General features: G+C 69.9%; 47 protein-coding genes and 1 tRNA gene (1 of these 48 cut by a window edge). 16 read left to right on the top strand and 32 right to left on the bottom strand.

Going from position 1 to position 56914, the window contains the following annotated elements; genetic code table 11:
• The 5 genes from ACZ53N_RS08775 to ACZ53N_RS08755 form a co-directional block, all read left to right on the top strand.
• Window positions 1–827, top strand: the 3' portion of a protein-coding gene (locus tag ACZ53N_RS08775; protein WP_469140353.1) for a branched-chain amino acid ABC transporter substrate-binding protein. Its footprint begins 388 nt before the window's first position; the window shows 827 of its 1215 coding nt (coding positions 389–1215); its start codon lies off the left edge, out of view; the stop codon is at window positions 825–827.
• A 124-nt stretch (window positions 828–951) separates the two neighbouring features.
• Window positions 952–1881, top strand: a complete 930-nt coding sequence (locus ACZ53N_RS08770; protein WP_469140352.1) for a branched-chain amino acid ABC transporter permease — start codon at window positions 952–954, stop codon at window positions 1879–1881.
• A gap of 5 nt (window positions 1882–1886) precedes the next feature.
• Window positions 1887–3701: a branched-chain amino acid ABC transporter permease gene (locus ACZ53N_RS08765; RefSeq protein ID WP_469140351.1), complete on the top strand. Its 1815-nt coding sequence runs from the start codon at window positions 1887–1889 to the stop codon at window positions 3699–3701.
• Window positions 3702–3706: 5 nt separating this feature from the next.
• The gene (locus tag ACZ53N_RS08760) at window positions 3707–4597 is read left to right on the top strand and encodes an ABC transporter ATP-binding protein (RefSeq protein ID WP_469140350.1); all 891 of its coding nucleotides are present in this window, start codon (window positions 3707–3709) and stop codon (window positions 4595–4597) included.
• Window positions 4594–5310 carry an ABC transporter ATP-binding protein gene (locus ACZ53N_RS08755; protein ID WP_469140221.1) on the top strand — a complete coding sequence of 239 codons (717 nt, stop codon included), beginning with the start codon at window positions 4594–4596 and terminating at the stop codon, window positions 5308–5310. The genes ACZ53N_RS08760 and ACZ53N_RS08755 overlap by 4 nt, the downstream gene beginning before the upstream one ends.
• 67 nt (window positions 5311–5377) lie before the next feature.
• Here the strand turns inward: ACZ53N_RS08755 and ACZ53N_RS08750 are convergent, their stop codons facing one another.
• Window positions 5378–6037: an ANTAR domain-containing response regulator gene (locus ACZ53N_RS08750; protein WP_366685413.1), complete on the bottom strand. Its 660-nt coding sequence runs from the start codon at window positions 6035–6037 to the stop codon at window positions 5378–5380.
• A 91-nt stretch (window positions 6038–6128) separates the two neighbouring features.
• Here ACZ53N_RS08750 and ACZ53N_RS08745 point away from each other — a divergent pair.
• Window positions 6129–6211 (top strand) — tRNA-Leu (locus ACZ53N_RS08745).
• A gap of 85 nt (window positions 6212–6296) precedes the next feature.
• Window positions 6297–7082, top strand: a complete 786-nt coding sequence (locus ACZ53N_RS08740; protein WP_469140220.1) for an RNA polymerase sigma factor sigma-70 region 4 domain-containing protein — start codon at window positions 6297–6299, stop codon at window positions 7080–7082.
• Window positions 7083–7088: 6 nt separating this feature from the next.
• Here ACZ53N_RS08740 and pyk read toward each other — a convergent pair whose 3' ends face one another.
• Both pyk and ACZ53N_RS08730 read right to left on the bottom strand, forming a co-directional pair.
• The gene (pyk, locus tag ACZ53N_RS08735; RefSeq protein WP_469140219.1) at window positions 7089–8513 is read right to left on the bottom strand and encodes a pyruvate kinase; all 1425 of its coding nucleotides are present in this window, start codon (window positions 8511–8513) and stop codon (window positions 7089–7091) included.
• A 154-nt stretch (window positions 8514–8667) separates the two neighbouring features.
• A complete protein-coding gene (locus ACZ53N_RS08730; RefSeq protein ID WP_469140218.1) occupies window positions 8668–9366 on the bottom strand; it encodes an SIMPL domain-containing protein in 699 nt (232 codons plus the stop codon).
• A 180-nt stretch (window positions 9367–9546) separates the two neighbouring features.
• Here ACZ53N_RS08730 and ACZ53N_RS08725 point away from each other — a divergent pair, with 180 nt between their 5' ends.
• Complete coding sequence (locus ACZ53N_RS08725; RefSeq protein WP_469140217.1) at window positions 9547–11352, top strand: bifunctional metallophosphatase/5'-nucleotidase; 1806 nt, start codon at window positions 9547–9549, stop codon at window positions 11350–11352.
• 272 nt (window positions 11353–11624) lie between these two features.
• A complete protein-coding gene (locus tag ACZ53N_RS08720; RefSeq protein ID WP_469140216.1) occupies window positions 11625–12167 on the top strand; it encodes a hypothetical protein in 543 nt (180 codons plus the stop codon).
• A 90-nt stretch (window positions 12168–12257) separates the two neighbouring features.
• Here ACZ53N_RS08720 and ACZ53N_RS08715 read toward each other — a convergent pair whose 3' ends face one another.
• The 11 genes from ACZ53N_RS08715 to ACZ53N_RS08665 all read right to left on the bottom strand — a co-directional run bounded on the left by ACZ53N_RS08715 (window position 12258) and on the right by ACZ53N_RS08665 (window position 24503).
• A complete protein-coding gene (locus tag ACZ53N_RS08715) occupies window positions 12258–12878 on the bottom strand; it encodes a LysE family translocator (RefSeq protein WP_469140215.1) in 621 nt (206 codons plus the stop codon).
• Between the two features lie 25 nt (window positions 12879–12903).
• A complete protein-coding gene (gene trpC, locus ACZ53N_RS08710; RefSeq protein ID WP_469140214.1) occupies window positions 12904–13698 on the bottom strand; it encodes an indole-3-glycerol phosphate synthase TrpC in 795 nt (264 codons plus the stop codon).
• Between the two features lie 45 nt (window positions 13699–13743).
• The gene (gene trpD / locus ACZ53N_RS08705) at window positions 13744–14757 is read right to left on the bottom strand and encodes an anthranilate phosphoribosyltransferase (RefSeq protein ID WP_469140213.1); all 1014 of its coding nucleotides are present in this window, start codon (window positions 14755–14757) and stop codon (window positions 13744–13746) included.
• A gap of 133 nt (window positions 14758–14890) precedes the next feature.
• Entirely contained in the window at window positions 14891–17002 is a 2112-nt protein-coding gene (locus ACZ53N_RS08700; protein ID WP_469140212.1) for an oxidoreductase, read from the bottom strand.
• Window positions 17003–17059: 57 nt separating this feature from the next.
• Window positions 17060–17761 (bottom strand): YggS family pyridoxal phosphate-dependent enzyme, encoded by a 702-nt coding sequence (locus tag ACZ53N_RS08695; RefSeq protein ID WP_469140211.1) that lies wholly within the window; start codon window positions 17759–17761, stop codon window positions 17060–17062.
• Window positions 17762–17784: 23 nt separating this feature from the next.
• Window positions 17785–18477: a B3/B4 domain-containing protein gene (locus ACZ53N_RS08690; RefSeq protein ID WP_469140210.1), complete on the bottom strand. Its 693-nt coding sequence runs from the start codon at window positions 18475–18477 to the stop codon at window positions 17785–17787.
• A 20-nt stretch (window positions 18478–18497) separates the two neighbouring features.
• Window positions 18498–19130 carry a pyridoxamine 5'-phosphate oxidase gene (pdxH, locus tag ACZ53N_RS08685; protein ID WP_469140209.1) on the bottom strand — a complete coding sequence of 211 codons (633 nt, stop codon included), beginning with the start codon at window positions 19128–19130 and terminating at the stop codon, window positions 18498–18500.
• A gap of 87 nt (window positions 19131–19217) precedes the next feature.
• Window positions 19218–20453: a hypothetical protein gene (locus ACZ53N_RS08680; RefSeq protein ID WP_469140208.1), complete on the bottom strand. Its 1236-nt coding sequence runs from the start codon at window positions 20451–20453 to the stop codon at window positions 19218–19220.
• Between the two features lie 402 nt (window positions 20454–20855).
• The gene (locus ACZ53N_RS08675) at window positions 20856–21470 is read right to left on the bottom strand and encodes a phosphoribosylanthranilate isomerase (RefSeq protein WP_469140207.1); all 615 of its coding nucleotides are present in this window, start codon (window positions 21468–21470) and stop codon (window positions 20856–20858) included.
• Window positions 21471–21657: 187 nt separating this feature from the next.
• Window positions 21658–23085 carry a lysine N(6)-hydroxylase/L-ornithine N(5)-oxygenase family protein gene (locus ACZ53N_RS08670; RefSeq protein ID WP_469140206.1) on the bottom strand — a complete coding sequence of 476 codons (1428 nt, stop codon included), beginning with the start codon at window positions 23083–23085 and terminating at the stop codon, window positions 21658–21660.
• A complete protein-coding gene (locus ACZ53N_RS08665; RefSeq protein WP_469140205.1) occupies window positions 23082–24503 on the bottom strand; it encodes a pyridoxal phosphate-dependent decarboxylase family protein in 1422 nt (473 codons plus the stop codon). The genes ACZ53N_RS08670 and ACZ53N_RS08665 overlap by 4 nt, the downstream gene beginning before the upstream one ends.
• A gap of 573 nt (window positions 24504–25076) precedes the next feature.
• On the opposite strand from ACZ53N_RS08665, the gene ACZ53N_RS08660 reads away from it, so the two are divergent.
• Window positions 25077–25628 (top strand): F0F1 ATP synthase subunit B, encoded by a 552-nt coding sequence (locus ACZ53N_RS08660; RefSeq protein ID WP_184730681.1) that lies wholly within the window; start codon window positions 25077–25079, stop codon window positions 25626–25628.
• Between the two features lie 357 nt (window positions 25629–25985).
• On the opposite strand, the gene pepN is transcribed toward ACZ53N_RS08660, so the two are convergent.
• The 4 genes from pepN to ACZ53N_RS08640 form a co-directional block, all read right to left on the bottom strand.
• A complete protein-coding gene (gene pepN, locus ACZ53N_RS08655; RefSeq protein WP_469140204.1) occupies window positions 25986–28562 on the bottom strand; it encodes an aminopeptidase N in 2577 nt (858 codons plus the stop codon).
• A gap of 209 nt (window positions 28563–28771) precedes the next feature.
• Complete coding sequence (locus tag ACZ53N_RS08650; protein WP_469140203.1) at window positions 28772–29104, bottom strand: chorismate mutase; 333 nt, start codon at window positions 29102–29104, stop codon at window positions 28772–28774.
• 11 nt (window positions 29105–29115) lie between these two features.
• Entirely contained in the window at window positions 29116–30006 is an 891-nt protein-coding gene (locus ACZ53N_RS08645) for a helix-turn-helix transcriptional regulator (protein ID WP_469140202.1), read from the bottom strand.
• 175 nt (window positions 30007–30181) lie between these two features.
• Window positions 30182–33340, bottom strand: coding sequence for an endo-alpha-N-acetylgalactosaminidase family protein (locus ACZ53N_RS08640; protein WP_469140201.1), 3159 nt, complete (start codon window positions 33338–33340; stop codon window positions 30182–30184).
• Between the two features lie 237 nt (window positions 33341–33577).
• Here ACZ53N_RS08640 and ACZ53N_RS08635 point away from each other — a divergent pair, with 237 nt between their 5' ends.
• Window positions 33578–33976, top strand: coding sequence for a VOC family protein (locus tag ACZ53N_RS08635; RefSeq protein ID WP_469140200.1), 399 nt, complete (start codon window positions 33578–33580; stop codon window positions 33974–33976).
• A gap of 68 nt (window positions 33977–34044) precedes the next feature.
• Here ACZ53N_RS08635 and ACZ53N_RS08630 read toward each other — a convergent pair whose 3' ends face one another.
• The 5 genes from ACZ53N_RS08630 to ACZ53N_RS08610 form a co-directional block, all read right to left on the bottom strand.
• Complete coding sequence (locus ACZ53N_RS08630) at window positions 34045–34740, bottom strand: MBL fold metallo-hydrolase (RefSeq protein ID WP_365371126.1); 696 nt, start codon at window positions 34738–34740, stop codon at window positions 34045–34047.
• Between the two features lie 140 nt (window positions 34741–34880).
• Complete coding sequence (locus ACZ53N_RS08625; protein WP_469140199.1) at window positions 34881–36041, bottom strand: sensor histidine kinase; 1161 nt, start codon at window positions 36039–36041, stop codon at window positions 34881–34883.
• Window positions 36038–36715 (bottom strand): response regulator, encoded by a 678-nt coding sequence (locus ACZ53N_RS08620; protein ID WP_469140198.1) that lies wholly within the window; start codon window positions 36713–36715, stop codon window positions 36038–36040. Before ACZ53N_RS08620 ends, ACZ53N_RS08625 begins: the two co-directional genes overlap by 4 nt.
• Before the next feature lie 187 nt (window positions 36716–36902).
• The gene (locus ACZ53N_RS08615) at window positions 36903–37721 is read right to left on the bottom strand and encodes a hypothetical protein (protein ID WP_469140197.1); all 819 of its coding nucleotides are present in this window, start codon (window positions 37719–37721) and stop codon (window positions 36903–36905) included.
• A gap of 309 nt (window positions 37722–38030) precedes the next feature.
• Window positions 38031–38837, bottom strand: coding sequence for a S1 family peptidase (locus ACZ53N_RS08610; RefSeq protein ID WP_469140196.1), 807 nt, complete (start codon window positions 38835–38837; stop codon window positions 38031–38033).
• Window positions 38838–39139: 302 nt separating this feature from the next.
• On the opposite strand from ACZ53N_RS08610, the gene ACZ53N_RS08605 reads away from it, so the two are divergent.
• Entirely contained in the window at window positions 39140–40012 is an 873-nt protein-coding gene (locus ACZ53N_RS08605; RefSeq protein WP_469140195.1) for a hypothetical protein, read from the top strand.
• Window positions 40013–40196: 184 nt separating this feature from the next.
• Here ACZ53N_RS08605 and ACZ53N_RS08600 read toward each other — a convergent pair whose 3' ends face one another.
• Both ACZ53N_RS08600 and ACZ53N_RS08595 read right to left on the bottom strand, forming a co-directional pair.
• On the bottom strand, window positions 40197–41291 hold the full coding sequence (locus ACZ53N_RS08600; protein WP_469140194.1) for a glycoside hydrolase family 113: 1095 nt from the start codon (window positions 41289–41291) through the stop codon (window positions 40197–40199).
• The gene (locus tag ACZ53N_RS08595; protein WP_469140193.1) at window positions 41288–43168 is read right to left on the bottom strand and encodes a DUF2334 domain-containing protein; all 1881 of its coding nucleotides are present in this window, start codon (window positions 43166–43168) and stop codon (window positions 41288–41290) included. The genes ACZ53N_RS08600 and ACZ53N_RS08595 overlap by 4 nt, the downstream gene beginning before the upstream one ends.
• A 412-nt stretch (window positions 43169–43580) precedes the next feature.
• Between ACZ53N_RS08595 and ACZ53N_RS08590 the strand changes: the two genes are divergently transcribed.
• The 4 genes from ACZ53N_RS08590 (at window position 43581) to ACZ53N_RS08575 (ending at window position 47030) form a co-directional block, all read left to right on the top strand.
• Window positions 43581–43745 carry a hypothetical protein gene (locus tag ACZ53N_RS08590; RefSeq protein ID WP_469140192.1) on the top strand — a complete coding sequence of 55 codons (165 nt, stop codon included), beginning with the start codon at window positions 43581–43583 and terminating at the stop codon, window positions 43743–43745.
• A complete protein-coding gene (locus ACZ53N_RS08585) occupies window positions 43742–44995 on the top strand; it encodes a glycosyltransferase (protein ID WP_469140191.1) in 1254 nt (417 codons plus the stop codon). The genes ACZ53N_RS08590 and ACZ53N_RS08585 overlap by 4 nt, the downstream gene beginning before the upstream one ends.
• Before the next feature lie 173 nt (window positions 44996–45168).
• Window positions 45169–46362, top strand: a complete 1194-nt coding sequence (gene wecB / locus ACZ53N_RS08580) for a non-hydrolyzing UDP-N-acetylglucosamine 2-epimerase (RefSeq protein WP_469140190.1) — start codon at window positions 45169–45171, stop codon at window positions 46360–46362.
• Window positions 46359–47030, top strand: a complete 672-nt coding sequence (locus tag ACZ53N_RS08575; protein WP_469140189.1) for a calcium-binding protein — start codon at window positions 46359–46361, stop codon at window positions 47028–47030. The genes wecB and ACZ53N_RS08575 overlap by 4 nt, the downstream gene beginning before the upstream one ends.
• A 117-nt stretch (window positions 47031–47147) precedes the next feature.
• Here the strand turns inward: ACZ53N_RS08575 and ACZ53N_RS08570 are convergent, their stop codons facing one another.
• From ACZ53N_RS08570 to ACZ53N_RS08540, 7 genes are all read right to left on the bottom strand, one after another.
• Window positions 47148–47369 (bottom strand): helix-turn-helix domain-containing protein, encoded by a 222-nt coding sequence (locus tag ACZ53N_RS08570; protein WP_062039671.1) that lies wholly within the window; start codon window positions 47367–47369, stop codon window positions 47148–47150.
• A complete protein-coding gene (locus ACZ53N_RS08565; protein ID WP_469140188.1) occupies window positions 47369–47860 on the bottom strand; it encodes a DUF2975 domain-containing protein in 492 nt (163 codons plus the stop codon). The genes ACZ53N_RS08570 and ACZ53N_RS08565 overlap by 1 nt, the downstream gene beginning before the upstream one ends.
• Before the next feature lie 260 nt (window positions 47861–48120).
• Window positions 48121–49581, bottom strand: coding sequence for a glutamate synthase subunit beta (locus ACZ53N_RS08560; protein ID WP_469140187.1), 1461 nt, complete (start codon window positions 49579–49581; stop codon window positions 48121–48123).
• On the bottom strand, window positions 49574–54163 hold the full coding sequence (gene gltB / locus ACZ53N_RS08555) for a glutamate synthase large subunit (RefSeq protein WP_469140186.1): 4590 nt from the start codon (window positions 54161–54163) through the stop codon (window positions 49574–49576). Before gltB ends, ACZ53N_RS08560 begins: the two co-directional genes overlap by 8 nt.
• Window positions 54164–54448: 285 nt before the next feature.
• A complete protein-coding gene (locus tag ACZ53N_RS08550; RefSeq protein ID WP_469140185.1) occupies window positions 54449–55180 on the bottom strand; it encodes a VIT1/CCC1 transporter family protein in 732 nt (243 codons plus the stop codon).
• Window positions 55181–55395: 215 nt separating this feature from the next.
• Complete coding sequence (gene lgt, locus ACZ53N_RS08545) at window positions 55396–56433, bottom strand: prolipoprotein diacylglyceryl transferase (RefSeq protein ID WP_469140184.1); 1038 nt, start codon at window positions 56431–56433, stop codon at window positions 55396–55398.
• A 130-nt stretch (window positions 56434–56563) separates the two neighbouring features.
• On the bottom strand, window positions 56564–56914 hold a 351-nt coding region (locus ACZ53N_RS08540), incomplete at its 5' end, for a DsbA family protein (RefSeq protein WP_469140183.1).

Genomic DNA, 56914 nt, shown 5'->3' with positions numbered 1-56914 from the left:
TCATATCCCCGGCCAACACCACCCCCGACCTCACCCAGGGCAAGGACTGGAAGCAGAACAACCGCAAGCGCCAATTCACCACCTACTTCCGCACCTCGACCACCGACGAGGTACAGGGCGCCTTCGGCGGCCAGTACGCCTACGAAAAGATCAAAGCCAAGACGGTCTACGTCATCGACGACCAGAAGACCTACGGCGTCGGCCTCGCCGCCGCCTTCGCCGCCAAATTCACCGCCCTCGGCGGAAAAGTCGTCGGCACCGAACACGTCAACCCCGAGGACCGCGACTTCAAGGCCATCGTCTCCAAGGCCAAGAGCACCAACCCCGACCTCGTCTTCTACGGCGGCGAATACCCCGCCGCCGCCCCCCTGAGCCAGCAACTCAAGGACGGCGGCGTCAAAGCACCCCTCCTCGGCGGCGACGCCCTCTACAGCCCGCACTACATCAACCTCAACAAAAAGGCCGCGAACGACTACGCCACCTCCGTCGGCAAGCCCGTCGAACAACTCGACTCCGCCAAGAAGTTCATCGCCGACTACAAGGCCGCCGGCTACAAGGACGCCTACGAGGCCTACGGCGGCACCGCCTACGACGCCGCCTGGGCCATCATCCAAGCCGTCAAGGCCACCGTCACCGAAAACGGCGGCAAGCTGCCCACCGACGCCCGCGCCAAGGTCGTGGAAGCCCTCAACAAGGTGAAATTCGACGGCGTCTCCGGCCCCGTCTCCTTCGACAAGTACGGCGACACCACCAACACCATGATCACCGCCTACCAGGTCGACGGCACCACCTGGAAATCCCGCCACAGCGCGGAGTACAAGGGCTGATCCCCGCCCCACCCCGGCACCACCCCGCCGAGGACCCCGGGCCGTGCGGCACGCCACCACCCGCACCCCGCACGGCCCGCCTCGACCGGCCCAGTACCCCTTCTCCCACCACGGAGGCCCGGCGGTGCACGAACTGCCGCAACAGCTGGCCAACGGACTCATCCTCGGCGCGATGTACGGACTCATCGCGATCGGCTACACGATGGTCTACGGCATCGTCCAGCTCATCAACTTCGCCCACGGCGAGATCTTCATGGTCGGCGGCTTCGGCGCACTGACCGCCTACCTCATCCTCCCCGACGGCACCGGCCTGCTGCTCGCGCTCCCCATCATGATCCTCGGCGGCATCGCCGCCTCAACCGCCATCGCCGTCGCCGCCGAACGCTTCGCCTACCGGCCCCTGCGCGGCGCCCCCCGGCTGGCCCCCCTCATCACCGCGATCGGCCTTTCCATCGCCCTCCAGCAAGCCATCTGGAAGTGGTACCCCGACGCCAAGAAAGCCCGCGTCTTCCCCCAGTTCCAAGGCGACGCCATCGACGTCCTCGGCGCCACCGTCCAACGCGGCGAGATCTTCCTCCTCATCGCCGCACCCCTGTGCATGATCGCCCTCGGCCTCTTCGTCGCCAAGACCCGCACCGGCCGCGGCATGCAGGCCACCGCACAGGACCCCGACACCGCCAAACTCATGGGCATCAACACCGACCGCATCATCGTGATCGCCTTCGCCATCGGCGCCACCTTCGCCGCGATCGCCGCCGTCGCCCACGGCCTCAAATACGGCCAGATCGACTTCCGCATGGGCTTCATCACCGGCCTCAAGGCCTTCACCGCGGCCGTCCTCGGCGGCATCGGCAACATCTACGGCGCCATGCTCGGCGGAGTCGTCCTCGGCGTCGCCGAAGCCCTCGCCACCGGCTACATCGAGGAGATCCCCGGCATGACCCAGTTCGGCGGCGGGTCCTGGAAGGACGTCTGGGCCTTCGTCCTCCTCATCCTCGTCCTGCTGCTACGGCCACAAGGCCTGCTCGGCGAACGCGTCGCGGATCGGGCGTGATCCCCATGACCGGCAAGAACGCCACCCCCGACTCCCCTTCACAGAACGCCACTTCACTCATACCCCTCACCACCAACATCGCCCGCATCACCACCATCACCGGCGCCGCACTCACCATCCTCTCCACCTTCCTCGCCTGGACCTGGACCACCGCATTCCCCGGCGACCTCACCGTCAACGGCTACCCCGGCGGCCTCCAAAACATCACCCTCACCGGCGGCATCCTCACCCTCCTCCACGCCCTCACCGCCTACCGCCCCCGCGGCCTCCGCTGGCTCACCCCCGCCGGAACCACCGCCCCCACCCTCCTCCTCGCCCTCGGCACCCTCGCCACCACCTGGTACACCCTCGGCGCCATCAGCACCCAACTCGGCGGCCTCGCCCACCTCGAACCCGGCGCATACATCGCCGCCCTCGCCACCCTCCTCACCCTCACCGGCGCCCTCGCCCTCCCCGCCGACCGCCCCTACGACGACCGCGGCAGCACCAAACCTCCCACCCCCTGGAACCGCTTCCGCCACACCCTCACCACAAACCGACCACCCCGCCCCAAGGAACTCCCCACCTGGGCCGACATCCTCATCATCGCCGCCGCCTACGCCATCGGCCTCTACGCCTTCACCTACGGCATCGACACCGAATACGGCGAACTCTTCGTCGGCTACCTCATCCTCGCCTGCTTCACCATCGCCGCCCTCGGCCGCGCCGGACTCACCACCCGCCTCAGCCACCTCACCGCCAAACACCGCAACATCGCACTCGCCGCCGCCTTCACCGCCGCCGCCTGCTTCCCCCTCACCCAGACCAACGACACCTACACCAACCTCGCCGCCAGCATCCTGATCTTCGCCACCGTCGCCCTCGGCCTCAACGTCGTCGTCGGCCTCGCCGGCCTCCTCGACCTCGGATACGTCGCCTTCCTCGGCGTCGGCGCCTACGCCGCCGCCCTCGTCTCCGGCTCCCCCGAATCCGCCATCGGCGTCCACTTCCCCTTCTGGGCAGCCGTCCTCACCGGCATCGGCGCCTCCCTCGTCTTCGGCGTCCTCATCGGCGCCCCCACCCTCCGCCTACGCGGCGACTACCTCGCCATCGTCACCCTCGGCTTCGGCGAGATCTTCCGCATCACCATGCTCAACCTCAACGGCACCACCGGACCCGACATCACCAACGGATCCATGGGCATCCCCAACATCCCCGACCTCGAAATCCTCGGCTTCGAATTCGGCAAAACCCACAACATCCTCGGCGTCCCCATCGGCCGCTTCGGCAACTACTACCTGCTGATGCTGCTCGCCACCGCCGTCGTCGTCCTCGTCTTCCGCCGCGCCGCCGAATCCCGCATCGGCCGCGCCTGGGTCGCCATCCGCGAGGACGAAACCGCCGCCACCGCCATGGGCATCAACGCCTTCCGGCTCAAGCTCCTCGCCTTCGCCCTCGGCGCCGCACTCGCCGGACTCGCCGGCACCGTCCAGGCCCACGTCATCACCACAACCACCCCCGACAGCTACCAATTCGCCGGGACCGTACCCCCCAACTCCGCCTTCCTCCTCGCCGCCGTCATCCTCGGCGGCATGGGCACCATCAGCGGCCCCGTCATCGGCGCCGCACTCCTCTACCTCATCCCGAACAAAATGGAATTCATGCAGGACTACCAACTCCTGCTCTTCGGCCTCGCACTCGTCCTCCTCATGCGCTTCCGCCCCGAAGGCATGGTCGCCGACCGCCGCAAACAACTCGAATTCCACGAGACCGACCAGCTCGACGTACCCGAACGAGGCCTCCCCGACGGGGCAGTCGGCGTCACCAAGGCGGAGGCGTGACCGGCATGACGACCAACCCGACCAAAACCCCCGCCCCCGACGGCACCCACCCCGTCCTCCACGCCACCGGCGTCACCATGCGCTTCGGCGGCCTCACCGCCGTACGCTCCGTCGACCTCGCCGTCCACCCACGCGAAATCGTCGGACTCATCGGCCCCAACGGCGCCGGCAAAACCACCTTCTTCAACTGCCTCACCGGCCTCTACACCCCGACCGAAGGCACCGTCACCTACCGCGACACCGTCCTACCCCCCAAACCCCACCTCGTCACCCAAGCCGGCATCGCCCGCACCTTCCAGAACATCCGCCTCTTCGCCAACATGACCGTCCTCGAAAACGTCCTCGTCGGCCGCCACGCCCGCACCAAAGAAGGCCTCTTCTCCGCCCTCCTCCGCGGCCCCGGCTTCCGCCGCGCCGAAGCCGCCTCCATCCAACGCGCCATGGAACTCCTCGACTTCACCGGCCTCGCCGACAAAGCCGACCACCTCTCCCGCAACCTCCCCTACGGCGAACAACGCAAGCTCGAAATCGCCCGCGCCCTCGCCAGCGACCCCGGCCTCCTCCTCCTCGACGAACCCACCGCCGGCATGAACCCCCACGAAACCCGCGCCACCCAAACCCTCGTCCGCGCCATCCGCGACCAAGGCATCGCCGTCCTCGTCATCGAGCACGACATGCGCTTCATCTTCAACCTCTGCGACCGCGTCGCCGTCCTCGTCCAAGGCGAAAAACTCACCGAAGGCACCTCCGACGCCGTCCAAGCCGACGAACGCGTCATCGCCGCCTACCTCGGCACCCCCTTCGAAGGCGCACCCGGACAAGAAGAACTCGCCGAAGTCGAAGCCGCCGAAGCCCACGCCGACGCCCGCGCCGACCTCCCGGAGGAAACCCCATGACCCCCCTCCTCGAAGTCGACAACCTCCGGGTCGCCTACGGCAAGATCGAAGCCGTCAAAGGCATCTCCTTCACCGTCGAAGCCGGCCAGGTCGTCACCCTCATCGGCACCAACGGCGCCGGGAAGACCACCACCCTGCGCACCCTCTCCGGACTCCTCAAACCCCTCGCTGGCACCATCCGCTTCGACGGCACCCCCCTCAACGGAGTCCCCGCCCACCAGATCGTCGCCCGCGGCCTCGCCCACTCCCCCGAAGGCCGCCACATCTTCCCCCGGCTCACCATCGCCGAGAACCTCCAGCTCGGAGCGTTCCTCCGCAAGGACACCGCCGGAATCACCCACGACATCCAGCGCGTCTACGAGCTCTTCCCCATCCTCGGGGAACGAGCCAAACAAGCCGCCGGAACCCTCTCCGGCGGCGAACAACAAATGCTCGCCATGGGCCGCGCCCTGATGTCCCGCCCCAAGCTGCTCATGCTCGACGAGCCCTCCATGGGCCTCTCCCCGATCATGATGCAGAAGATCATGCAGACCATCACCGAACTCAAGGCCTCCGGCACGACCATCCTGCTCGTCGAACAGAACGCACAGGCGGCGCTCTCCCTCGCCGACCAGGGTCACGTCATGGAGATCGGCAGGATCGTCCTCTCGGGCACGGGGGCCGACCTGCTGCACGACGAGTCCGTACGCAAGGCGTATCTGGGCGAGGACTGACACGACTGATACGCGAAGGGCCCCGTCCGGCAATCGGACGGGGCCCTTCGTGCAGCGCGCTGCGGGACTACTGCTCCTTGGGAGCCGACTGCTTGTTCTGCTTCTCCTGGGCGTCCTCGATGACCGCCTCGGCGACCTGCTGCATCGACAGCCGACGGTCCATCGACGTCTTCTGGATCCAGCGGAACGCGGCGGGCTCGGTCAAGCCGTACTGCGTCTGCAGCACGCTCTTCGCCCGGTCCACGAGCTTGCGCGTCTCCAGCCGCTGGGAAAGGTCCGCGACCTCCTGCTCCAGGGCCTTCAGCTCGGTGAACCGCGAGACCGCCATCTCGATGGCGGGCACGACGTCGCTCTTGCTGAACGGCTTCACGAGGTAGGCCATGGCACCGGCGTCCCGGGCGCGCTCGACGAGCTCGCGCTGCGAGAAGGCGGTGAGCATCAGGACGGGCGCGATGGACTCGGCGGCGATCCGCTCGGCGGCGGAGATCCCGTCGAGAACGGGCATCTTCACATCGAGGATGACCAGGTCCGGCTTGTGCTCCCGCGCCAGCGCCACGGCGGTCTCGCCGTCGCCCGCCTCACCGACGACGGAGTACCCCTCTTCTTCGAGCATCTCTTTGAGATCGAGACGGATGAGGGCCTCGTCCTCGGCGATGACGACACGGGTCGTGTGGGGAGGGGTGTGCGGCTGCTCGTCGTCGACGGGTGTGGGCTCGGCGGCGGTCACGGGTCTCCTCGCTCAGGACAGGTGGTGCCCCATGAGCCTACCCGCGCGACTTCGTCGAGCCCCACAGGGTAAGCTATCCGCGCTACACCTCGCCGGGTTGGTGGAACGGTATACACGGAGGTCTCAAACACCTCTGCCTGAAAGGGCTTGCGGGTTCGAATCCCGCACCCGGCACCCTGCTCCAAAGTGGACCTTCACCTTCTCGTGAAGATGTACCAATTTCACTCTGCGCAGCCACTTCGTGGCACAGGGTGATGACATGAAGATGCACGGCTTCGAGGTGCGCCAGAAGGCCCTCACTCTCCTCCGCAATGGCTCCAAGAACGCGGATGTCGCCCGCGCCCTGGGTGTCCCCCTCGGCACGGTCAGCTACTGGTTACACATGGACCGGGCGAAGCGCGGGGAATGCCCAGGTGCCCACGTCACCAAGTGCCCGCGTTGCGAAGGCGAGCTCGACAAAGCTGCGTACTCCTACCTCTTGGCCCTGTACCTGGGTGACGGCCACATCATTCAGTACTCCGAGCATCGGGTGCCGAGCCTCATGATCACGTGCGCCGACGCCTGGCCAGGCCTCATGGACGAGTGCGAGAAGGCCATGCGCACGGTCTTCCCGAACAACTCCGTCTGCCGCCTCCGCAGAACGGGTTGTCACAACGTGAAGATCTACTCCAAGCACCTGTGGTGCCTGTTCCCCCAGCACGGCCCCGGCAAGAAGCACGAGCGGCTCATCGCGCTCGACCCCTGGCAGGAAGCCATCGTGGAGGAGTACCCCTGGGAATTCATACGCGGGCTCATCCACTCCGACGGCTGCCGGATCACCAACTGGACCACCCGCCTCGTCGGCGGCGTACGCAAGCGCTACGAGTACCCGCGGTACTTCTTCACCAACAAGTCCGAGGACATCCTCTGTCTCTACGCCGATGCCCTCGACATCGTCGGCGTCGAATGGACGATGACGCGGCGCGGCAAGGACCCGTTCAACATATCCGTCGCCCGCAAGGACTCCGTCGCCCTCATGGACGCCCACATCGGCCCCAAGTACTGACCTCGCCTACTCCTCCTCCCCGATGTGATGCACCCGCACCAGGTTCGTCGTCCCCGCCACCCCGGGTGGCGAGCCCGCCGTGATGATGACCATGTCGCCCTTCCGGCAGCGCCCGATCCGCAGCAGGTATTCGTCGACCTGGTCGACCATCTCGTCCGTCGTCTGGACCATCGGGCCGAGGAAGGTCTCCACCCCCCACGTCAGGTTCAGTTGCGACCGGGTCGCCGGTTCCGGGGTGAAGGCCAGCAGGGGGATCGGCGAGCGGTAGCGGGACAGGCGGCGGACCGTGTCACCGGATTGAGTGAAGGCCACCAGGAACTTCGCGCCGAGGAAGTCGCCCATCTCCGCCGCCGCGCGGGCCACCGAACCGCCCTGGGTGCGGGGCTTGCTGCGTTCGGTCAGGGGCGGCAGGCCCTTGGCGAGGACGTCCTCCTCTGCCGCCCGGACGATGCGGCCCATCGTCTTCACGGTCTCGACGGGGTATTTGCCGACGCTGGTCTCACCCGAAAGCATGACCGCGTCCGTGCCGTCGATGACGGCGTTGGCGACGTCGGAGGCCTCCGCGCGCGTGGGGCGGGACGCGTCGATCATGGAGTCGAGCATCTGGGTCGCGACGATGACCGGCTTGGCGTTGCGCTTGGCCAGCTTGATGGCGCGCTTCTGGACGATGGGCACGGTTTCGAGGGGCATCTCGACGCCCAGGTCGCCTCGGGCGACCATGATGCCGTCGAAGGCGGCGACGATGCCGTCGAGGTTGGCGACGGCCTGCGGCTTTTCGATCTTCGCGATGACGGGTAGGCGGGTGCCTTCCTCGTCCATGATGCGGTGGACGTCCTCGATGTCGTGGGCGCTGCGGACGAAGGACAGGGCGATGATGTCTGCGCCCGTCCTGATGGCCCAGCGGAGGTCGTGGATGTCCTTGTCGGAGAGGGCGGGGACGGAGACGGCGACGCCGGGGAGGTTGAGGCCCTTGTGGTCGGAGACCATGCCGCCTTCGATGACGATGGTCCTGACGCGGGGGCCGTCGACTTCGGTGACTTCGAGGGTGACGCGGCCGTCGTCGACGAGGATGCGTTCACCCTTGGTGACGTCGGCGGCGAGGCCGGGGTAGGTGGTGCCGCAGATGTGTCGGTCGCCTTCGGCGTCGTCGACGGTGATGGTGAAGTCATCGCCGCGTTCAAGGAGTACAGGGCCTTCGCGGAAGGTGCCGAGGCGGATCTTCGGGCCTTGAAGGTCGGCGAGGATGCCGACGTTGCGGCCGGTTTCCTCTGCGGCTTTGCGTACCCGCTCGTAGCGCGTCTCGTGGTCGGCGTAGGTGCCGTGGCTGAGGTTGAGGCGGGCGACGTCCATGCCGGCTTCGACGAGTGCCTTGATCTGCTCGTACGAGTCGGTGGCGGGGCCCAGTGTGCAGACGATTTTTGCTCGGCGCATGGCACGAGCTTATGACTTACCGGCGGGTAGACAATTGGACGTCCGCAACTCCCCAACGTCGTTTGGACGAAAGGTTGTTGACAATTAGTGAAACGTGCGCGGGGGTGCTCCGATGAGCGTCGCGGGCGCCCCGGGTCTCCCCCGCGCGGGGGCGTCAGAGCGCGGGACGGGTCATCGTAAACCGGGCGTTGACCTGTGCGTAGACGAATTGGCGCTGGGGTTCGAGGTCGAGGGCGGGGGCGGGTGCTTCGCCTCCGTAGCCGGCTGATCGCATCATTCCGCCGGGGGCGGGTGGGAGTCCGGCGGGGGTCGCGTTCTCGGCGCCGATGTCGGCGAGTTCCACGATGGCGACGAGTTCGGCGCCGAGTGCTCCGGCGTATTCGCGGGCGCGCTGTACGGCTTCCCGTACTGCCTGTTGGCGGGCTTCGCGGTGGGCGGGTGAGTCGGGGCGCAGGGCCCACCAGGGGCCGTCGACGCGGGTGAGGTCGAGGTCGGCGAGGCGGGTGGTGAGTTCGCCGAGGGCGGTGAAGTCGTTCAGGGTGGCGGTGAGGTGGACGGTGCCGTGGTAGGCGCGGATGCGTTCGTGGCGGCCTTTGTCGGTGAGTTGGGGGGTGATGGTGAAGGAGCCGGTTTCGAGTTGTTCGATTGCTTGGTCGTAGGACTTGATGAGTTCGAGGGTTTGGTTGTTGCGGTGGGTGAGGTCGGCGAGGGCGGTGCGGCGGTCGGTGCCGCGGGCGCTGACGGTGATGCCGAGGCGGGCGATTTCGGGGTCGACTTCGAGGCGGGCTTCGCCTCGGACGGCGAGGCGGGGGGCTTCGGGGGTGCCGTAGGGGAGGGGCGCGGGTGTGGTCATGGGGCCAGCGTCTCAGGTGAGGTGGTGTGAGGGGCCGGTCCTGGGTGCGGTGTGCCGGGTTACTGGGGAGTCACCGGATCGCAACCTTGGGGGTCTGTCCTGGGTGTGGCGGGCTGGGTCAGAATCTACGCGCGTTGTGCTGTTTGCCGAGGTTTCGGCCGTCACTGTTGGGGAGAAGAGATGCCGCTCAACCGTAGGAATTTTCTGGGGCGTACCGCCGCGACGGGTGCGGGGGTCGCGTTGGCGGGGGCTGCTGCTGCCGGGCCGGCCCAGGCTCAGGATGCGGGGTTCCGGGATCGGCGGAAGAAGCGGTATTCGTTCACCGTCATGGGCACCACGGATCTGCATGGCAATGTCTTCAACTGGGATTATTTCACCGATGCCGAGTTCGATGACAAGGCGCACAACGATGTGGGTCTGGCGAAGATCTCGACGTTGGTGGAGCAGGTCCGTAAGGAGAAGGGCCGGCGGAACACGCTGTTGATCGACGCGGGTGACACGATTCAGGGTACGCAGTTGTCGTACTACTACGCGAAGGTGGATCCGATCACGCGGGTCGGTGGTCCGGTGCATCCGATGGCGCAGGCGATGAATGCGATCGGGTATGACGCGGCGGCGCTCGGTAATCATGAGTTCAATTACGGAATTCCGGTGCTGCGGAAGTTCGAGAAGCAGTGTGATTTTCCGTTGTTGGGTGCCAATGCGTTGGATGCGAAGACGTTGCGTCCGGCGTTCGCACCGTATGTGATGAAGCGGGTGTGTACGCCGCACGGTCGTGATGTGAAGGTGGCGGTGCTGGGGCTGACGAACCCGGGGATCGCGATCTGGGACAAGGCGAATGTGCAGGGGAGGATGACGTTCCCGGGGCTGGAGGAGCAGGCGGCGAAGTGGGTGCCGAGGCTTCGGTCGATGGGTGCGGATGTGGTGATCGTGTCGGCGCACTCGGGGAGCAGCGGTACGTCGTCGTACGGGGATCAGTTGCCGTATGTCGAGAACGCGGCGGCTTTGGTGGCGGAGCAGGTGCCGGGTATTGATGCGATTCTGGTCGGGCATGCGCATACGGAGATCCCGGAGTACCGGGTGACGAATAAGAAGTCGGGTAAGCAGGTTGTTCTGTCGGAGCCGTTGAAGTGGGGGCAGCGGCTGACGTTGTTCGACTTCGAGTTGGTGTGGGGTAAGGGGTGCTGGCAGGTCGAGTCGGTGTCGGCGAAGGTGTTGAATTCCAATACGGCGGCCGAGGACCGGAAGATCACGGGTCTGCTGCGTGATGAGCACGAGAAGGTCGTGGCGTATGTGAATCAGGTGATCGGTACGTCGTCGGCTGCGATGGGGGCGGCTGAGGCGCCGGTGAAGGACACGCCGATCATCGATTTCATCAATCATGTGCAGGCGGAGACCGTGAGGTCGGCGTTGGCGGGGACGGCGTACGCGTCGTTGCCGGTGTTGTCGCAGGCGTCGTGTTTCTCGCGGACGGCTGCTGTTCCGGCGGGGAAGGTGACGATCCGTGAGGTGGCCGGGTTGTATCCGTTCGAGAACACGCTGGAGGCGCGGGTGCTGACGGGTGCGCAGTTGCGGGCGTATCTGGAGTTCTCGGCGCGTTATTACGTGCGGACCGCTGCGGGTGCTCCGGTGGATCCGGCGAGGCTGACGAATGCGGAGAGTATTCCGGATTACAACTATGACGCGGTGAGTGGTCTGTCGTATGAGATCGACATCGCGAAGGAGCCGGGTTCGCGGATTGTGAATCTGTCGTTCGGGGGGAAGCCGTTGGATGACGCGGCGCAGTTTGTGCTGGCGGTGAACAATTATCGGGCGAGTGGTGGCGGTAATTTCCCGCATGTGGCGGGTGCGAAGCAGGTGTGGGCGAATTCGGAGGAGATTCGTAACACGATCATCGGGTGGGTGAAGGCGCAGGGGGCGATCGATGTGGCGCGGTTCGCTTCGGTGGACTGGAAGCTGACGCGGGATGGTGTGCCGGTGTTCTGAGGTGGTGGCGCCGGGGGTCGGGGCCGCTCGTGCTGTGCGGGGCAGTGATCGCGGGCGGCGCCGCCCTCGGGCGCGGGCCGGGTGCTGCGGGCGCGCGGCGGCGCCGCTGGGTATCTGGCCGAGCCGTGTGTGCGGGGATGATCCGGCGGTGGATCGTTTGTGGTGGGTGCGCCAACGGGCACTCGCTCGTGCTGTTTTACGGACAGTACGGTTCTGGGGCGCACCGTTCGCCTTCTCGAAGCCATGCGCTGAAACGGCAGGAGAACAGAACCATGCCTGTGCACCCGCTCGTGCACCCGTTCGTCCGGCGGTCCGTGATCTTTGCGGCTGCCGCAACCTTGGTGGTTCTGGCCCCGGGCGTGGGTCAGGCCGCCGTCTCTCCGGCGCCCATCAAGCACGAGGGATCCGGGGGGTACCTCGACAGTGGTGGTGAGAAATCGTCCGCCAAGGCCCCCACGTATGCCGTGAAATACACGGGGGAGCCGGCGTCGGCGCCCGGCAATCTGAAGTGGTCGTACGACCCCGCCACCAAGCTCGTCAAGAACGAGGCGAATGGCTGGTACCTCGGTAGCGGTGGTGATTCCGCTGCCAAGTCGCCTGCGTATACGGAGAAGTACACGGGGGATCCGGCGGCTGCTCCCCCGCAGCTGAAGTGGTCCTATGACGCGAGTACCAAGCTCGTGAAGAACGAGGGGAACGGTTGGTATCTGGGTGCCGGGGGTGATGATTACGGCAAGGCGCCCGCGTACACCACGAAGTACACGGGAAGTCCCGCGTCGGCGCCGACGCAGCTGAAGTGGGAGATATCGTCCTAGTTTTCGGTCGTGGCTCCCATGGCAGGCCGAGGCCCCACTGACGCACGGTCTGTCAGTGGGGCCGCTTGTGTGGGGCAGGCAGTTCGGGTGTCAGATGTTGGTGAAGGCGAGTTTGGCGCCGAGGGCGACGAAGGCTCCGGCGAAGGTGCGGCGCATCCAGGTGAGGACCTTGGGGCGGGAGATGACGTGGTCGCGGACGGCGGCGGCGAGCAGGCCGTAGCCGACGAAGATCACGAAGGTCATCAGCATGAAGACAAGGCTCAGTTCAAGCATGCGCATGACGGGGCTGGATTCGTCGGTGCTGACGAACTGGGGCAGGAAGGCCAGGAAGAAGATGGTCAGCTTCGGGTTGAGGATGTTGATCAGTACGCCGGTGACGGTGACTTTGGTGGCGGAGGGGGCGGTATCCGTGCCGTTGTTCTCTTCGACCTTGAGGGTGCCGCTTTCGCGGAGGGTGCTCCAGGCGACGTAGAGGAGGTAGGCGACGCCGAGGTATTTGAAGATCTGGAAGGCGAGGGCGCTGGCCTGGAGGAGTGCTGCGAGTCCCATGATGGTGGCGGCCATGTGGGGGACGATGCCCAGGGTGCATCCGAACGCCGCCACGATGCTCGGGCGGAATCCTCGGGAGAGGCCGGTGGCCAGGGTGTAGAGGACTCCGGTGCCGGGGGATGCGGTGACGATGAATGAGGTGATTAAGAATTCGATGCTCATGGGCGGCGCTCCTCTGTTGCTGATATCAACCCTGGGCGAGTAGTGCCCGGGTCGCCGTTTCGACGTCCTCGTTGCGCATGAGGCTCTCGCCGACGAGGAAGGTGGAGATGCCGACCTTAGCGAGGCGGGCGAGGTCTGCGGGGCCGGCCACCCCGCTTTCGCCGATGATCACCCGTCCGTCCGGCACGCGGGGTGCGAGGGTCTCGCTGGTGGTGAGGGTTGTCTCGAAGGTCTTGAGGTTGCGGTTGTTGATCCCGATGATGCGGGAGCGCAGTTCGAGTGCCCGGTCGAGTTCGGTTCCGTCGTGGACTTCGAGGATGACGTCCATGCCGAGGGCGTGGGCGGTGTCCTCGAGGTCCTTGGCGGTGGCGTCGTCGACGGCGGCGAGGATGATCAGTACGCAGTCGGCGCCCCATGCGCGGGCTTCGACGATCTGGTAGGGGTCGAACATGAAGTCCTTGCGCAGGGCCGGGAGCGCGGTGGCGGCGCGGGCGGCGGCGAGGTGTTCGGGTGCTCCTTGGAATGAGGGGGTGTCGGTCAGTACGGAGAGGGCGGCCGCTCCGCCGGCTTCGTAGGCGGTGGCGAGGGCGGGCGGGTCGAAGTCGGCGCGGATGAGTCCCTTGGAGGGGCTCGCTTTTTTGATTTCGGCGATGAGTGCGTAGTCGCCTTGGGCGATGCGGTGTTCGATCGCGGTGAGGAATCCGCGGGGGGCGGGGGCGGCCTGGGCTTCTTTTTCGAGTGTGGCCTGGGGGCGGGCGCGCTTGGCGGCGGCGATCTCTTCGCGCTTGTAGCTTTCGATCTTGGTGAGGATGTCTGCCATGTCGGGGGTCCTCTCGGGGGTTCGGGCCGTGTTCCGCGGGGTTGGTCAGGCGTTCGAGACGGCTATCAGTCGTTCGAGGCGGCGGTGGGCTTCTCCCGTGTCGATCGACTTCGTGGCGAGTTCGATGCCGTGGGGCAGTTCCTCGGCGCGGCCGGAGACGACGAGTGCGGCGGCCGCGTTGAAGGTGGCGATGTCGCGGTAGGGGCCCTTTTCTCCTTGGAGGACTCCGCGGAGGGCTTCGGCGTTGCCTTGGGCGTCGCTTCCTTTGAGCACGTCGGGACTGACGCGTGCGAGGCCCATGTCCTCCGGGGTGACCTCGAAGGTGTGGATCGTGCCGTGGTCGAGGGAGGCGATGGTGGTGGGGCCCGTGGTGGTGATTTCGTCGAGGCCGTCGGAGCCGTGGACGACGTAGGCCCGTACGGAGCCGAGTTTGCCCAGGACCTCGGCGATGGGTTCGACCCAGTGCGCGGCGTAGACGCCGACCATCTGTCGTCGTACGCCGGCCGGGTTGAGGAGGGGACCGAGCAGGTTGAAGATGGTGCGGGTGCCGAGTTCGATCCGGGTGGGGCTCATGTGTTTGAGCGCGGGGTGGTGGTCGGGGGCGAACATGAAGCCGATGCCGGCCTCGGTGAGGCAGCGCTCTATGGCGTCGGGGGCGAGGTGGATGCGGACGCCGAGGGCGGCGAGGACGTCGGCGGCGCCGCAGCGTGAGGACAGGGCCCGGTTGCCCTGTTTGGCGACGGGGACGCCGGCTCCGGCGACGATGAACGCCGCGCAGGTGGAGATGTTGTAGGAGCCGGAGGAGTCGCCGCCGGTGCCCAGGAGGTCGATGGCGCCGGGAGGTGCGTCGACGGTGAGCATCTGGGAGCGCATGGTGGTGACGGCGCCGGTGATCTCCTCGACGGTCTCGCCGCGCATGCGCAGCGCCATCAGCAGGGCGCCCATCTGCGAGGGGGTGGCTTCGCCCGTCATCATCCGGTCGAAGGCCTGGGCGGATTCCTCGAGTGTCAGCGTGGCGCCGGTCGCGACCTTGCCGATCAGGGCCTTGAATTCTTCCATGGGCTTCTCCTTGAGGCGGGCCCCGGTCCGGCGGCACGACGTGCGCTTTGCCCCGGCGTCATCGATCGCCGGGGCCATGGTGGCGTTCGTGTGCGGCGGTTGTCACGGTGTGTGGTCGGTCGGGCGTGGTGTTTCAGCCGAATACGCCGCTCGGGGTGAGGGGGTCGTCGCCGGTGGCGGGCAGGGGCTGGTCCCAGCCGAGTTCGACGTTCTCGCGCCGGAAGGGTGTCCGGTCGGTGAGTGCGGTGTTCAGGGTGCGGGCGAAGAGGTGGCCGCTGTGGACGGCGGCGGCGATGATGCCGGGGGCGAGGCAGTCGCCGAGGCGTACGACGCGGCGGATGCCGGCGGCGGTGAGGGCCCTCTCGTCACGGCCTTGCAGGTCCGTGTAGAGCTCGTCGCGCGGGATGGAGCCGGTGACGACCACGACGGCGTCGGCGGGGAGGGTGGTTTCGCGGCCGGTGTAGACGCAGGAGAGGTGGGCCGTGCCGGGTTCGGTGCGGCGCAGTGCCGTGGCGGTGCGGACGTCCGCGCATCGTTCCATGACGCGTCGTTGGACGCGTTTTTGTTCGGCGGTGAACTGGGTGTAGGCCGAGACGGTGCTCTCGGGCGTGACGAAGGTGACCTCGCAGCCGTGTTCGACGAGGCGTTCGGCGATGACGCCGCCCATGTAGTAGTGGTCGTCGTCGAAGAGGACGACGCGGCCGGTGGGCAGGCGGGAGTCCATGATGTCGTCCGGTGTGAAGACCGGGATCTGTCCGAGGCCGGTGATGGGGTCGCTGTGGTAGCGGCCGACGCCGTCGGCGCGCCAGGTGGCGCCGGTGGCGATGGCGATGAGTGAGGACTCGGCTTCGAGGACCATGTCGCCGGTGATCTCGTTGTCGGGCAGGAGTTGCACGCCCGGCATCTTGCGGAGCTGGGTGAGGCGCCAGTCGCGTACGCGGGCCCAGGTGCCGAGGCCGGGCAGGCGGCATTCGCGGTTGACGCGGCCGCCGAGTTCGCGGCTGCGGTCGGCGAGCATGACGCTGTAGCCGCGCTGGCCGAGGGCGCGGGCTGCTTCGAGACCGGCGGGGCCGGCGCCGATGATGAGGACGGTGTCGTCGGTGTCCTTGGGCGGGATGTGCTCGGGGTGCCAGCCGCGGCGCCATTCCTCACCCATGGTGGGGTTCTGGGTGCAGCGCATGGGCACCCCGGCCCGGTCGCCGGCGACGCAGATGTTGCAGCCGATGCATTCGCGGATGTCGTCGAAGCGGCCTTCCTCGATCTTGCGGGGCAGGAAGGGGTCGGCGATGGAGGGGCGGGCGGCGCCGATGAAGTCGAGGGTGCCGCCCTTGATCATGGAGACCATCGTGTCGGGCGAGGTGAAGCGGCCGACGCCGACGACGGGTTTGCTGGTGACGCTTTTGACGAACTTGATGTACTGCTCTTGGTACCCCTCGTCGCTGAAGCGGGAGGTGCTGCCGTCGTAGTCGAAGTTGCTGAGGTTGACGTCCCACAGGTCGGGGAGTTCCGCGAGCATCTCGACGACGTCGCGGCCCTCGTCCTCGTCGCCGCCGGCGCCCATGAGTCCGTCGACGCCGAAGCGGATGGCGACCGCGCAGGTGTCGCCGACGGCCTCCTTGGCGTCCTCGACGAGTTCGCGCAGGAAGCGGGCGCGGTTCTCGAGGCTGCCGCCGTACTCGTCGGTGCGGTGGTTGTGACGGCGGGAGAGGAAGTGGATGGGCAACGTCATGTCGTGGCCGGCGTAGACGTAGATGATGTCGAAGCCGGCCCGTCGGGCGTTGATCGCGGCCGTGCGGTACCAGCGGCGGGCGGCCCGGATGTCGTTCTTGTCCATGGCGCGGGCGGTGGCCGGGAAGACGCCCCGGGTGGGCCGCAGGCTGGGGGCGATGGGTATCGCGCGGCTCTCCAGGTTGCCGACGTGGGAGCCGTTGTGCACCAACTCGACCCCCGCCAGGGCCCCTTGGTCGTGGATGAGGCCCGTGGCGCGGGCGAGGTAGGGGATGTCCTTCTCGTCCCAGAGGCGGAGTTCCCGCTGGTGGTTGCCCGAGTAGTGCACGTCGCACTGTTCGGTGCAGATGACGCCCCAGCCGCCCTCGGCCTTCACTCCCCGCATCGCAGCCATTGAACTGGGAAAAGCACGTCCCATGCCGTTGCAATGGGGCACCTGGAAGAAGCGGTTCTTGGCGGTGACGGGGCCGATCCTCAACGGCTCGAAAAGGATGTCGTAGCGGGCGGGGCGGGTCATATGTGGTTCTCCGTTGCGGTACGCGGCGCTCGTGCCAGGGCTCTTCGGCGGGCGGTGTTATCGGGCGTCGTATGCCCGTGCGCCGAATATCGCGCTGCCCACGCGTACGTGTGTGGCGCCGAATTCGATGGCCGACGCGTAGTCCGTGCTCATGCCCATGGACAGGCAGTCGAGTCCGTTGCGGGCGGCGATCTTCGCGAGTTGGGCGAAGTGCGGCTCCGGCGGTTCGCCGGCCGGGGGAATGCACATGAGGCCCACGACGTCGAGGGCGTAGGTTTCGCGGCAGGTGGTCAGCAGGTCATCGGCATCGTCGGGCAGGACGCCCGCTTTTTGCGGTTCGGCTCCGGTGTTGACCTGGACGAACAGCTTGGGTCGGCGGCCCTGCTTCTCGCATTGTTTGGCGAGGGCCTCGCAGAGGCCGGGGCGGTCGACGGAGTGGATGACATCGAACAGCGCCACCGCTTCACGGGCCTTGTTGGACTGCAGTGGCCCGATCAGATGCAGTTCGACCTCGGGGAACCGCGCCCGGAGGTCCGGCCATTTGGCCTTGCCCTCCTGGACGCGGTTCTCGCCGTAGACCGTGTGACCGGCCAGGACGGTCTGCTCGATGGTGTCCGCGGGGACCGTCTTCGAGGCGGCGACGAGGGTCACCGAGGCGATATCACGCCGGGCCCGGGTACAGGCGTCGGCGATGGCGCGCCGGACCGTTTCCAAACCGTCGGTCGGGTCAGGGCGACATATGTTGCCGGGTGTGGACATCAGAGGGTCTCCTCACACACGTATCAGAATTCCAGTCGGCGCTCCACGGTGCTGATCCGCAGGGCGCCGGTGATGTGCACGCCCGCTTCGGTCAGCCCGGATTTCAGCTCGTGCTCGAGCGCGTCGAGGTCCTGCGGAGCGGCGTCGTGATGGGCCTCGGCCACGATCAGTACGCGGTCGGTCTGGGCCGAGACGACGGATCGGGCACTTTGCCGGAAGGTCCAGCGCCGGGAGTGCGCGTGGTTTTCGGGGTCGGCGAAGACGACCTCGTTCGGCAGGGGGTTCTCGATATCGCCCTGGAACGTCTCGTAGGTCTCGGTGCCGTCGGCGTGGCGGACGGTGATGCCTTCCGAGATCTTCGCGCAGTCGAATGCGGCGATGGGGATGGCGGAGGCCATCGAGGCGAAGTTGAGGTAGTCCACGAGGGGGTGAAAGCTCGGCATGCTGCGGTCCTTGCGGTACCGCCTGAGCAGTGCTTCCGAAGCGCACCGGTACTGGGTGGGCTTCAGTCCCATTTTCGAGAAGGCTTCCCGCCAGGAGGCGATGGCGGGCATTTCGGATTCGGTGCCCGAGGCCAGTCGTTCTTCGACCTTCGGAGTGAGTTTCTTGAGCCTCTCCGGGTCGCTCTCCATGCCGCGGACGTTGTCGATGACCATCGTCAGGGCGTGCAGGCTCGGGTGAGCGGTCCAGACCGAATCAGCGTGCGTGAAATACATGTGAACTTTCCTCGATTGCCTTACGGGTAGAGCCGTGTGGTGTTCCAGTCGCCTTCCGGCTTGTCCCTTGTGAAAACGAGCCGGTCATGGAGACGGAACGGCCTGTCCGACCAGAACTCGATGGACAGCGGCCTGATGCGGTAGCCGGACCAATGGGGCGGTCGCGGTACGTCGTCGGGGAAACGGGCGGCCTCACGGGCCACGGCCTCTTCGAGTTCCGCGCGGCTGGCCAGGGGTCGGGACTGCCGGCTGGCCCAGGCGCCGAGGCGGCTGTCGCGGCGGCGGGAGGCGAAGTAGGCGTCGGCCTCGGCGGCGGTGGTGGGCTCCACGGGGCCGCGGAAGCGCACCTGCCGGCGCAGGGACTTCCAGTGCAGTACGCCTGCGGCCTGCATGTTGTCGCGGAGTTCGGTGCCCTTTCGCGACTGGGTGTTGGTGTAGAAGACGAAGCCGTCCGCATCGAAGCCCTTGAGCAGCACCATGCGGACGTCGGGCAGGCCGTCGGTGTCGGCGGTGGCGATGGCCATGGCGTTGGCGTCGTTGATTTCGGCGGCTTCGGCGGCTTCGAGCCATTGGCCGAACAGGGTGATGGGGTCGGTGGCGTCGTGCGGTGACGGGATGTCCTGCGCCGGGGCGTCGGGCGTCGGGGACTGCATGCGGGTGCTCCTCGCTGGGAATTCACGGGTGAAGGAGGGAAGCGTCGGGCGCCGGGGGCGTTGGTTCCCCCGGCGCTCCGCTCTGCTTCAGCGCTTGAGTTCCTTCTTCTCCGCGAGGAGGTTGCGCCACTTGTCGAGGTCGTCGCCTCGGGAGGTGACGATGTGTGCCGTGCCGGTGGTGTCGACGAGTACTTCGGCGGCCGGCGGGATGTTGAGGAATTCCATGTGCTGGGTGGCGCAGTAGGCGCCGACGTCGAGGATGACGAGGTGGCTGTCGGCGTCGACCCCGGCGGGCACCCGGTATTCGCCGGGGAGGATGTAGTCGTGGCGCAGGATGCTGCGGCCGCGGAGTGCCGCCGAGACGCCGTCCGCGTCGTCGGCGAGGGGGATTTCCTTCATGTCCGCGTCGAGGAAGACCACGTTGTGGCGGCGGTCCCGCAGTTGTGCGGAGGGCATGAGCATGCGTGAGCCGTCGGTGACGACGAGGCTGCCGACGGCGTTGGTGATGACGTTGCGCTTGACGCCGAGCAGGAGGGCGCCGGTGTCGGCGAGTACGTCCCGGGCGGGCTCGAAGAGGAACTTGACGTGGTCCGGGATCTCCATGCGGTCCGCGATTTCGCGGAGCGCCTTGAAGTATTCGTTCCAGTCGAAGTGCTTCGTGGTCTCGTCCCAGGCTTCGTAGACGAAGCCGTGGCCGCCGGCGAAGTTGATGGACTTCGCGTGGGGGAAGTGCGTCTTGAAGATCTCGAACTGCTTCTCGATGACGCTGATCATCTCGTCGCGCGAGTTGCCGCTGCCGCAGTAGACCTCGAAGCATTCGAGTTCGCGGTCGTACTGCTCGAGCAGGTCGGAGAGGCGCTTCAGTTCGCTGTACTTGATGCCGGGCTTGCCGGAGTCGAGGCTGTCGATGCGGGCGCTGATGGTGGGGGCGTTGGTCCGCAGCGAGTAGGCGACCTCGTCGAGGCTGGAGAGGAAGGTCGGGTAGCCGGCCCGGTCCCAGAAGCCGATCTCCTCGTCGGAGACGTGGCCGGGGGAGACGATGAACTTGTCGAATCCGTACTCGCGCAGGATCCGGTATTCGCCGGGCAGTTGCAGAAGCAGGCCGACTCCCATCTGCTGGAGCGGCTTCAATACATGTGGATTAGAGTTCGGGAAGAAGGGGACATACAATTCGACTCGGGAGTCGAGTCCGACGGCTTTGGCGGCGTCCTGGATGCGGCCGACGTTCTTTAAGATCTGGGCTTCGCTGTAGACAAAGACCGGTGTGCCCACCTGGTCGCCTATCGCTTTGAGGTCGATCTCGTTGACCCAACAGTGGGTCAATTTACAGGAGTTTGCGGTGGTCACGTACCCTCACTTCTCCGGTTGTGCAAGATCTCCGGCCATGGATGATCTTGTTTTGAGATCTTGGGGTGCTGAAATACAGATTTATCAGTGTCCGGCCCGGGAACACAAGACTTTAAGAAGATCCGTCTGCTGGTTCAGAACCGGGAGCGCTGATTCCGAATAAGGAGCAATACGAGGCGGCATTGCCGCATCGGCTGAGAACGCGCGCACGTGCTTTCAGTGGCCGACAGGGGGACGGTACGAAGCGCCGAGGAGACGCGGTGGGATGACCTCGCCCGTAAGTGGGCAGGCGGACGGTGGCCGCTTACCGGTGGCTGAAGTCTACAGCCACACAGCCGAGTTGGCTCTGGATCAGGACAGGCCAGAAGCAGGCCCCGGTCATTCCGCCGAGCGGGCGGCCTGGATGAACTCCCTGATCAGAGCAGGGTCCTTGACGCCTCGACGGGCTTCCACCCCGCTGGAGACGTCCACGCCCCACGGCGCGATCGTGCGCACGGCCCGCCCCACGTTCTCGGGGGCGAGGCCACCGGCGAGGAGCCAGCGTCCGGTGGGCGGGGTGAAGCGGTCGTCGGCCCAGTTCCACGGCAGGCCCGCGCCGGGGTCGGGGGCGTCGAGGAGGAGGTAGTCCTCCCCCAGCTCGCCGCAGCGGGGAGTCCGCCCGTCTGCGGAGGAGGTGGCACGGATCAGCGTCCACCCCTGCGGCCGCAAGGTGTCGTAGTAGTCACGGCCTTCGTCGCCGTGCAGTTGTACGGAGCGGACCCCGCTCGCCAGCGCGAGGTCCCGCACCCGCGCCACGGGCTGTCGGCGGAACACACCGACGGTCAGTACGTGCTCGGGGACCCGCTGGGCCAGCCTCCCCGCGGTGGCGGCGTCCACCTGGCGCGGGGAGTCGGCGAAGACGAAGCCGATCGCGTCGGCTCCGGCCTCGACCGCGGTGTCCACGTCCTCGGCGGTGCGCAGCCCGCAGATCTTGATGAACAGCGGCGAGCTCACGCGCGACGCCCCCCGACTCCCCCGCCGCGGCTGTCGCGACGGTCATGTCTTGCCCGGATCACGTCAAGCATGCTCATAGTTCACTGTCCTTCCTCGGCCACCGCCCATCCAAACGCGACCGGCCCCCTTCCGCCAGTGACCGAAGGGCCCTGGCGGGGCGCCGGTGCCTCGGGACGCCGGACTGCCGTCAGTGGACGGGCAGTTGGCGCGGGATGGTGCGCCGGTTCTCCGAGGCCTTGTGCTGCGGCCGGGACTGGGGGCGCGGCTCCAGCCCGAAGGTCGTGAAGGCGGTGCGCTCGGGGAGGGGGTAGGCCGTCTTCCCGGTGATGGAGTTGAGGATGAGGGCGCTGCGCCAGGCGGCGAGGCCGAGGTCGGCGGTGCCGACGCCGTGGGTGTGGCGTTCGGCGTTCTGGACGTGGACGGCGCCCTTGACGTGGGGGTCGAGGACGAGCCGGTGGTGCTCGTCGATGCGGGGGCGATCGGCGGAGTCCCGGCGGATATAGGGGTCCAGGGAGGCGAGGAGGGTGTCGACGCGGCGCTCGCGGTAGCCGGTGGCGAGGACGACGGCGTCGGTGGTGAGGCGGGAGCGGCTGCCCTGCTGGGCGTGCTCGAGGTGGAGTTCGACGCGGGTGGTGCCGACGCGGCCGGCGGTGCGGACGAAGACGCCGGGCGTGAGGACGGTGTCGGGCCAGCCGCCGTGCAGGCTGCGGCGGTAGAGCTCGTCGTGGATGGCGGCGAGGGTGTCGGCGGCGATGCCCCGGTGGAGCTGCCACTGGCGCGGCAGGGCCTGGTCCCGTACGGACTCGGGCAGGGCGTGGAAGTAGCGGGTGTAGTCGGGGGTGAAGTGCTCCAGGCCGAGCTTGCTGTATTCCATGGGGGCGAAGGAGGGGCTGCGGGCGAGCCAGTGGAGCTTCTCGCGGCCGGCGGGCCGGTTGCGCAGGAGATCGAGGAAGACCTCGGCGCCCGACTGGCCCGCGCCGATCACGGTGATGTGGTCGGCGGCGAGGAGCCGCTCGCGGTGGTCGAGGTAGTCGGCGGAGTGGATGACGGGGACTGCGGGGGCGTCGACGAGGGGCCGCAGGGGATCGGGGACGTAGGGGGCGGTGCCGACGCCGAGGACGAGGTTGCGGGCGTAGCTGCGGCCGAGGGCCTCGGCTTCGCCGTCGGTGTCGAGCCGGGTGTAGTCGATCTCGAAGAGGGCGCGCTCGGGGTTCCAGCGAACGGCGTCGATCTGGTGGCCGAAGTGGAGTCCGGGGAGGGATTCGCTGACCCAGCGGCAGTACGCGTCGTATTCGGCGCGCTGGATGTGGAAGCGCTCGGCGAAGTAGAAGGGGTAGAGGCGCTCGCGGGCCTTGAGGTAGTTGAGGAAGGTCCAGGGGTTGGCGGGGTCGGCGAGGGTGACGAGGTCGGCGAGGAAGGGGACCTGGAGGGCGGTGTCGTCGATGAGCAGGCCGGGGTGCCATTGGAAGACGCGGCTCTGGTCGTAGAAGGCGGTGCGGAGGTCGGGGAGGGACTGGGCGAGGGCCGCGAGGGAGAGGTTGAAGGGGCCGATGCCGATGCCCGCGAGGTCGAAGGGCTGGTCGGGGGCGGTGGAGGGGGGCGGAGGATTGGTCATCGGGGCGTGTGGCCTTCCACGAGTTCGAGCAGGGCGTCGAGGTCGTCGGGGCGGGTGTGGGGGTTGAGGAGCGTGGCCTTGAGCCAGAGGCCCTCGGGGGTGGTGGCACGACCGAGGACGGCGGTGCCGTGGTCCAGGAGGCGGCGTCTGAGGTCGGCGAGCGCCCGGTCGTCCATGCCGGTGGGGCGGAAGAGGACCGTGCTGAGGGTGGGGCGGGCATGGAGCTCGAAGGCGGGGTGGGCCTCGATGCGGTCGGCCAGGAGCCGCGCGGTGGCGCAGACCCGCTCGACGAGGTCGCCCAGGCCGCGGCGGCCGAGGGCGCGGAGGGTGACGGCGATCTTGAGGATGTCGGGGCGCCGGCTGGTGCGCGGGGAGCGGCAAAGGAGGTCGGGGTGTCCGGCCTCGATGTCGTCGGCGGGGTTGAGGTAGGGGACCCGTTGTCCGAGGGGGCCGAGCCAGGTGGTGTCGGGCACGGCGAGGAGGCCGGCGGCGACGGGCTGCCAGCCGAGTTTGTGGAGGTCGAGGGTGACGGTCCGGGCGCGGTCGAGGCCGTCGAGCGCGGGGCGGAGGGTGTCGCTGAACAGGAGCGGCCCGCCGTAGGCGGCGTCGATGTGGAGGGGGATGTCGTGGGCGTCGCAGAGGTCGGCGAGCTTGGGGAGCGGGTCGATGCGGCCGGTGTCGGTGGTGCCCGCGGTGGCGACGACGAGGGTGGGGGCGCCCTGACCGCCGCAGAGGCCGTCGAGGGCCGCGGCGAGGTCGGCGGGGTCGAGGACGCCGCCGGGGGTGGGCAGGGTCTGCGGGGCGGGCAGGCCGAGGAGCCAGGCGGCGCGGTGGACGCTGTGGTGGGCGTTGGCTCCGCAGACGACGGTCAGGGGCTCGGCCGTGCGGGCGCGGGCGGCTTCGCGCGCGAGGAGCAGGGCGAGCTGGTTGGACTCGGTGCCGCCGGTGGTGACGAGAGCGTCGGGGGCGGGGCCGGTGGGGTGGACGAGGGCGGCCAGGGCGCGCGTGGTGAGGATTTCCAGTGCGGAGGCGGCGGGGGCCTGGTCCCAGGAGTCCATGGAGGGGTTGAGGGCGTCGGCGGCGAGGTCCGCGGCGGCGGCCAGGGCGAGGGGCGGGCCGTGCAGATGGGCGGCGCAGCGCGGGTCGGCGGGGTCGGCGGAGCCTTCGGCGAGGGCCCGGACGAGGGTGCGGAGGGCTTCGTGGGCGCCGGTGCCGTGCTCGGGGAGGGCGGGGCCGACGGCGGTACGCAGCCGGGCGGTGACGGCGTCCGGGCCGCCGGGCGGGAAGGGTCCGCCGCGGGCGGTGGCGCCTTGGCCGAGGGCGTGCAGGACGGTGTCCAGCAGGGGGCGCAGCGCGCGGGGTCCTTCGGTGCCGCCCGCCAGCGGTGCGGGGGTCTGGTCGGCGCCGGGCGCAGGCATGGGTGTGCCCCTTTTTGGGTCGGGTTATCACATGGTCCGGCTGGTCCGGGCAGGGCTAATCGCCTCAAGTTACTGGCGTCGCACACTCGGTGACCATGGGGCCTCGGGGTTTCGCCCGATGGTGGTACGGGGTTGGGGCGTGGGTGCCAGTCCGTACAACCGCTGCGCGGTGGTTTGTCCTCAACCGCCGGACGGGCTGCTGTGGCTGGGCTCAGCCCAATCCGGCCCCTGGGGGTACCTCCCAGCGGTAGCTGGGGGAGTTTGAGGACGCGCCCGGCAGGGCGCCCCGCCGCCGCGGGCGGCACCACCGGCCGGTAGCCGAAGAACCGCCGGAGGCCGCCGGCACCACCGCTACGCGGCGATAGCCCTCAAGCACCGGACGGGCTGGGTTTGGCTGAGCCCAGCCCAATCAAGCGCCCCGGGGTACCTCCCAGCGGTAGCTGGGGGAGTTTGAGGACGCGCCCGGCAGGGCGCCTCGCCGCCGCGGGCGGCAACGGTGCGGGCCCGTCAGCCGAAGATCCGCCGGACAGGCCGAAGCGGACTCGTGGCTCGGCTTCGACTAATCTGCACCCCATGGCCATGAAACTTGCTATCGACGTCGGTCCGCTCAAGCCCGAGCTCGCGCCGCTCATCCTGGGGCTGGCGCTCTTCTTCATCCTCTTCGCCGTGATGGCGAAGGTGATCCTGCCCCGGATCAACAAGGTCCTCACCGAGCGTGAGGAGGCCACCGACGGCCGCTTCGAGGAGGCCGAGGAGACGCGCGCCGAGGCCGCGCGGGTCCATGCCGAGTACCAGGAGCTGCTGGCCGAGGCGCGGCACGAGGCCGCCCGGCTGCGTCAGGAGTCGGTCGAGCAGGGTACGGCGATCATCGCCGAGCTGCGGGCCGAGGGCCAGCGCCAGCGCGAGGAGATCATCGCCGCGGGTCACGCGGTGATCGACGCGGAGCGTGCGGTCGCCGAGGCCGAGCTGCGTCAGCAGGTCGGTGTGCTGGCCACCGATCTGTCGGGCCGCATCGTCGGCGAGCCGGTCACGGACTTCGCCCGCGAGAGCGGTGTCGTGGACCGCTTCCTGGAGGAGCTGCGCACGGCCCAGCCGTCGGACGCCGCGACCGACAAGCGCGCCTGACCGTCGAGACAACCGGCCAAGGCTCCCGTACCCCTTTGGGGGTGCGGGAGCCTCGTCGTTTTCCGGAGAGCGTCTCGCCTGACCGGCGGACCTTCGGCTGCCGACCGCTGTGCCACCTCTCGCCTGACCGGCGGACCTTCGGCCTGCGGGCCGTCTGGCCGCCTGCGGCGGCGGGCGCCCTTCGGGCGCGTCCTCAAACGCCGGACGGGCTGCTATTGGCTGAGCTCAGCCGCCAAGCCCGTCCGGCCTTTGAGGACACAGCACAGCAGCCCGCTGGGGGCACCTCCCAGCGGTAGCTGGGGGAGCTTGAGGGCACCGCCGCGCAGCGGTGGTGCCCCCCTGACCCGCCGGACAGGCCTACAGGCTCTCCCTGATCTTCAGAGCGCGGCGCAGGTCGTCGAGCTGGTCGGCGAGTTTGCGGCGCAGGGCCGGGGTGGGGTCGCCGTCGCGCAGGCAGGCCTCGCCGAGGCGCAGGGTCTCGGCCTCGACCAGGGGGTGGGGGAAGCCGTGGACGCCGGCGGCGATGGCGAGGGCGGGGCCGCGGCGGGCCGCGACGGTGACGGCGGCGGGGAAGTAGCGCGCGCGGTAGGGGCGCAGGAGGTCGAGCTGTTCGGGCTGCCAGAAGCCCTGGGCGGTCGCGGTGAAGAGGTAGTTGGACAGCTCGGGGCCGGTCTTGTCCTCGCCGGACCTGGGGTACATGGCCTGCCAGGCCGTGGCCTTGGCGGTGGCGTCGGGGAGCGCGGCGTGGCAGCGGGCGGCGCCTTCCTGGCCGGTGGCGCTGGGGTCGCGGGCGAGTTCGGCGTCGATGGCGTCGGGGGTGGTGGCGCCGAGGACGGCGAGGCGGGCGAGGGTGCGCCAGCGCAGTTCGGGGTCGAGGGCGGGGCCGCCGGGGACGGTGCCCGCGGTCAGCCAGTCCTGGAGGACGTCGGGGGTGGTGGCGCTGTCGATGAGGGTGCGGACGGCGATCAGTCGCAGGCCCTGCGCGTCGGCCCGGCCGGTGCCGTCGGTGCGGCGCAGGAGGTCGTGGCCGAGGTCGGTGAGAGTGGTGAGGGCCATGGGGCGGGCGGTGGCCGACAAGTAGCGGTCGGCGATCTGGGTGCGCGCGAAGCCGAGGACGGCCTGGGCGATGGCGATGTCGGTTTCGTGCGGGATGTGGGCGCGGGCGGCGTCCAGGTAGGCGGCGGGGGCCAGTTCGCCGTCGCGGACCATGTCGCGGGCGGCGTTCCAGACGACGGCGCGGGCGATGGGGTCGGGCAGCCCGGAGAGCGTGCGCAGGGCGGTGTCCCAGGAGTCGGCGTCGAGGCGGACCTTGGCGTAGGTCAGGTCGCCGTCGTTGACGAGCAGCAGGGCGGGGCGGGGGCCGGTGAAGGTGCGGGTACTGGTGCCGCCGCCGGCGGGCAGGTCGACCTCGACGCGGTCGCGGCGCACGAGGGCCCGGGGGTCGTCGGGGGCGTGGTCGTAGAGGCCGATGGCGAGGTGGTGCGGGCGGGTGCCGTCGTGGTGGAGGTCGAGGCGCCAGCCGGTCGTGCCGCCGGCTCGGGCCGCACCGGGGGCGCCTTCGGCGCTGTCTTCGGTGATGCGGGGGGTGAGGGTGTCGACGCCGCTGGTGCACAGCCAGCTGTCGGCCCAGGCGTGGACGTCGCGATCCGTGGCGCGGGCCAGGGAGTCGATGAAGTCGGCGAGGGTGGCGTTGCCGAAGCGGTGGCGGGCGAAATGGTCGTTGATGCCGGCGAGGAAGTCCTTCTCGCCGAGCCAGGCGACGAGCTGGCGCAGGGCGCTCGCACCCTTGGCGTAGGAGATGCCGTCGAAGTTGAGCAGGGCGGAGGCGGTGTCGCCGACGGCGTCGGGGGCGGGGGCCACGGGGTGGGTGGAGGGGCGTTGGTCGGCGTCGTAGCCCCAGCTCTTGCGGGCGACGGCGAAGTCGGTCCACGTACCGGTGAAGCGGGTGACTTCGGAGAGGACCTGGTAGCCCATGTACTCGGCGAAGGACTCGTTCAGCCAGATGTCGTCCCACCACTGGAGGGTGACGAGGTCGCCGAACCACATGTGGGCCATCTCGTGGGCGATGACCATGCCGCGGGTCTGCCGCTCGGTGTCGGTGACGGCGGAGCGGAAGACGAATTCGTCGCGGAAGGTGACGAGGCCCGGGTTCTCCATGGCGCCGGCGTTGAACTCGGGGACGAACGCCTGGTCGTAGGAGTCGAACGGGTAGGGCTCGTCGAAGATCTGGTGGTAGCGGTCGTAGCAGCGGCGGGTGATGTCGAAGAGTTCCTCGGCGTCGGCGTCGAGGTGGGGGGCGAGGGACCGGCGGCAGTGGAGGGCGAAGGGCAGCCCGGCGTGCTCGGTCCGCACGGTGTGCCAGGGGCCGGCGGCGAAGGCCACGAGGTAGGTGCTCAGCGGTGCGGTGGTGGCGAGCTGCCAGCGGCCGTCGGCGGGGGCGCCGACGCGGGTGGCGATGGCGTTGCCGAGGACGGTCCACCGCGGCGGGGCGGTGACGGTCGCGTCGAAGACGGCCTTGAGGTCGGGCTGGTCGAAGGCGGCGAAGATGCGTTGCACGTCGTCGAGGAAGCCCTGGGTGTAGAGGTAGGTCTCCCCGTCGGCGGGGTCGGTGAAGCGGTGCATGCCCTCGCCGGTGTGCGAGTAGCGCATGTCGACCTCGACGCGCAGCTCGTGTTCCCCGGGGGTGAGGGTGAGGGGCAGCCGGTTGTCGTCGAGCGTGGCGACGTCGAGGGCGTGACCGTCGAGGGTGGCGCGGTGCAGGGCCGCGGGGCGGACCTCGACGAAGGTGGTGCCGGCTTCGCGTGCGGTGAAGCGGATGACGGTGGTGGAGCCGAAGTGCTCGTCGCCGCGGGTGAGATCGAGATCGATCCCGTAGCGGTGGACGTCGAGGAGTCGGGCTCGGGTCTGCGCTTCGTCGCGCGTGAGTACGGGCATGGGGTCATGCTGCCGTATCGCTGGGCGCCGGCCTATGGGGTTTTGGGCGGTGGGAGAGGCCTCGGGCTCGGGCTGCTCACCGTTCCTCGGGGCTCCGCCCCGGACCCCGGTCCTCGATCGCCGGACGGGCTCGACCAGCCCGTCCGGCGATTGAGGAGACCGCGCGTAGCGCGGAAGGGGGGACCGGGGGCGCAGCCCCCGACTACCCGCTACGCCCGCGCGATCGTCTCGTGGTGGCGGATGACCTCGGCGATGATGAAGTTGAGGAACTTCTCGGCGAACGCGGGGTCGAGTTTGGCGTTCTCCGCCAGCTCGCGGAGCCGGGTGATCTGCCGGGCCTCGCGGGCGGGGTCGGCGGGCGGCAGTTTGTGGGCGGCCTTGAGGTGGCCGACCTGCTGGGTGCATTTGAACCGCTCGGCGAGCATGTGGATCACCGCGGCGTCGATGTTGTCGATGCTGTCGCGCAGCCGGCCCAGCTCGGCGCGTACGGACTCGTCGTCGGTGCTGTGGGCACCGCTGAAGCTGTTGGCACTGTCGGTCATGTCCACCGACCCTATGCGGGCGGAAGGGTTCCGATGACCGGTGGGTGCTCCGGGTCGGGTATCCGCCGGCTCCAGCCGCCGGGGACGCTGTGGCCCTGGCGCTCGCGGAACCGTACCGGGGCGGTGCCGACGCGACGGGTGAAGAGGCGGCTGAAGTAGGCCGGGTCGTCGTAGCCGACGCGGCGGGCGACGGCCGCGACGGGCAGTTCGGTGGCGGCGAGGAGTTCCTTGGCGCGCCCCAGGCGGATGGCCAGGAGGTAGTCCTTCGGGCTGCACCCGGCGCCGCGTCGTACAGCGGAGCGCAGTGCGGCGGGGGTCATGCCGTGCCGGGCGGCGTGTTCGGTGACGGACAGCGGCAGGAAGGCGTCGCGGGCGAGGGCCCGCAGGAGGGGTTGCCCGTCGCCGTCGAGGTCGGCGCGGGCGCGGTGGAGGGCGACGAGGAGCTCGTGGACGGCGGCGGAGGTCTCGACTTCGAGGAGGGGGTTGCCGCGGTGGGCGGCGCGGGCGATGCGGCCGATGGCGGCGCGGGCGGCGGTGGCCCCGGTGAGGGGGACGAGGGGCCGGTCGGGTTCGATGAGGCCGAGTTCGGTGTAGGCGGTGACGGCGGGGCCGGTGAAGTCGACGAAGCTCTCGTCCCAGCCGTGTTCCGGTCCGGCGCCGTAGTGGTGCGGGACGCCGGGGCTGAGCCAGAGGAGGGCGGGGGCGGTGACGGGCAGGGTCCGGCCGTCGGGGGTGCGGAGCCAGCCCGTCCCGGCGCTGATGACGACGGCGACGTGGTGGTCGAGGGTGCGGGGTCCGACGGCGGGCAGGGCGCCGTGCTGGAGGCCGACGCCGAGGCAGACCAGTCCGAGCCGGTGGTGGACCGGGCCGGGCGTGAAGTACCGCATCCAGGTGTGGTACATGCGTCCGGGCCTCCTTCCGCCGCCGGTTCGTCGCGCGCAGCGCCGATCTTCGCCGATGGGCCGGTCGCCCGCCAGAGGGCGGGCGCGATCGGCCGGAAGCGCGTGGTCCGGCTCGGCGGCGGGCGCCGGTGAACGGGGGTGCGGGGGGGGGCAGGGTGCCCGTACTCCCCGGTGATCACCGGCCGGTGGCGGTGACCACCGGGACGGGCCCTGTGGGGGGCTCTTGGCCGAGGTCGTGCACGGTGAAGCCGTCGAGGACGAACTCCGCGGTCCCGTTGTCGCCCACTTTCCGCAGGCCCACCCATGCCTCGCCCGTGGGCGGCGCGGTGAACTCGTGGGTGTGGGTGGTGGGCCGGGTGGCGGCGGGCAGGGGCGTGCGGGTGAGTTCCCGCGCCGCGGGTTCGTCGACGGCGGTGATCCAGGCGTATTGGCCGGCCGTCTCGTTCTCGTAGCGGAAGGCCACCCGGTAGCGGTGTCCGGGGGTGAAGCGGACGGTGTGCGGGACGGTCCGGTAGACCAGGCCCGTGTTCTCGCCGCGTGATTTGAGGGACTGGGTGCCGTCGATGACGTCGTCGACGGCCTTTCCGTTCCAGCCGCGCTGGGTGTAGGGCGCGTGCCGTTGGGCGATGTGGGTGCGGGGGTCGGTGACGCCGCCCGCGTCGCCCTTGACGAACGGGCCCCAGCCTTGGGGTACGTGCTCGAAGTCCTCGTGGACGAGGGCGCCGTGCGTGGGGGTGCGGCGCGCGGCCACGATCCGTACGTTCGCGAAGCGGACCCGTGCCCGGCCGGCGGCGGCCGTGAGGGAGAGCGTCACCGGTCCCCCGCCGCGGGGCACGGTGAAGTACGTGAACATCCGCTGGTAGCGGGTGCCGTGCTTGCGGTCCGCGGCCATGTGGTTGCCGGCGGTGGAGGTGTCCGTCCAGTTCACCGCCGTGATCCCGTCGGCCGTGCGGACGTGGAGGGCCGCCCGGCGCCGCTCCCCCGCCGACGAGCCGACCTCGACCTGTACGGACGCGGCGTAGGTGCCGGGCCTCAGCCGGGCGGGCCGCTGGCTCACGGTGGCCGCCGGGCCGGCGCCGATGACGAGTTCCCACTCGCCCCGTTCGCCGAGGGCCACGGCGGCGGGCCCGGTGACCGTCCAGGCGTCCAGGGTCCCGGAGTTGAAGCCGGGGTCGCGCAGGGGGGTGCCCTCGCCCCAGGCGGGGTCGCGGCGGGTGCGGGGCCGCTCGCGGGTGAGGACGTAGGGCTGGTCGGGCGCGGCCCGGACTGCGATGTTTCCGTCGTGTACGGGGAGGGCGAGAGGGTCGGCGCGGCCCTGGTCGGTGAGGCGGTGCAGGACCACGCTCTTCAGTCCGGCCCAGCCGCGGGGCAGGGTCCAGGTGGTGGCTCCGCCCCGGGGGTTGTAGTGGTAGAGCTTGGCGGGGTCGGTGGCCTCCCTTGGTTCCCACGGCAGGAGGTAGGTGTCGCCGTCGTAGACCGTGCGGCCGTCGGTGGTGATCCGGCGGGTGCCGTCCTCGCCGGGCCGGGAGGTGACGGTGGTGTGCGTCGGGCCGGCGAAGGTGACGCGGTGTTCCTCCCAGGTGTGGACGGGAAAGGCCTGGAGGTATTTGGCCGGGAGGTTCTCGGTCCAGATGCGGCGGTAGAACGGCGCCCAGTCGGTCTTGCCCTGCCAGCCTTCGAAGGTGCCGAGCTTGGCCGTGCCCAGGAGGGGCCATTTGTCGGCGAAGACGTCCTTCTGGTGGTGGCGGATGAAGCGGATGAGTCGGGAGTTGATCCCGCGTGAGGTGTCGGGGCCGTAGTCGGTCTCGCTCGCCCAGTGGGACCACAGAGCCGAGCGTTCCAGGCCGTGGCCCCATTCGGTGGTGATCTGCCAGCCCTGGTCGCGCAGATGGCGCTGGAGGCGGTCGGAGTTCCAGCCGGACTCCCGGAAGACGTCGATGTAGAGGGTGTTCAGGGCGGGGTCGGTCTCGTCGCGCAGTTGCCGGAAGCGGCGGGCGATGTCGCCGGAGACCAGGTCGCGGCGGGGATCGATGCGGTAGGACTGGTCGAGCCAGTCCCACTGCCGGTCGCCGGTGTCGACGAGGGTCTCGGAGAAGGCGTGGGCGACGGGGTAGGACTCGGTGGTGTTGACGTGGACGGCGAAGTCGCTGTGCCAGGTCTTCCCGGCGCGGACCAGGGTGTTGAGGTCGTCGAGCCCGCCGGCGCGGCTGTTGTGGTTGCCGCCGTAGTCGGGGTGCGCGGAGTCGTGGCCCTCGGACTGGTAGCCCTTGAGGAGGGTGAACTGGCGTAGCCCGTCGGTGGCGAGGCAGATCCGTTTGACGTTGTCGAGGGTGGTGAGGAAGGGGTTCGTGGCCTGGCTGGCGAAGTTGAACGCGATGTGCGGGACGACCCGCAGGTGCTGTTCGTCGGCGCCGAGGGGGTTGACCATGATGTCGCGCATGGCGATGGCGGCGTCCTGCCAGTCGACCTTGCCGTCGCCGTTGCGGTCGCCGGTGAGGACGACCGTGGCGTAGGGCAGTGGTTCGGTGGCTTCGACGGGTGCGGTGGCGGCCCGGTGGGTCCACTGGCCGCAGCCGATACGGGCCTCGGTGCGGCCGGGGCGTTTGACGGTCTGCCGCCACAGCCGGCCGTTCTCCCAGGCGGTGGCGCGGTCGGGGGTGTCGTGGACGGTGTTGGTCTCGAGGGCGGCGGCGAGCTGGTCGGTGCTGACGACGGCGTACGCGCAGCCGGTGGGGTCGGGCTCGGCGGGGGTGTCGGGGGTGACCTGGATGAGGGTGTCGCCGCTCCGGTTCTTGTCGAGTTCGATGCGGGCGGCGAGGAGCGTCGCGCCCGGCTGGGTGCTGCGGACGCCGAGCAGTGCCAGCCCGGGGATGCTGAGGGTGCCGACGCGGAGGGCGGCGGTGTCGGCGATGCGGGTGACGCGCCAGTCCACCCGCCGGTCACCGACCTGGATTTCGATGTTTATCCGGGTGCCGCCGCTGAAGGCGAGAGCGTACGCCGCCAGGTCGCCGGAGGGGGCGAGGGTGAGGGTGACGTCCGGGGTGTGCGGGGTGTCGTCGATGAGCACCGAGGTGACGGGGTCCTCCTGCCCGTGGAGCACGGCTCGGGTGGCGCGGTCGGTGTAGGAGAGGATCCGGGGGAAGGCGGTGTCGAGGCGTACCTCCAGCGTGGTGGAGCGCAGGGTGGTCTCGTCGGCGGTGCGGGCGTGGGCGGCGCCGGTGGTGGTGAGGGCGGTGCCGAGGCCGGCGAGTGCGGTGGTGACGACGAGGGCCCGTCGACTGGGGCCGGTGGTGTCCCGGGGCTCCGCCGGTGTCTGCACGCCTTCCGGATCCACGCTGCTCGCTCCTCCGTACGCCGTTGGGTCACGTCACTTCACGGTCGCGTCGCTTCGACGGGACGCGTCCTTTGGACAGGACAGGTCGCGTCACTTCGACAGGTCGCGGCGAAGTACGGACACCGTGGGGCGGTGGTGGCGGGTGGGACCATGGACAAAAGTGAGCGGTTGTTGGACAAACGCGGGCCGGGTGGCCCGGTGGGTGGACAATCGGCCCGGGGCGGGCAGGATCTCCTCATGATCGCGAAACTTCAGTGCACCGTCATCGACTGTCCGGACCCGGCCGCGCTGGCGACCTTCTACGCCGGGATCCTCGGCTGGCGGGTGGACGACAACGACCCGGAGTGGGTGTGGCTGACCGCCGAGGACGGCCGTCGGATCGCCTTCCAGCTCGCTGAGGACCACCAGCCGCCGCGCTGGCCGGATTCCGCCCATCCGCAGCAGATGCATCTGGACTTCGACGTCCCCACGATCGAGGACATGGAGCGGGCGCAGCGCGAGGTGATCGCGCTGGGGGCGACGTTCCTCCACGACAGCGGGGGTGAGCGGTCCGGTTTCCGGGTGTTCTCCGATCCTGCGGGCCACCCGTTCTGCCTCTGCTACGGGCAGGAGCTGAAGGCCGACGGGCAGGACTGACCGGGGCCGACGGCCCCGGCATCTGGCCGGTGCCGTCGTGTCGGTGCCCTTCCGTCGCGGCGGGACGGTCAGCGCAGGTGTGCCGCGGTGGCGCGCAGGGCGTCGCCGGCGCCCTTGACGATCGGGTCGCCGTGGCCGAAGCAGGCGGTTTCGATGTCGAGGGCGGCCTGGCGCCGGAAGGAGGCGATGGACTGCTCCCGGTCGACGTTGAAGATGCCGAGTATGGCGGCGCCCTCGTGGGAGGCAATGGTGTCGCCGGTGAAGAGCGCCTTGGCCGCCGGGAGGTGCACGGCGACGCTGCCCGCCGTGTGGCCGGGGACGTGGACGATCCGCGCTTCCTGGCCCCAGTCGAGGGTGTCGCCGTCGACGAGCTCGCGGTGGACGGGGGACGGCGGGGCCGGAGGGACATGGGGGGTGATGGCCGCGTGGAGGGGGATTTCGAAGTCGAGGAGGACGGGCGGCGTTTCGGGGGCCTCGCCACGGATGACCGGGGCGTCGGCGGCGCCGGCCAGCACACGGGCGCCGGTGGCGGCGGCGAGGGCGGCGGCCGCGCCGGTGTGGTCGTGGTGGCTGTGGGTGAGCACGATCTCGCGCAGGTCGCCGGGGGCGCAGCCGAGGCCGGCGAGGGCGTCGAGGATGTCCCCCTCGGATCCGGCGATGCCGGTGTCCACGAGTGCCCAGCCGTCGGGCAGCCGCACGGCGTAGGCCTGGCCGACGGCGAAGCGCAGCATCCGGATGTCCTGGGTGACGTGAGAGATGTCCATGGGGATCACGTTAATGATCACGAAGTCGGCCCCAAATGGTTTGAGCTCAGGGCGGATTGAGCTCAGGGCGGATTGAGCCCGAGGCGAACAGCGCCCGTATGCATGGGCACCCCTGAGCAGGGCTCGCGTGGCCGTCCGGCTCAGCCGCGGGCCGGGCGGCGGTCCAGGGGGAAGAGCGCGGTGACCTCCCAGCCGCCCTCCGGTGCGGGGCCCGCGTGCAGCCGGCCGCCCATGGCCTTGGCCCGTTCGCCGAGGCCGACCAGGCCGAAGCCGCCGCCCCGGGCCTGTTCCGCGAGCCCGGCCGCGCTCCTGCCGTCGTCGGCGACGCGCAGTTCGACGCCTGCGGCGGTGCCGCGCACCCCCACGCGTACGGCCGTGGCGTCGGCGGCGTGCTTGCGGATGTTGGTCAGGGCCTCGCGGACGACGCGGTGGACGCCCGCCGCTACCTCGCCGGGGATCCAGGACTCCATGCCCTGCTCGATGTAGAGGACGACGGGCGGGCCGGTGCGGGCGAACGCCTCGGTCAGGGCCCTCACCTCGGGCAGGCCCGCGACGGGTTCGGTCTCGGCGTCGCCCTCGCGCAGGACGCCGACCAGCCGTCGCATCGCGCCGAGGGCCTCGCTCGCCGAGGTCTCGATCCGCTCGAACGCCGCCGCGGCGGCCCGGCCGTCGAGGGAGGTGAAGCGGGCGGCCTGGGCCTGTACGGCGATCCCGGTGACGTGGTGGGCGACGAGGTCGTGCAGTTCCCGGGCGAGTTCGAGCCGTTCGGCGGTGCGTACGGCCGCGAGATCGCGCACCCGTTGTCCGGACTGGTTGCGCAGCAGCAGGGAGTAGGTGCCGACGACGACGGTGAGCACCGCGAACAGGGCGGTGAAGCGGCCCGGGTTGAGGTCGCGCATGGGGGCGGCGAGACAGGCGGTCGCGAGCATCGGGCCGAGGACGGCGGCCGCCTTGGTGGTGGAGCGCTGGACGACGGCGGTCAGCAGGACGAGCAGGGCGATGGCCTCGCCCATGCCCCACACGACGGTCGGGTGCGGGCCGGCCGTGAGGGCGACGGTGGTGCCCCAGGAGACCGCGACGGCGACGGCGGCCCGTACCTCCAGAGGGATCCAGCCGTAGGGGACGGCGCACAGGCAGACGGCGACGCCCGAGGCCAGGACCACCGCGTGCGGTGGGCTGGGCTGCCGGGCGAGAGCGATGGACTCGAAGCCGACGAGGAAGAGCAGGAAGGCCCCGAGGACCGTCTTCGCGACCGCCGCGCGCCGGGGGTGCCGGGCGGCCCACCCGGCGACCGTTTTCATGTGCCGCCCGTGGCCAGCCCGCTCTCCCAGGCCCAGGCCGCGATCTCGACGCGGTTCCGGGCGTCGAGCTTGATCTGCACATTGGCCAGGTGGGTCTTCACCGTGGACAGGGAGACGAACAGTTCGGAGGCGATCTCGGCGTTGGTGGCGCCGCGCGCCAGACAGCGGACGACGTCCGCCTCGCGTTCGGTGAGCGGCTCGGACGGCTGCCGGGCCGGGCTCGCGGTGACGCCGGGGGCCATGTCGCGCAGCAGCCGGACGGTGATCGCGGGTGAGATGAGGGAGTCGCCGACGGCGGCGGCGTGGACGGCCTCGACGAGCATGGCCGGGCTGGCGTCCTTCAGGAGGAAGCCGGAGGCGCCGTTGCGGAGGGCGGTGTGGACGTATTCGTCGAGGTCGAAGGTGGTGACGATGACGATGCGCGGAACCCGGCCGCGCTCGGGGTGCGCGGCGGCGAGGGCGGAGAGCCGGCGGGTGACCTCCAGGCCGTCCAGCTTGGGCATGCGGATGTCGAGGAGCAGCACGTCGGGCCGGTGTTCCTCGACCGCGGCCAGGGCGGCCTCACCGTCCACGACGTCGGCGACGACGTCGATGTCGGGCTGGCTCTCCAGGATCATCCGGAAGCCGGTGCGGACCATTTCCTGGTCGTCCGCGATGACCACGGTGATCGCCATGCTGTCCCCTTGCCTGCGTTCGGCTCGCGTGCTGGTCGGTACGCGGGAGGGAGGCCGCCCCGCGTGCGCGTGATGGGTCGTCGGTGCCGGAAGGGTGCGCGCGCCCCGGGCCGGAGGGGCGTCCCTCCATGTCACCGGGGGTGTCGTGGTGCCGCAACCGCAGCGTGGCGGCGGGTGCGGGCCCGCCTCAGGCGTCGGCGCGCCCGGAGCGGCGGACCGCGAAGCGGACGGCGTACGCCCCGCCGCCGAGGGTGAGCAGGACGGCGCCCGCGAGGGCGGGAGCGGCGATGTCGTGCCGGCCGTTGATGGCCGCGCCGGCCTGGACGACGCGCTTGACGGGGTTGCTGGAGGTCGCGAGGCGCGTCTCGTGCTTCGCAGCGTCGTGCTTCGCGCCGTTGTCCTTGCCGCCGGCGGCCGTGCCGCCGGTCTCGCGGGCGTCCGGGCGGCTGTCCGGGCGGCTGTCCGTGTGATCGCCGCCCGCGTCCGTGTGGTGTCCGGTGCGGAGGTCGGCGCGGGCCGCGTCACCGGCCGGGGTGGTGCGGGTCGCGGGGGCCGCGGCCGTTTTGGCGCCGGGCCGGTAGTCCTTCAGCGTGTCGCCGTCGGCGGCGAGGCGGTCGAGGTCGGAGCCGTCGGGCGTGTACCGCAGGGAGCCGGAGGCGAAGTCGTAGTAATGGGTCAGCCGGGACCCCTCGAGTGCGGCACGCAGGGTGGGGTGGGTGCCGTCGCCGCCGAGGATACGCAGGTGCAGCCGGCCCGCGTCGGCGGCCGGGCGGGTGGCGTCGAGGGTCCGCAGCGTGCCGCGGGAGATCACGTCGACGCTCGCGCCGGCGCTGCCGGAGTGCAGGCGCGCCCGGCTGCCGTCGGGCAGCAGCACCTGCTGGGTGACCGTGCGGGCGGCGGGCCGGTGGTCCTTGTCCGCCGCGAAGGCGCCGGCCACCGGCCAGAGCACCGCGCCGGTGGCTGCGGTGAGGACGGCGACGGCGACGATGCGGGACTGGGCGGACACGGAGTGCCTTCCGTTCGTACGGCTCGGACGGCGGTGCCGGGCTCGGAAGGATCACGCCGCTTCCGGTCGCCTTTCGGCTGCCGCCGCACCACGCCCCTCACGTTACGGACATTTATCCGTCCCACACCTCGACTGTCCGACCCATTCTCGGCCCGTCCCACCTCGGCCGAAAGGATGAGCGGGGCCCGTCCGCGTCATACCGAAGTCGCGCGGGCGGGCCGTCTCACGTCGTACCCGGCTCTCGGGCAGCTGCTCACCGACGAGGCCGTGATCACCCGGAAATGCCAGGTCAGCGGGGTTGGAGCCGGGTCAGCCGCCCAGGCTCGCGGCGGCGCTGCGGATGTCCGCGGCGAAGGTGCTCACCTCGGAGTAGACACCGGGGTAGCCGGGCCGCGCGCAGCCCTGGCCCCAGCTGACGATGCCGACCTGGATCCAGGCTCCCGCGTTGTCCTTGCGGAACATCGGACCGCCGGAGTCGCCCTGGCAGGTGTCCACGCCGCCCTGCTGCAGGTATCCGGCGCATATCTCCTCGTCGTCGACGAGGTTGCTGTAGGCGTTCTTGCAGGTGGCGTCGTCGACGAACGGGACGGTGGCCTTCAGCAGGTAGCGCTGCTGGCTGCCGCCCTCACGGTTGGCGCCCCAGCCGGCGATGGTGAAGTCGCCGGAGTTGTACGCCGCGGTGTCGGCCGCCTTGAGGGTGGGGAGGTCGATGGGCTTGGCGAGCTTGATCAGCGCCCAGTCCTTGCCCTGGCCGTCGTAGCCGGGGGCCTGGAGGACGCGGGTCGACTTGACCTTGATCGCCGAGGAGGAGTTGAGGTCCACGACCCCGGCCGTGGCGGTGATCGAGGTGTTCGCGCCGCTGCCGCTCACGCAGTGCGCGGCGGTGAGGACGATCTGCTTGGTGTAGAGGGAACCGCCGCAGCCCATGGACAGCCGCACCATCCACGGGAACTCGCCCTGCTGGGCACGGGTGCCGCCGACGACACCGGGACTGGGCCTGACGCCGGGGTCCCGGTCCTGGGCCGCCTGCGCGCTGCCGGGCTGGAGGCTGAACACGGCGAGGGCGACCGCACCGACCGCCGCCGCTCTCTTGAACGCCTTGAGGTAGTTGCGCAACGTGCTTCCTTTCGTGGGAGGTTGCGCTCCTACCGAGATCATTGTCAGGATCATGTCAATCCGATATCCGAACATGCCCCTTCGGAGCGCGGTGCGATTATCAGGGCGTGTGACAGCAGCAACAAGGGTGGCGTTTCGGCCAGTCGAGTTCAGTCGGGTCCGGTCTCAGCCAGTCTCAATAAGTCATAGCTGGTCTCAGGCGGTCACATTCGGGCGGGGCCCGTCTCGGGCGGGTCCCCTTCCGCGTGGAATCCACGCCCGTAAAGTGGGACACGACCGGGGAACCTGACGGGGGGCACGGGGTGGGGTCGGACGTAGAGATCGAGCACGGATTCCCGCATCTCGAGACCGTGCGCACCGCGATCACCGCGCTGTACCGACGGCTCTCCCCCGATACCGTGCGGACCTTCGGCGTGAGCGTGCTCCCGGTCGACGTGGCCTTCTCGGCCGACGAGGACCCGTATCTGGGAGTGCAGCGCGTCGCCGGCGCCATGGTGCGCCATCTGCGGCTGCCCGATGCCCGGATGATCGTCTCGTTCCGTGAGATGCGGCACGCGGGAAGCATCGAACTCGCCGCCGGGCCCGAGTACTTCATCGAGCTCAACTCACGCTTCAAGTCCCACCGCGAGGACATCGGCGCGGCCCTCGCGCACGAGGTGATGCACGTCTATCTGCACCGCCTGGACCTCGCCTTCCCCGGCACCCGTGACAACGAGATCCTCACGGACACCGCGGCCGCGTACCTCGGCGCGGGCTGGCTGCTGCTGGACGCCTACCGCGAGTCCTCGGTCTCGACGCAGAAGCTCGGCTATCTCACCCCGGAGGAGTTCGGCTACGTCCTCGCCAAGCGCGCGCTGGTCTTCGACGAGGACCCCTCCCCCTGGTTCACCAGCCCGCAGGGGTACGAGGCGTACACCACGGGCCTGGCCCGGGCGCGCCGGGACGAGCGGCGCCCGCCGCTCGCCGCCGCGGGGCGGCTCGGCCGGCACCGCTACGGCCGGGACCGCCGTACCGCGCGCGGTTCGGCCGCCGACGGTTACGACTTCGAGGGCCACGGCCCGACGCACGTCAGCTTTCCCTGTCCGACGTGCCACCAGCGCATCCGGGTGCCGGTCCAGGGACGGCTGCGCGCCCGGTGCGGGCTGTGCGGCACGGTGCTGGACTGCGACACGTAGTGCCGTCCGGCGGTTCTTCGACTGCCGCCCGCTGTGATGCCACTCGCCTGACCGGCGGATCTTCGACTGCCGACCGCTGTGCCGCCTGCGGCGGCGGGCGCCCTGCGGGCGCGTCCTCAAACGCCGGACGGGCTGCATTGGCTGAGCCCGGCCGATAGCGGCCCGTCCGGCGCCGGCGGCAATGTCACTCCCGGTCGCCGGACGGGCCGGCGGGTGACCACCAGCGGCGCAGCACCTTCTCGGCGGGCTTGCCGTGCGGGGTGTACGCGAGTCGCCGGGCTGTCTCGCCGCTGTCCGGCCAGTCGTCCCACATCCACCAGCACACCCCGGCCCACCAGGGCTTCTTGTCGAAGGCCGACAGCAACGCCTCGTAGGCGGCGGCCTGTTCGTCCTCCCCCGCGCGCTTGCTGATCGTCCAGGAGTAGGGAGCGGTGGTGGTGCCGCGCTGGCTGACGTAGCCGGCCTCGGTGAAGAGGATCTTGCGGTCCCGGCGGGCGGCGAAGGCCGCCAGTTCCCCGATGATCGGCTGCCAGGCCCGGCGCAACCGCGCGGGGTCGGCGGTGGCCTTGCCGGCCAGCGGCCAGTAGGCGTCGATGCCGATGACGTCGAGGTCCTTCCAGAACGGGACCTTCTGGTACTCGTCGTAGTTGGCGGCGTAGGTGAGGGGGCCGTGGTAGCGCTCGCGGACGGCGGCGATGACGCGCCGCCAGCGCGGTCCGTCGCCGGAGGTGCCCGCGAGTTCGGTGCCGACCGCGAGCTGCTCGGCGCCGGTGTCGGCGGCCAGGCGCGCATAGTGGGTGATGAAGCGCTCGTACGCGGTGAACCAGGCGTCGGTGTCGCGGGGCCGGATCTCGGCCCGGTCGCCGCCGCGCACCAGGTCGACGTGCGGCTTGAGCATGGTCTTCAGGCCGGCGGCGTGGGCGAGGCCGATGATGTGGCGCAGGCTGTCGTCGTCGGCGGTCTCGTCCGTGGTGCGCAGCTGCGAGTCGGTGACGCGACCCTGGTACCAGGTGGGGGTGAAGGTCACCCAGCGGGCGCCGGTGGCCGCGATCTGCCGTAGGTAGCCGGCGGCTTCGGGGCTGCTGTAGTCGTCGGTGTTCCATGAGGGGAGGGTGATGCCGCGCAGTCCGCTCACCTTCCTGTCGTCGGGTGTTCCGCCGCCGCGGCCGGTCGCCCGGCCGGTGGGTGCGTCCCGCCCGGCCGTGCCGTCGGACTGGCACGCGGCGAGGAAGAGGACGGCCGCCGCCAGCAGGGCGGCCGTCCCCTTCTTCGCACTCACTGGCTGAGGTCCGCGGGGGCGACGAAGGTGTAGCCGAGGGCGCGGATGCCCTCGATCGTCTGCTTGAGCGGTTCCACCGCGAAGTACGGGTGGTAGAAGAAGCTGGCCACGCCGTCCCGCACCGCCAGGTTGGCCTTGGCGGAGTTGATCAGGTCGGCGGGCAGCCGGGCCGGGTGGTTGTTGTACGGCTCGGGCTCGTAGTTGCCGAGGTTCTCGGGGAGCACGGTCGTACCGTAGACGTCCTTCACCGCGTACGGGAAGAACTGGCCGATGTAACGGCTGGGATTCACGGTGCCGCCACTGAGCGTGCCCGCGAAGTACAGCGACCGTTCGAGCCGGGCGGAGAAGTTCTTCCCGAACACGCGGTAGTCGGTGGCGGAGGCCGCGTAGTGCGGGGTGGTCCACAGGGTGGGTTTGGGCAGTCCCGCGGCGGTGAAGGCGGTGAGGCCGGCGGTGACGCGGCTCTGCGCCCAGACGGTGGAGTCCTCGGGGACCGGCCCGTCGTAGACGACGTTGTCGCCGGCGTCGACGTGGGCGCGGAAGAACTCGAAGTCGTCACCGGTGACGCCGTTGTACGGGTTGGCGACGTTGCCGTACTGGTGGGTGTTGCCGTGGTTCATCAGGACCGCGCCGCGGTCGAGCATGTACTTGATGGCGGCGACGACCTGGGGGCGCTGGGCCAGGGTGGAGGTCTTGGGCACGCCGTTGTTGTAGGCGCCCTTGGGGTCGGTGTAGACGGGGATGACGTTGATCCCGTAGGGGATCTTCTGGGAGTGGAGGTAATCGGCCATGGTCCGCAGTTGGGCCGGGTCGGCCTCGGGGCTGATGTCCTCCAGCCGGACGAAGGCCCGGTGCCGCTCGGCGGTCTGCGGGGCGAGCACGTCGAAGAGCAGGTCCTCGAAGACGATGACGCGGTCGGTCTCGGAGACGTAGCTGAAGGGGATCTCGCCCACGTAGGTGAGATTGCGGGAACGGATCGCCCAGGGGCTGGTGTCGCCGGAGATGGCGTCCGTGGCCTCGGCGAGCTGGGTGACCTGGGGGAAGCCGGGGCCGGTGGAGAGGGCGGGGTGCAGCACTCCGCTGTCGAAGCCGGTCGGGATCTTCCGGGTCAGCTGTCGGCCCTTGTAGTCGACGCGGTCGATCCGCCCGACGGTGCCGCCCTGCTCGTAGTACGAGTTGGTGGGGTCCCAGCCGTAGGCCTGCTGGAAGGCGGAGACGCCGACGGCGTTGGCCATGCCCCAGATGTTGTCGCCGATCCAGGTGACGGGACGGCTGGTGGCCAGGGCGTCCTGGTAGAAGGCGGCGGGGATGGCGTCGGGGAGGGTGCCCCCGTAGTAGGTGGAGCCGAGGTAGACCGTGGCGGTGTACTGCTCGACCATGCCCCGTGTGTACGCGGAGACGGGTTTGGCGGTGACGGTGCCGAAGTGGCCGGCCAGGTTGGCCGCCGCCATCGCGTACAGCTCGCCCAGGTGTCCGTAGGGGCCGGCCGTGTCGTACAGGACGAGGGCCGAGGTCCCGGCGGGTGCGGCGGCCTGGACGGCCGGCGCCGCCGCCTTGGCGGGAGCGGCCGGCTTCGTGAAGAGCGCCGTGCGCGTCGTGGTGACCCCGGTCGAACTCGCGGGCCGCGCTGCGGGCTTGACCGCGGGCCTGGCCGGCGCGGTGGGCTCGGCGGGCCGGACGGTGAGGGTGCCCGCGCGGCGCTTCTGGTCGTTGGCGAGGCGGGCCTTGGCCCAGGCCTTCAGCTCCGAGGGTTTGGGGCCGGACAGCGACACCGGGTCGATGCCCTTCAGATGCTGCGGCCACTGCCGGTCGCCCGGGTCCTTTGCCGCTTGTGCGCTGGAAAGCGCGATGCCGCCCCATAGGGCGGCGACAATCATGAAGACGATGGAGATCCGGGAAATCCCTGATCTCCTTCTCATTTTCCTCACAGCGCGGTTCCCCCCTGTTTCACGAACCCGTTGTCGCCACCTCCGGGAGTTCGGAGGCCCGACAGTTGACAGATTCTTCTTGTGGGGTTTGACCGGTGTCAATAGACAACAACGATCCAGAGCGTTCATTTCCCGACACCGGTATTGGTACAGACCAAAGATCACATCCGTCACATGCTCGCCCCATCAGGCCTAATTACCGTTAGGTCCCGAGAATTTGAGATTCCGATCAAACAACTCCCACCAAGTCCGACAAGAAGACCGGTTGAGTCTGATACTTTCCCTCCGCACGCCTCAAGCGAGGCGAAAAATGGGGGGGGAACCCATGTACGGAAAACCCGCTCTGGGGACAGTCCTGCCTATGGCCGGGCTGACGGCGGCTCCCGAGGTGCTGCCCGGCATCCCCTTTGCCCGGGGACTACAGGAAGCCGCCGGGGCCGGATTCCTGCTGTACTGCGCGGTCGCGCTGACTCTTATATCGGTCAAACTGTGGTTCGCCGTGCGAAATCTCGGTGAACGGTCATGATCTCCGAAATTCTCGTCTGGGCCAGCATTGCCATCATTGTGATGGCCGGCGGCTACAACACCACGCTCTTCATTCTCTCCAGACGCCGCATCCGACGTAGGCGCGGCCCCCGGGAGGAGCGTTTCTATATCTTCCTCCTCGCCTGTCTGAACGAGGAGACGGTGCTCGCCGAGAGCCTCGCCCGCATTACTGCCCTGCCAGCCGGTAAATTCATCGCCCTGGTCATCGACGACGCCTCGGACGACGGCACCGCCGACATCGCGCGCGCCGCCGACCCCGAGCGGGTCCATCTGCTCCAGCGGTATTTGCCGGACGCCCGTAAAGGAAAAGGCGCGGCCCTCAACAACGGCATCCGCCACCTCCGCGCGTCGGGCATCCTCGACGGCCACGACCCGCGCAACGTCATCGTCTGTGTCGTGGACGCGGACGGCCGACTGGACCAGCACGTGGTGCAGTCGGTCGACCCCTTCTTCGACAACCCGCGTACCGGCGGCACCCAGATCGGTGTCCGGATGTACAACCGGGACAAGGGCCTGCTCGCCCGGCTCCAGGACATGGAGTTCGTGATCTACGGCGACATCTTCCAGAAGGCCCGCCGCTACATCGGCAGCGTCGGCATGGGCGGCAACGGCCAGTTCATGCGGCTCGCCGCGCTCGACAGCCTCATGGGCGAGGACGGCAGCGGCCCGTGGAGCGACTCCCTGACCGAGGACCTCGACCTCGGGGTGCGGCTGATCTCCCACGGCTGGACCAATCAGCACTGCACCGCCGCGGCGGTCTCCCAGCAGGCCGTCCTCGACGTCCGCCGTCTGGTGCGCCAGCGGTCCCGCTGGTTCCAGGGCCATCTGCAGTCGGCGGGGCTGGTGCCGACGATCCTGCGCGACATCCCCACCCGGCCCGCGCTGGACCTGCTCTACCACCTCTCCAGCCCGGTGCTGATCCTGCTCACCTCACTGCTGCCGCTGTCCTTCCTCGTCGCCACGGCCGGCACGGTCGTCGGCTCCGTCCAGGCGGGACACCCGCTGATCTCCCCGATGTGGATCCTCGGGCCGTACGTCCTGTCCTTCACGGCGGCGTACGCGTACGGGTTCGTCTATCACCGGCGCGAGCGCGACCTCGGGTTGCTGCGCGCGATCCTGCTCTCGCACGTCTTCGTCTTCTACGGCTACATCTGGTTCGCCGCCGGATGGATGGGCCTGTGGCGGATGCTCACCGGCAAGCAGACCTGGCTCAAGACCGCGCGCACCTAGAGCCTGTCCGGCGGTTCTCCGCGGGCTCCCGACGCCCCGCACCGGTGGCACCTCCCACCCGAAGATCCGCCGGACAGGCCCCCAGCCGCACACGTCGACCACGCGTACGTCGACCACGCGCACATCCACTGCCCGAAATCCGCCCGCAGTCACCACCCTGTCTAGGGAGACCCATGTCCCCGAACATCATCAGCGCGCCCGTACGGGCCATGCTCGTACTGGGCACCCGTCCGGAGGCCATCAAACTGGCGCCCGTGGCCCGCGCCATGGCCGCCTCACCGCTGTTCGACCCCATCGTCGTCACCACCGGCCAGCACCGCGAGATGCTGCACCAGATGCTGGACCTCCTGCGGGTCGAGGTCCGCACGGAACTCGACGTGATGCGCGACCGGCAGGACCTCTCCAAACTGACGGCCCGGCTCGTCGACGGCCTCGGCGACGTGGTGCGCGAGCACCGCCCGGACCTCGTCATCGTCCAGGGCGACACCACCACCGCGCTGACCGGCGCGCTCGCCGCGTTCTACGAGCACATCCCCGTCGCCCACGTGGAGGCCGGGCTGCGCACGGGGGTGTTGGACAACCCCTTCCCCGAGGAGGCCAACCGGCGGCTCATCGGGCGGCTCGCGCGCTGGCACTTCGCCCCCACGCCCCGCGCCGCCCAGCACCTGACCGCCGAGGGCGTCCCCGCCACCCAGGTGTTCACGACCGGCAACACCGTCATCGACAACCTGCTGTGGGTGCTCGAGGAAGGCACCGGGAACAGCCTCTTCCGCACCAAGCTGCGGCGGGTCCTGCTCACCCTGCACCGCCGGGAGAACCAGGGCGACAAGATGCGGGCCATGGGCAAGGCCATGCGACGGCTCGCCGACCGCGGCGACGTGGAGATGGTGGTGCCGCTCCACAAGAGCCCGGCCGTCCGTGACGCGCTGCTCCCGGAGCTGACCGACCACCCCAACATCCACGTCGTCGAGCCGCTGGGCTATCTCGACTTCTCCGCGACCCTCGCCGCCTGCGACCTGGTACTGACCGATTCCGGCGGCATCCAGGAGGAGGCACCGAGCCTCGGCAAGCCGGCCCTGGTCCTGCGGACGACCACCGAACGGCCGGAGGCCGTCGAAGCGGGCGCGGCACGACTGGTGGGCACCGAGCCGGACGTCATCCTCAACGCGGCCGTCCACCTATTGGATGACGCGGAGGCGTACGAGCGGATGGCGACCGCCGGGAACCCCTTCGGGGACGGGCACGCCACCGACCGGATCGTGGCCCAACTCGCCGAGGACTTCGGGGCGGACGCCGAAACGGAACCGCCGTCGGGCCCGCTGATCGCCAGTCGCCCCGACGGACCGGGGTCATACTCGACGGCATGACGAGAGTTCACCGGCTCCTCGGTCTGACCCTGCTCGCCGCCGCCGTGCTCGTGGGCGCCGCCTTCGCGGTGGCCGGGCTGTGGGGAGGCGGTGACGACACGCCGGACCGGCCGTGGGCCGAGGGGTCGGTCCACGGCCCGTGGCGGTCGGTGTTCGACGGCCACGGGGACAACGTGGGCAGCGATGACGCCCTGGCCCTGTCCCCCATGCCGTCCCGGGTGCCCGAGGAGACCCACGCGGGACTGATCGTCTCCACCGCCGCGTACACCGACGTGGACTTCCGAGCCAGGATGCGGACGGTCGCCCAACTGCGCGTGCCCCGGCCCAACCCGTGGGAGGTGCCGTGGCTGGTCTGGGCGTACACCGACCCGGAGCACTTCTACTACATCACCCTCAAGCCGAACGGCTGGGAGCTGGGCAAGCGCGACCCCGCCTATCCCGGGGGACAGCGCTTCCTGGCGACGGGGGGCGGGAAGTTCCCGATCGGCTCGTGGTCCGACGTCCGGGTCGCCCAGCGGGGGGCCCGGATGGAGGTCAGCGTCGACGGGCGGGGGCTGGTCGCCTTCGAGGACCGCGAGCGCCCGCTGCTGAAGGGGAATGTGGGGGTGTACACGGAGGACGCGCGGGTGGAGTTCACGGGCCTGGTGGCGCGGAAGCTGGACGACTGACGGGGGATTTTCCCCTACCCGCTCCTTCGGAAGCGCTGGTCCCGTGCACGGCGGGAACGCAGGCGCGGGTCAGCGGGGAATGGGCGGGATCGGCGACGACGCTTCGGCGGGCACGGTTCATTCGCCCGCGGCGTCCTCGGCCTCCCAGCGAAGCAGGTCGCCCGGCTGGCACTCGAGCACCTCGCAGAGCGCAGCGAGCGTCGCGAAGCGCACCGCCTTGGCACGGCCGTTCTTGAGTACCGCCAGGTTGGCGGGCGTGATCCCTACGCGGTCCGCGAGTTCGCCCACGGACATCTTCCGCCTGGCCAGCATCACGTCGATGTCGACAGCGATCGGCATCAGATCACTTCGTCCAGCTCGGCCTGCATCTGAGCCGCTTCGACGTCGCGGGCGACGGCCTGGGCGAGCAGCATCCGCAGCACGAGCACGATGAGCGCGACTCCCAGGATGGCCACGCCGATCCCGCCCATGATGAGGGTGACGCCCGGGTCGTCCCGCTGGCCGGGCGCGTTCAGGGCCGTGACCGCGAACCACACGAGAGCAGCCGCGACGATCGCGCCGATGATGACGTCCACGTACCGGAAGGCGGCGTGGGAGAACACGGTTCCGCGTCGCACCATCGTCACCAGTCGCCATATGCAGACCAGGGCGACCTGGGCCGTCCCGATGCCCAGGATCGTGATCACGCGCAGCGGGGTCAGCGGGAGCGACCCGTCCTCCGGGTCGCTCCCGCTGGCCAACGCCCACACCATCAATGCCTGTACGAACACGGTGCCGGTGAGCACCAGCAGGAGCACGGCGCGCAGCGCGCGCACGGTCAGCTTTCCCATGACCCATCTTTCCATCGATTCACGATGGGAATCTATCGATTCACGATAGGTTCTGCAAGGGTTGAGCCGGAGGGCGGGCGGCTGTTTCGCACCGTGGCGCCCTGCCGCCGCCCCCTGTCGACCTCGCTCAGCCACAAAGGCCACTGCTCGGGTCCGGGGCGGAGCCCCGGGAAGACCGCGGCACCCGCCCCCGGTCGGGGAAAGGCGGGTGCCGCGTGTGTGGGGCCCGGCGGGCCGAAAACCGCCGGGAGTCGGCCGGGTCAGACCGTCAGTGCGCGGTCCGTCGGCCGCACCGGAGCCGGCAAGGCGCTGGTGCCGGTCAGGAAGCGGTCCACGCCACGGGCCGCGGAGCGGCCCTCGGCGATGGCCCAGACGATGAGCGACTGGCCGCGGCCGGCGTCACCGGCGACGTACACGCCGGGGACGTTCGTGGCGTACTCGCCGTCGCGGGCGATGTTGCCGCGCTCGTCCAGCTCCAGGCCGAACTGCTCGACGAGGCCGTTCTCGCGGTCGGTGCCGGTGAAGCCCATGGCGAGGGTGACGAGCTGGGCGGGGATGCGCCGCTCGGTGCCGGGCTTCTGCTCGAGCTTGCCGCCGGTGAACTCGACCTCCACGAGGTGCAGCCACTGGACGTTGCCGTCCTCGTCGCCCTCGAAGTGGGTGGTGGAGACCGAGTAGACCCGCTCGCCGCCCTCCTCGTGCGCGGAGGTGACCTTGTAGAGCATGGGGAAGGTGGGCCAGGGCTGGCCCGGGTTCCGCTCCTCCCCCGGCTTGGGCATGATCTCCAGCTGGGTGACGGAGGCCGCGCCCTGGCGGTGGGCCGTGCCGACGCAGTCGGCGCCGGTGTCGCCGCCGCCGATGACGACGACGTGCTTGCCCTCGGCGCTGATCGGGGAGACCGTCAGGTCGCCCTCCTGCACCTTGTTGGCGACGGGCAGGTACTCCATGGCGAAGTGGATGCCCCCCAGCTCACGCCCGGGGACAGGCAGGTCGCGGGAGGTCGTGGCACCGGCGGCGATCACGACGGCGTCGTAGCGCTTGCGCAGCTTCGCGGCGTCGATGTCCCGGCCGATCTCCACCTCCGTGCGGAACTTGGTGCCCTCCGCGCGCATCTGCTCGATGCGGCGGTTGATGTGCCGCTTCTCCATCTTGAACTCGGGGATGCCGTAGCGCAGCAGACCGCCGATGCGGTCGGCGCGCTCGTACACGGCCACGGTGTGGCCGGCCCGGGTCAGCTGCTGGGCGGCGGCGAGGCCGGCCGGGCCGGAGCCGATGACCGCGACGGTCTTGCCGGACAGCCGCTCGGGCGGCTGCGGTGTGACGTCGCCGGTGTCCCAGGCCTTGTCGATGATGGTGACTTCGACGTTCTTGATGGTGACGGCGGGCTGGTTGATGCCGAGGACGCAGGCGGACTCGCACGGCGCGGGGCACAGCCGGCCGGTGAACTCGGGGAAGTTGTTGGTGGCGTGCAGTCGCTCGCTGGCCGCCCGCCAGTCCTCGCGGTAGGCGTAGTCGTTCCACTCGGGGATGAGGTTCCCGAGCGGACAGCCGTTGTGGCAGAACGGGATGCCGCAGTCCATGCAGCGCCCGGCCTGCTTGCCGATGATCGGCAGCAGTGAGCCGGGGACGTAGACCTCGTTCCAGTCCTTGACGCGCTCGCCGGCGGGGCGGGTACGGGCGACCTCGCGGCCGGTGGTCAGGAAGCCCTTGGGGTCAGCCATGAGTCGCCGCCTCCATCATCTTCTCGTGGGTCTCCGTCTCGGAGAGCCCCGCTCGCTCGGCGGCGTCCTTGGCGGCGAGCACTGCCTTGTAGGTGGCCGGGATGACCTTGCTGAAGCGGGTCACGGCCGTGTCCCAGTCGGCGAGGAGCCTGGCCGCGACGGTGGAGGCGGTCTCCTCCTGGTGGCGGCGCACGACGTCGTGCAGCCACCGCTGGTCGTCGGCGTCGAGGGTGTCGACGGCGGCGGTCAGCTCCTTGTTGACGTTGTGGGGGTCCAGGTCGATGACGTAGGCGACGCCGCCGGACATGCCGGCCGCGAAGTTGCGCCCGGTCTCGCCGAGGACGACGGCCCGGCCGCCCGTCATGTACTCGCAGCCGTGGTCGCCCACGCCCTCGGAGACGACGGTGGCGCCGGAGTTGCGGACGCAGAACCGTTCGCCGACGCGGCCGCGGAGGTACATCTCGCCGCCGGTGGCACCGTAGGCGAGGGTGTTGCCGGCGATGACGGAGTACTCGGCGAGGTGGTCGGCGCCGCGGTCGGGGCGGACGACGACGCGGCCGCCGGAGAGGCCCTTGCCGACGTAGTCGTTGGCGTCGCCCTCCAGGCGCAGTGTGACGCCGCGCGGCAGGAAGGCGCCGAAGGACTGGCCGGCGGAGCCGGTGAAGGTGATGTCGATGGTGTCGTCGGGCAGTCCCGCGCCGCCGAACTTCTTGGTCACCTCGTGGCCGAGCATGGTGCCGACGGTGCGGTTGATGTTGCGGATCGCGACCTGGGCCCGGACGGGCTGGGCGTCCTCGGCGGACCGGGCGGCGAGGGCGTCGGCGGCGAGCTTGATCAGCTCGTTGTCGAGGGCCTTGGCCAGGCCGTGGTCCTGCTCGGTGACCCGGTGGCGGACGGCGCCGGCGGGCAGCTCGGGCACGTGCAGCAGCGGGGCCAGGTCCAGGCCCTGGGCCTTCCAGTGGGTCACGGCCTTGGCGGTGTCGAGGAGTTCGGCGCGGCCGACGGCCTCCTCCAGGGTGCGGAAGCCCAGCTCGGCGAGGAGTTCACGGACCTCCTCGGCGATGAACTCGAAGAAGTTGACGACGAATTCGGCCTTGCCGGAGAACCGCTCGCGCAGCACCGGGTTCTGGGTGGCGATGCCGACCGGGCAGGTGTCCAGGTGGCAGACGCGCATCATGACGCAGCCGGAGACGACCAGAGGGGCGGTCGCGAAGCCGAACTCCTCGGCGCCGAGGAGGGCGGCGATGATCACGTCACGGCCGGTCTTGAGCTGCCCGTCGGTCTGCACGACGATGCGGTCGCGCAGTCCGTTGAGGAGCAGGGTCTGCTGGGTCTCGGCGAGGCCGAGCTCCCAGGGGCCGCCGGCGTGCTTGAGCGAGGTCAGCGGGGAGGCGCCGGTGCCGCCGTCGTGGCCGGAGATCAGCACGACATCGGCGTGGGCCTTGGAGACGCCCGCCGCGACCGTGCCGACGCCGACCTCGGAGACCAGCTTCACATGGATGCGGGCCGCGGGGTTGGCGTTCTTCAGGTCGTGGATGAGCTGGGCGAGGTCCTCGATGGAGTAGATGTCGTGGTGCGGGGGCGGGGAGATCAGGCCGACGCCGGGGGTGGAGTGCCGGGTCTTCGCGACCCAGGGGTAGACCTTGTGGCCGGGCAGCTGGCCGCCCTCGCCGGGCTTGGCGCCCTGCGCCATCTTGATCTGGATGTCGTCGGAGTTGACGAGGTACTCGCTGGTGACGCCGAAGCGGCCGGAGGCGACCTGCTTGATGCTGGAGCGCCGGGCCGGGTCGTAGAGGCGGTCGGGGTCCTCGCCGCCCTCGCCGGTGTTGGACTTGGCGCCGAGCTGGTTCATGGCGATGGCGAGGGTCTCGTGGGCCTCGCGGGAGATCGAGCCGTACGACATGGCGCCGGTGGAGAAGCGCTTGACGATCTCGCTGACGGGCTCGACCTCGTCGAGGGGCACGGGGGTGCGGTCGCTCTTGAGGGCGAACAGCCCGCGCAGCGTCATCAGCCGCTGCGACTGCTCGTTCACGCGCTCGGTGTACTGCTTGAAGATGTCGTAGCGCCGGGAGCGGGTGGAGTGCTGGAGGCGGAAGACCGTGTCGGGGTCGAAGAGGTGCGGCTCGCCCTCGCGGCGCCACTGGTACTCGCCGCCGATGTCCAGCCGGCGGTGCGTCGCGGCGATGCCGGTGGCCGGGTAGGCCTTGGCGTGGCGGGCCGCGACCTCCTGGGCGATGACGTCCAGGCCGGCGCCGCCGATCTTGGTGGCGGTGCCGTGGAAGTAGGTGTCGACGAAGGTCTCGTCGAGGCCGACGGCCTCGAAGACCTGCGCGCCGCGGTAGGAGGCGACGGTGGAGATGCCCATCTTGGACATCACCTTCAGCACGCCCTTGCCGAGGGCGTATATGAGGTTGCGGATGGCGGTCTCGGGCTCGATACCGGGCAGGAAGGTGCCGGCCCGGACCAGGTCCTCGACGGACTCCATCGCCAGGTAGGGGTTGACGGCGGCGGCGCCGTAGCCGACGAGCAGCGCGACGTGGTGCACCTCGCGGACGTCACCGGCCTCGACCAGCAGGCCCACCTGGGTGCGCTGCTTGGTGCGGATGAGGTGGTGGTGGACGGCGGAGGTGAGCAGCAGGGAGGGGATCGGCGCGTGCTCGGCGTCGGAGTGCCGGTCGGACAGGACGATCAGACGGGCGCCGTCCTCGATGGCGGCGTCGACCTCGGCGTGGATCGCGGCGATCCGGGCGGCGAGCGCCTCGCCGCCGCCGCTGACCCGGTAGAGGCCGGAGAGGGTGGCGGCCTTGAGGCCGGGCAGGTCGCCGTCGGCGTTGATGTGGATGAGCTTGGCCAGCTCGTCGTTGTCGATGACGGGGAAGGGCAGGGTGACGCTGCGACAGGACGCGGCGGTCGGCTCCAGCAGATTGCGCTGCGGGCCGAGGGAGGAGATCAGCGAGGTGACCAGTTCCTCGCGGATGGCGTCCAGCGGCGGGTTCGTGACCTGCGCGAAGAGCTGGGTGAAGTAGTCGAAGAGCAGCCGGGGGCGCTCGGAGAGGGCGGCGATGGGCGAGTCGGTGCCCATCGAGCCGATGGGCTCGGCACCGGACTTGGCCATGGGCGCGAGGATGACGCGCAGCTCTTCCTCGGTGTAGCCGAAGGTCTGCTGGCGGCGGGTGACCGAGGCGTGGGTGTGCACGATGTGCTCGCGCTCGGGGAGGTCGGCCAGGTCGATGAGGCCGGTCTCCAGCCACTCGGCGTAGGGCCGCTCGGCGGCGAGCTCCGCCTTGATCTCGTCGTCCTCGATGATGCGGTGCTGGGCGGTGTCGACGAGGAACATCCGGCCGGGCTGGAGGCGGCCCTTGCGGACGATCCTCGAGGGGTCGATGTCGAGGACGCCGACCTCGGAGGAGAGGACGACGAGGCCGTCGTCGGTGACCCAGTAGCGGCCGGGGCGCAGGCCGTTGCGGTCGAGGACGGCGCCGACGAGGGTGCCGTCGGTGAAGGTGACGCAGGCCGGGCCGTCCCAGGGCTCCATCAGGGTGGAGTGGTACTGGTAGAAGGCGCGCCGGGCCGGGTCCATGGAGGTGTGGTTCTCCCAGGCCTCGGGGACCATCATCAGCACGCTGTGCGGCAGTGAGCGTCCGCCGAGGTGGAGGAGTTCGAGCACCTCGTCGAAGGAGGCGGAGTCGGAGGCGTCGGGGGTGCAGACGGGGAAGATCCGCGTCAGGTCCCGGTCCCCGAACAGCTCGCTCGCCAGCTGGGACTCGCGGGCTTGCATCCAGTTGCGGTTGCCCTTGACCGTGTTGATCTCGCCGTTGTGGGCGACGAAGCGGTACGGGTGGGCGAGCGGCCAGGAGGGGAAGGTGTTGGTGGAGAACCGGGAGTGCACCAGGGCGATGGCGGTGGCGCAGCGGCGGTCGGAGAGGTCCGGGAAGAACGGCTCCAGCTGCCCGGTGGTGAGCATGCCCTTGTAGACGATGGTGCGGGCGGAGAGGGAGGGGAAGTAGACACCCGCCTCCCGCTCGGCGCGCTTGCGCAGGGCGAAGGCCTTGCGGTCGAGGGCGAGGCCCTTGCTCTCTCCATCCGAAACGAACAGTTGGCGGAAGGCGGGCATGGTGGCGCGGGCGCCGTTGCCGAGCAGTTCGGGGGCGACGGGGACCTCGCGCCAGCCGAGGACGGTGAGGCCCTCCTCGGCGGCGATGGTCTCGATCTGTGAGACGGCGGCGTCGGCCTGCGGACCCGTCCCGTCCTCGTCGGCGGGGAGGAAGGCGATGCCGACGGCGTAGCCGCCTGCCTCGGGGAGGTCGAAGGTGACGCTCTCACGGAGGAAGGCGTCGGGGACCTGCATAAGAATGCCCGCGCCGTCCCCGGAGTCGGGCTCGGAGCCGGTGGCCCCGCGGTGTTCCAGATTGCGCAGGACGGTGAGGGCCTGCTCCACGAGCGCATGGCTCGCCTCGCCGGTCAGGGTCGCGACAAAGCCCACGCCACAGGCGTCGTGCTCATTGCGCGGGTCGTACATCCCCTGCTGGGCGGGGTGGGATGCGGCAAAAAAGGGGCGCATCGGCTCTCCCGTCGTCGTCATGGCATTTGCGGTGCCGAGGGACGACGTTGGCCCTCTGCGAAAGAATTTGGTGCAGGTTACAGGATGGCCCGCTTCTCGAAAAGCGGGCTACTTCATTCCAGCATGTGGACACCGCATGCGCGAGGCGGGGCGTCCCTGGAGTGGTGGGAACACCCGGCCCGGCCGTACCGGACGTCGGCGCAGCCGGTGGCGACATTGCCCGCGGCGCTTCCGGTCTATGCCCGGACCGCGCGGACTTGAAACAGCGGGGTTACCCGCATGTTATGCGGCGGTGCGCATAAAGCATCACCCCAAGGTGGCGCCGAAGGCAATACCCAGGGCGTACGTCACACCCGCCGCGGCCCCGCCCAGCAGCAGCTGGCGCAGCCCGCTGAACCACCACGACCGCGCCGTCACTCTCGCCACCACGGCACCGCATGCGAAGAGTCCCAGCAGGGCGAGCAGCACCGCGGGCCACAGCTGGGTGGCGCCCAGCAGATACGGCAGGACGGGCAGCAGGGCGCCCAGGGCGAACGAGCCGAAGGAGGAGACGGCGGCGACCGTGGGCGAGGGGAGGTCGGAGGGGTCGATGCCGAGCTCCTCGCGCGCGTGGATCTCCAGCGCCTGCTCGGGGTCGGCGGACAGCTGCCGGGCGACCTCCCGCGCGAGGCGGGGCTCGACGCCGCGTGACTCGTACAGCGCGGCGAGCTCCGCGAGCTCGTCGGCGGGGTGCTTGCGCAGCTCGCGCCGCTCCACGTCCAGCTCGGCCAGCACCAGCTCGCGCTGGGAGGCGACCGAGGTGTATTCACCGGCCGCCATGGAGAAGGCACCGGCCGCGAGCCCGGCCAGCCCGGTGATCACGATCGTCTGCGAAGAGGCGGAACCGCCCGCGACGCCCGTCATGAGGGCGACGTTGGAGACCAGTCCGTCCATGGCCCCGAAGACCGCGGGGCGCAGCCAGCCGCCGTTCACATCGCGGTGCGTGTGGTTGTCGCGGTGCGCTATGTGCGGTGCCTCTGCCGTATCGAGGACAGACATCTTCGCTCGTGCTCCCTTCCCCAGGGGAGGGCCTGCCGCCCGCCCCTCAATAAGTCGAAGGTACGCACGAATTGCGGTGATCCGCTAGCAAGGAAGGCCGAACTTACCTCTCTGACCTGCGCAAACGCGAAGGGCCCGGAAAAATTCCCGGGAAAAGCCCGAGGGCCGCCGGACCTTGGCGGTCCGGCGGCCCTCGGGGATGACGACGTCCCGGGTCAGAGCTTCTTGCCCGGCTTGTCGGCCGACGCGTCGGCGGCGGCATCGGCGGCTTCCCCGGAAACGGCCTCTTCGGGCTTCTTGACCGGCTTGGGGGGCAGCTCCTTGACCGGCTTCGGAGCCGGCTTCCCGGCAGCACCCTCGACCTGGTCCGTCTTGCCTGCCTTCTCGGACTTCTCCGGCGTGCCACCCGGCACGGCGCCCGGCCCGTCCTCGGCGGCGGCGGGCTCCACCACGGTCTCCCGGCCGGGCCGGCGCTTCGCGGAGATGATCATGTAGGCGATGGCGGCGAGGAACAGGACGATCGAGGTCCAGCCGTTGAGCCGCAGGCCCAGCAGGTGGTGGGCGTCGTCGACGCGCAGGTACTCGGTCCAGAAGCGGCCCACCGTGTACGCGGCGACGTACAGGGCGAAGGCCCGGCCGTGGCCGAGCGTGAACCGGCGGTCCGCCCAGATCACCAGCGCCGCGACACCGAGGCACCACAGCGACTCGTACAGGAACGTCGGGTGGTACGTCCCCGCGATCCGCCCGATCCCGGGGTCCGCGTCGATCTTGAGCGCCCACGGCAGGTCCGTGGGCTTGCCGTAGAGCTCCTGGTTGAACCAGTTGCCCCAGCGGCCGATGGCCTGCGCCACCGCGAGGCCGGGCGCCAGCGCGTCCGCCCAGGCCGGGAGCGGGATCCCACGGCGCCGGCAGCCGATCCAGGCGCCCACCGCGCCGAGCGCGACGGCACCCCAGATGCCGAGCCCGCCCTCCCAGATCTTGAAGGCGTTGACCCAGTCCCGCCCCTCACCGAAGTACAGCTCGTAGTCGGTGATCACGTGATAGAGGCGGCCGCCGACGAGCCCGAAGGGCACCGCCCACACGGCGATGTCGGCGACCGTCCCGGCCCGCCCACCGCGCGCGATCCAGCGCCGGTTGCCGAGCCAGACGGCGACGAAGACGCCGATGATGATGCAGAAGGCATAGCCGCGCAACGGGACCGGTCCGAGGTGGATCACACCGGTCGACGGGCTGGGAATGTAAGCGATGTCCATGGCAGCACCGACGCTACCTTGCCGGGACGCGCCCCCGGCAACCCACCCGGCGCAACGGCTGCGTAACGGCCCTCCGGCAGCCCGGCGTCACAGCGACCCGTAACGCCGTCGGCAGTGGCCCCCGGCGGCCTCAGTTCTTCGCCGCGCCCGCGACCATCTGCCGCAGCTTCTCAGGAGTGAGGGGGTTGGCCTGGTCGCCGTAGATGCTCTTGCCGTCGAGGAGGACGGTCGGGGTGGCGTGGAAGGCGGACTTGCCGAAGGACTCGTGGGACTTCTTCACCCAGCTGTCGTGGGTGCCGTCGTTCACACAGGTGCGGAAGGGCGGGCTGTCCAGGCCCGGGATCTTGCGGGCCAGCTCCAGCAGACGGGCCTTCTTGCCGAAGGCATCGTCGGTCTCCGCCGGCTGGTTCTTGTAGAGCAGGTCGTGGAACGCGGAGAACTTGCCGACGTCCTGCGCGCACGCCGCCGCGTTCGCCGCGTT

The sequence above is a fragment of the Streptomyces sp. NPDC033229 genome (assembly GCF_055576875.1).
The sequence above is the reverse complement of the archived record's forward strand: the minus strand, read 5'-3'. Positions and strand labels throughout refer to the sequence as shown.

What these genes read in the sequence shown, in the direction of transcription:
- ACZ53N_RS08765 (WP_469140351.1), top strand. Translation starts at nt 1,887, where the DNA reads ATGACCGGCAAGAACGCCACCCCCGACTCCCCTTCACAGAACGCCACT.
- ACZ53N_RS08760 (WP_469140350.1), top strand. Translation starts at nt 3,707, where the DNA reads ATGACGACCAACCCGACCAAAACCCCCGCCCCCGACGGCACCCACCCC.
- ACZ53N_RS08755 (WP_469140221.1), top strand. Translation starts at nt 4,594, where the DNA reads ATGACCCCCCTCCTCGAAGTCGACAACCTCCGGGTCGCCTACGGCAAG.
- ACZ53N_RS08740 (WP_469140220.1), top strand. Translation starts at nt 6,297, where the DNA reads ATGAAGATGCACGGCTTCGAGGTGCGCCAGAAGGCCCTCACTCTCCTC.
- pyk (WP_469140219.1), bottom strand. Translation starts at nt 8,513, where the DNA reads ATGCGCCGAGCAAAAATCGTCTGCACACTGGGCCCCGCCACCGACTCG.
- ACZ53N_RS08730 (WP_469140218.1), bottom strand. Translation starts at nt 9,366, where the DNA reads ATGACCACACCCGCGCCCCTCCCCTACGGCACCCCCGAAGCCCCCCGC.
- ACZ53N_RS08725 (WP_469140217.1), top strand. Translation starts at nt 9,547, where the DNA reads ATGCCGCTCAACCGTAGGAATTTTCTGGGGCGTACCGCCGCGACGGGT.
- ACZ53N_RS08720 (WP_469140216.1), top strand. Translation starts at nt 11,625, where the DNA reads ATGCCTGTGCACCCGCTCGTGCACCCGTTCGTCCGGCGGTCCGTGATC.
- ACZ53N_RS08715 (WP_469140215.1), bottom strand. Translation starts at nt 12,878, where the DNA reads ATGAGCATCGAATTCTTAATCACCTCATTCATCGTCACCGCATCCCCC.
- trpC (WP_469140214.1), bottom strand. Translation starts at nt 13,698, where the DNA reads ATGGCAGACATCCTCACCAAGATCGAAAGCTACAAGCGCGAAGAGATC.
- trpD (WP_469140213.1), bottom strand. Translation starts at nt 14,757, where the DNA reads ATGGAAGAATTCAAGGCCCTGATCGGCAAGGTCGCGACCGGCGCCACG.
- ACZ53N_RS08700 (WP_469140212.1), bottom strand. Translation starts at nt 17,002, where the DNA reads ATGACCCGCCCCGCCCGCTACGACATCCTTTTCGAGCCGTTGAGGATC.
- ACZ53N_RS08695 (WP_469140211.1), bottom strand. Translation starts at nt 17,761, where the DNA reads ATGTCCACACCCGGCAACATATGTCGCCCTGACCCGACCGACGGTTTG.
- ACZ53N_RS08690 (WP_469140210.1), bottom strand. Translation starts at nt 18,477, where the DNA reads ATGTATTTCACGCACGCTGATTCGGTCTGGACCGCTCACCCGAGCCTG.
- pdxH (WP_469140209.1), bottom strand. Translation starts at nt 19,130, where the DNA reads ATGCAGTCCCCGACGCCCGACGCCCCGGCGCAGGACATCCCGTCACCG.
- ACZ53N_RS08670 (WP_469140206.1), bottom strand. Translation starts at nt 23,085, where the DNA reads ATGACCAATCCTCCGCCCCCCTCCACCGCCCCCGACCAGCCCTTCGAC.
- ACZ53N_RS08665 (WP_469140205.1), bottom strand. Translation starts at nt 24,503, where the DNA reads ATGCCTGCGCCCGGCGCCGACCAGACCCCCGCACCGCTGGCGGGCGGC.
- ACZ53N_RS08660 (WP_184730681.1), top strand. Translation starts at nt 25,077, where the DNA reads ATGGCCATGAAACTTGCTATCGACGTCGGTCCGCTCAAGCCCGAGCTC.
- pepN (WP_469140204.1), bottom strand. Translation starts at nt 28,562, where the DNA reads ATGCCCGTACTCACGCGCGACGAAGCGCAGACCCGAGCCCGACTCCTC.
- ACZ53N_RS08650 (WP_469140203.1), bottom strand. Translation starts at nt 29,104, where the DNA reads ATGACCGACAGTGCCAACAGCTTCAGCGGTGCCCACAGCACCGACGAC.
- ACZ53N_RS08645 (WP_469140202.1), bottom strand. Translation starts at nt 30,006, where the DNA reads ATGTACCACACCTGGATGCGGTACTTCACGCCCGGCCCGGTCCACCAC.
- ACZ53N_RS08635 (WP_469140200.1), top strand. Translation starts at nt 33,578, where the DNA reads ATGATCGCGAAACTTCAGTGCACCGTCATCGACTGTCCGGACCCGGCC.
- ACZ53N_RS08630 (WP_365371126.1), bottom strand. Translation starts at nt 34,740, where the DNA reads ATGGACATCTCTCACGTCACCCAGGACATCCGGATGCTGCGCTTCGCC.
- ACZ53N_RS08625 (WP_469140199.1), bottom strand. Translation starts at nt 36,041, where the DNA reads ATGAAAACGGTCGCCGGGTGGGCCGCCCGGCACCCCCGGCGCGCGGCG.
- ACZ53N_RS08620 (WP_469140198.1), bottom strand. Translation starts at nt 36,715, where the DNA reads ATGGCGATCACCGTGGTCATCGCGGACGACCAGGAAATGGTCCGCACC.
- ACZ53N_RS08595 (WP_469140193.1), bottom strand. Translation starts at nt 43,168, where the DNA reads ATGATTGTCGCCGCCCTATGGGGCGGCATCGCGCTTTCCAGCGCACAA.
- ACZ53N_RS08590 (WP_469140192.1), top strand. Translation starts at nt 43,581, where the DNA reads ATGGCCGGGCTGACGGCGGCTCCCGAGGTGCTGCCCGGCATCCCCTTT.
- ACZ53N_RS08585 (WP_469140191.1), top strand. Translation starts at nt 43,742, where the DNA reads ATGATCTCCGAAATTCTCGTCTGGGCCAGCATTGCCATCATTGTGATG.
- wecB (WP_469140190.1), top strand. Translation starts at nt 45,169, where the DNA reads ATGTCCCCGAACATCATCAGCGCGCCCGTACGGGCCATGCTCGTACTG.
- ACZ53N_RS08575 (WP_469140189.1), top strand. Translation starts at nt 46,359, where the DNA reads ATGACGAGAGTTCACCGGCTCCTCGGTCTGACCCTGCTCGCCGCCGCC.
- ACZ53N_RS08570 (WP_062039671.1), bottom strand. Translation starts at nt 47,369, where the DNA reads ATGCCGATCGCTGTCGACATCGACGTGATGCTGGCCAGGCGGAAGATG.
- ACZ53N_RS08565 (WP_469140188.1), bottom strand. Translation starts at nt 47,860, where the DNA reads ATGGGAAAGCTGACCGTGCGCGCGCTGCGCGCCGTGCTCCTGCTGGTG.
- ACZ53N_RS08560 (WP_469140187.1), bottom strand. Translation starts at nt 49,581, where the DNA reads ATGGCTGACCCCAAGGGCTTCCTGACCACCGGCCGCGAGGTCGCCCGT.
- gltB (WP_469140186.1), bottom strand. Translation starts at nt 54,163, where the DNA reads ATGACGACGACGGGAGAGCCGATGCGCCCCTTTTTTGCCGCATCCCAC.
- ACZ53N_RS08550 (WP_469140185.1), bottom strand. Translation starts at nt 55,180, where the DNA reads ATGTCTGTCCTCGATACGGCAGAGGCACCGCACATAGCGCACCGCGAC.
- lgt (WP_469140184.1), bottom strand. Translation starts at nt 56,433, where the DNA reads ATGGACATCGCTTACATTCCCAGCCCGTCGACCGGTGTGATCCACCTC.